Annotated in this window: 49 protein-coding genes (2 of these 49 cut by a window edge); 28 read left to right on the forward strand and 21 right to left on the reverse strand. The window is 69.3% G+C overall.

Features of this window, described 5'->3' with window-relative positions; translation table 11 throughout:
- The 4 genes from B7K25_RS12075 to B7K25_RS12090 form a co-directional block, all read left to right on the forward strand.
- A protein-coding gene (locus tag B7K25_RS12075) for a glycoside hydrolase family 2 TIM barrel-domain containing protein (protein ID WP_200807960.1) crosses the window boundary here: on the forward strand, window positions 1–1,927 show its 3' portion. The gene continues 1,085 nt to the left of window position 1, outside the view; only the last 1,927 of its 3,012 coding nucleotides appear in the window; the start codon falls outside the window, past its left edge; its stop codon occupies window positions 1,925–1,927.
- A 29-nt stretch (window positions 1,928–1,956) separates the two neighbouring features.
- Window positions 1,957–3,759, forward strand: a complete 1,803-nt coding sequence (gene uidA, locus B7K25_RS12080) for a beta-glucuronidase (RefSeq protein WP_084106313.1) — start codon at window positions 1,957–1,959, stop codon at window positions 3,757–3,759.
- A gap of 86 nt (window positions 3,760–3,845) precedes the next feature.
- Window positions 3,846–4,502, forward strand: coding sequence for a TetR/AcrR family transcriptional regulator (locus tag B7K25_RS12085; protein WP_084106314.1), 657 nt, complete (start codon window positions 3,846–3,848; stop codon window positions 4,500–4,502).
- An 86-nt stretch (window positions 4,503–4,588) separates the two neighbouring features.
- Window positions 4,589–5,581 carry an alpha/beta hydrolase gene (locus B7K25_RS12090; RefSeq protein ID WP_084106315.1) on the forward strand — a complete coding sequence of 331 codons (993 nt, stop codon included), beginning with the start codon at window positions 4,589–4,591 and terminating at the stop codon, window positions 5,579–5,581.
- An 18-nt stretch (window positions 5,582–5,599) separates the two neighbouring features.
- On the opposite strand, the gene B7K25_RS12095 is transcribed toward B7K25_RS12090, so the two are convergent.
- From B7K25_RS12095 to B7K25_RS12105, 3 genes are all read right to left on the reverse strand, one after another.
- Window positions 5,600–7,006 carry a mannitol dehydrogenase family protein gene (locus B7K25_RS12095; RefSeq protein WP_234988248.1) on the reverse strand — a complete coding sequence of 469 codons (1,407 nt, stop codon included), beginning with the start codon at window positions 7,004–7,006 and terminating at the stop codon, window positions 5,600–5,602.
- Window positions 7,003–8,403: a glucuronate isomerase gene (uxaC, locus tag B7K25_RS12100; RefSeq protein WP_084106316.1), complete on the reverse strand. Its 1,401-nt coding sequence runs from the start codon at window positions 8,401–8,403 to the stop codon at window positions 7,003–7,005. Before uxaC ends, B7K25_RS12095 begins: the two co-directional genes overlap by 4 nt.
- A gap of 67 nt (window positions 8,404–8,470) precedes the next feature.
- The gene (locus B7K25_RS12105) at window positions 8,471–9,700 is read right to left on the reverse strand and encodes a LacI family DNA-binding transcriptional regulator (protein ID WP_084106317.1); all 1,230 of its coding nucleotides are present in this window, start codon (window positions 9,698–9,700) and stop codon (window positions 8,471–8,473) included.
- Between the two features lie 59 nt (window positions 9,701–9,759).
- On the opposite strand from B7K25_RS12105, the gene eda reads away from it, so the two are divergent.
- The 5 genes from eda (at window position 9,760) to B7K25_RS12130 (ending at window position 15,805) form a co-directional block, all read left to right on the forward strand.
- Complete coding sequence (eda, locus tag B7K25_RS12110) at window positions 9,760–10,416, forward strand: bifunctional 4-hydroxy-2-oxoglutarate aldolase/2-dehydro-3-deoxy-phosphogluconate aldolase (protein ID WP_084106318.1); 657 nt, start codon at window positions 9,760–9,762, stop codon at window positions 10,414–10,416.
- A gap of 1 nt (window position 10,417) precedes the next feature.
- The gene (locus B7K25_RS12115) at window positions 10,418–11,521 is read left to right on the forward strand and encodes a sugar kinase (RefSeq protein ID WP_084106319.1); all 1,104 of its coding nucleotides are present in this window, start codon (window positions 10,418–10,420) and stop codon (window positions 11,519–11,521) included.
- An 88-nt stretch (window positions 11,522–11,609) separates the two neighbouring features.
- Window positions 11,610–12,815 carry a mannonate dehydratase gene (uxuA, locus tag B7K25_RS12120; RefSeq protein ID WP_084106320.1) on the forward strand — a complete coding sequence of 402 codons (1,206 nt, stop codon included), beginning with the start codon at window positions 11,610–11,612 and terminating at the stop codon, window positions 12,813–12,815.
- Between the two features lie 206 nt (window positions 12,816–13,021).
- Complete coding sequence (locus B7K25_RS12125; protein ID WP_084106321.1) at window positions 13,022–13,993, forward strand: nucleoside hydrolase; 972 nt, start codon at window positions 13,022–13,024, stop codon at window positions 13,991–13,993.
- 78 nt (window positions 13,994–14,071) lie between these two features.
- Window positions 14,072–15,805 carry a glycoside hydrolase family 3 protein gene (locus B7K25_RS12130; RefSeq protein WP_234988250.1) on the forward strand — a complete coding sequence of 578 codons (1,734 nt, stop codon included), beginning with the start codon at window positions 14,072–14,074 and terminating at the stop codon, window positions 15,803–15,805.
- A 199-nt stretch (window positions 15,806–16,004) separates the two neighbouring features.
- Here the strand turns inward: B7K25_RS12130 and B7K25_RS12135 are convergent, their stop codons facing one another.
- A complete protein-coding gene (locus tag B7K25_RS12135) occupies window positions 16,005–16,973 on the reverse strand; it encodes an alpha/beta hydrolase (protein WP_084106323.1) in 969 nt (322 codons plus the stop codon).
- 245 nt (window positions 16,974–17,218) lie between these two features.
- On the opposite strand from B7K25_RS12135, the gene B7K25_RS12140 reads away from it, so the two are divergent.
- Window positions 17,219–18,871 (forward strand): alpha/beta hydrolase fold domain-containing protein, encoded by a 1,653-nt coding sequence (locus B7K25_RS12140; RefSeq protein ID WP_084106324.1) that lies wholly within the window; start codon window positions 17,219–17,221, stop codon window positions 18,869–18,871.
- A gap of 53 nt (window positions 18,872–18,924) precedes the next feature.
- Complete coding sequence (locus B7K25_RS12145) at window positions 18,925–19,917, forward strand: LacI family DNA-binding transcriptional regulator (protein WP_084106325.1); 993 nt, start codon at window positions 18,925–18,927, stop codon at window positions 19,915–19,917.
- Between the two features lie 28 nt (window positions 19,918–19,945).
- Here the strand turns inward: B7K25_RS12145 and B7K25_RS12150 are convergent, their stop codons facing one another.
- Window positions 19,946–21,418, reverse strand: a complete 1,473-nt coding sequence (locus B7K25_RS12150) for an MFS transporter (RefSeq protein ID WP_144018998.1) — start codon at window positions 21,416–21,418, stop codon at window positions 19,946–19,948.
- Window positions 21,419–21,524: 106 nt separating this feature from the next.
- On the opposite strand from B7K25_RS12150, the gene B7K25_RS12155 reads away from it, so the two are divergent.
- From B7K25_RS12155 to B7K25_RS12170, 5 genes are all read left to right on the forward strand, one after another.
- The gene (locus B7K25_RS12155; protein ID WP_084106327.1) at window positions 21,525–22,535 is read left to right on the forward strand and encodes a Gfo/Idh/MocA family protein; all 1,011 of its coding nucleotides are present in this window, start codon (window positions 21,525–21,527) and stop codon (window positions 22,533–22,535) included.
- A gap of 49 nt (window positions 22,536–22,584) precedes the next feature.
- Window positions 22,585–24,837 (forward strand): glycoside hydrolase family 3 C-terminal domain-containing protein, encoded by a 2,253-nt coding sequence (locus tag B7K25_RS12160; protein ID WP_084106328.1) that lies wholly within the window; start codon window positions 22,585–22,587, stop codon window positions 24,835–24,837.
- Between the two features lie 126 nt (window positions 24,838–24,963).
- Window positions 24,964–25,110: a hypothetical protein gene (locus tag B7K25_RS13770; protein WP_159450206.1), complete on the forward strand. Its 147-nt coding sequence runs from the start codon at window positions 24,964–24,966 to the stop codon at window positions 25,108–25,110.
- A gap of 16 nt (window positions 25,111–25,126) precedes the next feature.
- A complete protein-coding gene (locus B7K25_RS12165) occupies window positions 25,127–26,155 on the forward strand; it encodes a zinc-binding dehydrogenase (protein ID WP_200807961.1) in 1,029 nt (342 codons plus the stop codon).
- 260 nt (window positions 26,156–26,415) lie between these two features.
- Entirely contained in the window at window positions 26,416–27,798 is a 1,383-nt protein-coding gene (locus tag B7K25_RS12170; RefSeq protein WP_084106329.1) for an amidohydrolase family protein, read from the forward strand.
- 123 nt (window positions 27,799–27,921) lie between these two features.
- Here B7K25_RS12170 and B7K25_RS12175 read toward each other — a convergent pair whose 3' ends face one another.
- Genes B7K25_RS12175 through B7K25_RS12185 form a run of 3 tightly spaced genes read right to left on the reverse strand, consistent with a single transcriptional unit; the run spans window position 27,922 to window position 32,155 of the window.
- Window positions 27,922–28,938 (reverse strand): AEC family transporter, encoded by a 1,017-nt coding sequence (locus B7K25_RS12175; protein ID WP_084106330.1) that lies wholly within the window; start codon window positions 28,936–28,938, stop codon window positions 27,922–27,924.
- A complete protein-coding gene (locus B7K25_RS12180; RefSeq protein ID WP_084106331.1) occupies window positions 28,935–30,146 on the reverse strand; it encodes a Gfo/Idh/MocA family protein in 1,212 nt (403 codons plus the stop codon). The genes B7K25_RS12175 and B7K25_RS12180 overlap by 4 nt, the downstream gene beginning before the upstream one ends.
- Window positions 30,143–32,155, reverse strand: a complete 2,013-nt coding sequence (locus B7K25_RS12185) for a DUF6807 family protein (protein WP_200807962.1) — start codon at window positions 32,153–32,155, stop codon at window positions 30,143–30,145. The genes B7K25_RS12180 and B7K25_RS12185 overlap by 4 nt, the downstream gene beginning before the upstream one ends.
- A 256-nt stretch (window positions 32,156–32,411) precedes the next feature.
- Between B7K25_RS12185 and B7K25_RS12190 the strand changes: the two genes are divergently transcribed.
- The 3 genes from B7K25_RS12190 to B7K25_RS12200 all read left to right on the forward strand — a co-directional run bounded on the left by B7K25_RS12190 (window position 32,412) and on the right by B7K25_RS12200 (window position 35,683).
- Window positions 32,412–33,353, forward strand: coding sequence for a carbohydrate ABC transporter permease (locus B7K25_RS12190; RefSeq protein WP_371328308.1), 942 nt, complete (start codon window positions 32,412–32,414; stop codon window positions 33,351–33,353).
- A complete protein-coding gene (locus tag B7K25_RS12195; RefSeq protein WP_084106332.1) occupies window positions 33,346–34,275 on the forward strand; it encodes a carbohydrate ABC transporter permease in 930 nt (309 codons plus the stop codon). Before B7K25_RS12190 ends, B7K25_RS12195 begins: the two co-directional genes overlap by 8 nt.
- Before the next feature lie 79 nt (window positions 34,276–34,354).
- A complete protein-coding gene (locus B7K25_RS12200) occupies window positions 34,355–35,683 on the forward strand; it encodes an ABC transporter substrate-binding protein (RefSeq protein WP_234988252.1) in 1,329 nt (442 codons plus the stop codon).
- 211 nt (window positions 35,684–35,894) lie between these two features.
- Here B7K25_RS12200 and B7K25_RS12205 read toward each other — a convergent pair whose 3' ends face one another.
- From B7K25_RS12205 to B7K25_RS12230, 6 genes are all read right to left on the reverse strand, one after another.
- Entirely contained in the window at window positions 35,895–36,428 is a 534-nt protein-coding gene (locus tag B7K25_RS12205; RefSeq protein ID WP_084106334.1) for a type 1 glutamine amidotransferase domain-containing protein, read from the reverse strand.
- A 138-nt stretch (window positions 36,429–36,566) separates the two neighbouring features.
- Entirely contained in the window at window positions 36,567–36,803 is a 237-nt protein-coding gene (locus tag B7K25_RS12210) for a hypothetical protein (protein ID WP_084106335.1), read from the reverse strand.
- Window positions 36,804–36,808: 5 nt separating this feature from the next.
- Window positions 36,809–38,149, reverse strand: a complete 1,341-nt coding sequence (locus B7K25_RS12215; RefSeq protein ID WP_234988254.1) for an inorganic phosphate transporter — start codon at window positions 38,147–38,149, stop codon at window positions 36,809–36,811.
- A gap of 58 nt (window positions 38,150–38,207) precedes the next feature.
- A complete protein-coding gene (locus B7K25_RS12220; protein ID WP_084106337.1) occupies window positions 38,208–38,588 on the reverse strand; it encodes a YchJ family protein in 381 nt (126 codons plus the stop codon).
- Window positions 38,589–38,661: 73 nt separating this feature from the next.
- Complete coding sequence (locus B7K25_RS12225; RefSeq protein ID WP_084106338.1) at window positions 38,662–39,738, reverse strand: low specificity L-threonine aldolase; 1,077 nt, start codon at window positions 39,736–39,738, stop codon at window positions 38,662–38,664.
- Window positions 39,739–39,757: 19 nt separating this feature from the next.
- A complete protein-coding gene (locus B7K25_RS12230; RefSeq protein WP_084106339.1) occupies window positions 39,758–40,408 on the reverse strand; it encodes a hypothetical protein in 651 nt (216 codons plus the stop codon).
- A 250-nt stretch (window positions 40,409–40,658) separates the two neighbouring features.
- Between B7K25_RS12230 and B7K25_RS12235 the strand changes: the two genes are divergently transcribed.
- Entirely contained in the window at window positions 40,659–41,054 is a 396-nt protein-coding gene (locus B7K25_RS12235; RefSeq protein ID WP_084106340.1) for an RNA-binding S4 domain-containing protein, read from the forward strand.
- Window positions 41,055–41,334: 280 nt separating this feature from the next.
- Here the strand turns inward: B7K25_RS12235 and B7K25_RS12240 are convergent, their stop codons facing one another.
- The 4 genes from B7K25_RS12240 to B7K25_RS12255 form a co-directional block, all read right to left on the reverse strand.
- Window positions 41,335–43,806, reverse strand: a complete 2,472-nt coding sequence (locus B7K25_RS12240; protein WP_084106341.1) for a glycogen/starch/alpha-glucan phosphorylase — start codon at window positions 43,804–43,806, stop codon at window positions 41,335–41,337.
- A gap of 128 nt (window positions 43,807–43,934) precedes the next feature.
- The gene (locus B7K25_RS12245; RefSeq protein ID WP_084106342.1) at window positions 43,935–45,005 is read right to left on the reverse strand and encodes a glycosyltransferase family 2 protein; all 1,071 of its coding nucleotides are present in this window, start codon (window positions 45,003–45,005) and stop codon (window positions 43,935–43,937) included.
- Between the two features lie 120 nt (window positions 45,006–45,125).
- On the reverse strand, window positions 45,126–45,398 hold the full coding sequence (locus tag B7K25_RS12250; protein ID WP_084106343.1) for a hypothetical protein: 273 nt from the start codon (window positions 45,396–45,398) through the stop codon (window positions 45,126–45,128).
- A gap of 80 nt (window positions 45,399–45,478) precedes the next feature.
- Window positions 45,479–45,907, reverse strand: a complete 429-nt coding sequence (locus B7K25_RS12255; protein ID WP_084106344.1) for a hypothetical protein — start codon at window positions 45,905–45,907, stop codon at window positions 45,479–45,481.
- 151 nt (window positions 45,908–46,058) lie between these two features.
- Between B7K25_RS12255 and gcvP the strand changes: the two genes are divergently transcribed.
- From gcvP to B7K25_RS12285, 6 genes are all read left to right on the forward strand, one after another.
- Window positions 46,059–48,854: an aminomethyl-transferring glycine dehydrogenase gene (gene gcvP, locus B7K25_RS12260; protein ID WP_371328309.1), complete on the forward strand. Its 2,796-nt coding sequence runs from the start codon at window positions 46,059–46,061 to the stop codon at window positions 48,852–48,854.
- Window positions 48,855–48,983: 129 nt separating this feature from the next.
- Entirely contained in the window at window positions 48,984–51,008 is a 2,025-nt protein-coding gene (locus tag B7K25_RS12265; RefSeq protein ID WP_084106346.1) for an FHA domain-containing protein, read from the forward strand.
- Entirely contained in the window at window positions 51,005–51,817 is an 813-nt protein-coding gene (locus B7K25_RS12270; RefSeq protein WP_084106347.1) for a PP2C family serine/threonine-protein phosphatase, read from the forward strand. Before B7K25_RS12265 ends, B7K25_RS12270 begins: the two co-directional genes overlap by 4 nt.
- Window positions 51,818–51,892: 75 nt before the next feature.
- Complete coding sequence (gcvT, locus tag B7K25_RS12275; protein ID WP_084106348.1) at window positions 51,893–53,026, forward strand: glycine cleavage system aminomethyltransferase GcvT; 1,134 nt, start codon at window positions 51,893–51,895, stop codon at window positions 53,024–53,026.
- A 50-nt stretch (window positions 53,027–53,076) separates the two neighbouring features.
- Complete coding sequence (gene gcvH / locus B7K25_RS12280) at window positions 53,077–53,460, forward strand: glycine cleavage system protein GcvH (protein ID WP_084106349.1); 384 nt, start codon at window positions 53,077–53,079, stop codon at window positions 53,458–53,460.
- 5 nt (window positions 53,461–53,465) lie between these two features.
- Entirely contained in the window at window positions 53,466–53,984 is a 519-nt protein-coding gene (locus B7K25_RS12285; RefSeq protein WP_084106350.1) for a (deoxy)nucleoside triphosphate pyrophosphohydrolase, read from the forward strand.
- Window positions 53,985–53,992: 8 nt separating this feature from the next.
- On the opposite strand, the gene B7K25_RS12290 is transcribed toward B7K25_RS12285, so the two are convergent.
- Window positions 53,993–54,559, reverse strand: a complete 567-nt coding sequence (locus B7K25_RS12290; protein ID WP_084106351.1) for a DNA-3-methyladenine glycosylase I — start codon at window positions 54,557–54,559, stop codon at window positions 53,993–53,995.
- A 134-nt stretch (window positions 54,560–54,693) separates the two neighbouring features.
- Between B7K25_RS12290 and B7K25_RS12295 the strand changes: the two genes are divergently transcribed.
- The gene (locus B7K25_RS12295; RefSeq protein WP_084106352.1) at window positions 54,694–55,578 is read left to right on the forward strand and encodes a methylenetetrahydrofolate reductase; all 885 of its coding nucleotides are present in this window, start codon (window positions 54,694–54,696) and stop codon (window positions 55,576–55,578) included.
- Between the two features lie 12 nt (window positions 55,579–55,590).
- On the opposite strand, the gene B7K25_RS12300 is transcribed toward B7K25_RS12295, so the two are convergent.
- Window positions 55,591–56,016, reverse strand: coding sequence for an OsmC family protein (locus B7K25_RS12300; protein WP_084106353.1), 426 nt, complete (start codon window positions 56,014–56,016; stop codon window positions 55,591–55,593).
- An 86-nt stretch (window positions 56,017–56,102) separates the two neighbouring features.
- Entirely contained in the window at window positions 56,103–56,834 is a 732-nt protein-coding gene (locus tag B7K25_RS12305; RefSeq protein WP_084106354.1) for an SDR family NAD(P)-dependent oxidoreductase, read from the reverse strand.
- Window positions 56,835–57,044: 210 nt separating this feature from the next.
- On the opposite strand from B7K25_RS12305, the gene metE reads away from it, so the two are divergent.
- On the forward strand, window positions 57,045–57,671 hold the 5' portion of the coding sequence (gene metE / locus B7K25_RS12310; protein WP_084106355.1) for a 5-methyltetrahydropteroyltriglutamate--homocysteine S-methyltransferase. The gene runs 1,701 nt beyond the window's last position; the window shows 627 of its 2,328 coding nt (coding positions 1–627); its start codon is at window positions 57,045–57,047; its stop codon lies beyond the right edge, outside the window.

A 57,671-nucleotide genomic window follows, 5' to 3' on the forward strand; every position in this document is an offset into this window, starting at 1 on the left:
CCGACGTCCGTGGATCCAGGGCGTCAACCGGCACGACTTCGATCCGCGTACCGGGCGCGTCTGCACCCGCGAGAGCATGCTTGCCGAGCTCACCTTGATGAAGCGCCATCACATCAACGCGGTCAGGACATCGCACTACCCGAACGACCCTGTGTTCCTTGACCTGTGTGACGAGATCGGCATGTACGTCGTTGACGAGGCCGATATCGAGGGCCACGCATTCGCCGGTCAGATCGCAGACGACCCGCGCTACCTCACGCGCATGATTGACCGGTTCTCACGGATGCTCATTCGCGATCGGAACCACCCGTCAGTCATCACGTGGTCCCTCGGCAACGAGACCGGCCATGGCGTTGCGCACGACACGATGGCCGCGTGGTCGCGCGCTGTCGATGCAACGCGACCCGTGCAGTACGAGGGTGGAATCTCCATGGACTGGCATGCGAACCATGGCTCGACCGACATCGTGTGTCCGATGTATCCGTCGTTCCCATCCCTTGAGCTTTGGGCGGCCGATCCTCGTGCGGATCGGCCGATGATCCTGTGCGAGTACGCCTACTCTCAGGGGAATTCGACCGGCGGCCTCAGCCGCTATTGGGACCTCTTCGAGTCGCAGCCGGGCCTCCAGGGAGGATTCATCTGGGAGTGGCGCGATCACTCGCTCGACCCCGACGGCGACGGCCGCTACCGCTATGGAGGCGACTTCGGCGACGTGCCGAATGACGGAGCAGTGTTGAACAACGGCATCGTCCTTCCCGACCTCACGCCCAAGCCCGCGCTGCTCGAGGCAGCTGGAATCTTCAGCCCGCTTCGGCTCGAGTCGTCGGCGCGTGAAATCCTCACTGGCACAGTGACGGTGCGCAATCGTGGGACTTTCCTGCCGTTGTCGTCGTACTGTGCCGAGGTCACCGTCGAGACGAGGTCAGGTTCAGTCGCGACCGTCCCTCTCGAACTACCCCCGGTCGACCCCGGTGAGACAGGCCTCGTGGAGCTGCCCGAGTCGGTGCGGGACGCCTTGGGTGGGGCCGATGCGCTTGCACTGTCCGTGCGACTCGTCACCAAGGAGGACTCGCTCTGGGCGCCGGCGGGGACGGCGCTCGCCGCCAACCAGGTGCTACTCGACCTGTCGCCACAGGTGTTGCCCACGGACGCAGCTGGGGTGCCGGACCTCGTCGACGGCGCGCTCGTCCATCCCTTGCTCCGCAGCTCGCCCGAGCTCTGCCTGTGGAGGGCTCTCACGGAGAACGAGCGCTCCTTCTCGATGGATCGGCGCTTCGTGCGCACCGGATTCCACGAGTTGACGTTGTCCGAGACGGATGTTCGCACCGATGCCGATGCGGTGATTGTCACCAAGACCTACCTCACTGCTTGGAATGAGCCCGTGACGCATGAGCGGCGCGTGCTGCAGGTCGGGGACGGGGACTACGTCCTCACGGAGCGCGTGGCCCTTCCCGAGGGTCAGACAGACGGTGTCCGCGTCGGCATCGAGTTCGAGCTCATCGAGGGCTTCGAGGAGGTGGAGTTCGTCGGGCTCGGTCCATGGGAGAACTACCCGGACCGCGAAGCGTCCGCTCTCCTCGGATCCTGGCAGGTTGCTATCGACGAGTTCGCACCGCCGTACATCGTCCCGCAGGAGTCCGGCAGCCGTGGCGGCGTGCTGGAAGCGCGCATCTCCGGGTCCGCGGGCACGGTGGGGACGCAGCATGCGCAGGCCCTGCACCTCAACGTCGCGCGACGAACCATCGCTGACCTTGAGGCGCACGACCACTGGTGGGAAGTGCCGACTCGCGACACAGCGATCGTTCACCTCGACATCGCGCAGCGCGGCGTAGGAACCTCTCGCCTCGGTCCCGACGCCGATCCGGCCACCCGCCTCGACAAGGACAGCTACGCCTGGACCTGGCGTCTCCAGCTCGGTACACGCTGAACGGCGTACTCTCAACGATAAGGAGCAGCATGCTCAAGCCAGTAGCCACCGCCACCCGTGAGGCCATCAAACTCGATGGGCTCTGGGATTTCGACATCGCACGCGCAGACGTCGAACGACCCTGGACCGGCCCGCTCAGTTCAGGGCTCGAGGCAGCAGTGCCCGCGAGCTACAACGACCAGTTCATCGACCCCACCATTCGGGACCACGTGGGATGGGTGTGGTACCAGCGGGACGTTCGGGTCCCGCGGGGCTGGGATGGAGAGCGCATCCTCATACGTGTCGACGCCGCTACCCACGAAGGTGCCGTCTACGTGGACGACGACTTCGTCGGCGGCCACGTGGGCGGATACCTGCCATTCGCTGTCGACGTCACGGACAAGGTGGAGGCGGGCGGCACGTTTCGACTCACGATCGGCGTCAACAACGAGCTCACCAACGAGACCATTCCGCCCGGCACCGTGTCGGTCGACATGCTTGGCAGGCGCAAGCAGACGTACCTCCACGACTTCTACAACTACGCGGGACTTGCGCGTTCCGTCTGGCTTGTGAGCCTTCCGCAGGTCAGCATCACGGACGTCACCGTCACGACTGACGTCGTCGACGGCGAGGGCCGAGTGGAGTACCGCGTGGACACGAGCGGTGACGCTGCAGTCCGCGTTCGCATCGTCGATGCGGATGGCGCCGACGTGGGCGCCGCGACTGGCGCCGAGGGCGTGGTCGTCATCGACGACGTCAACCTGTGGCAGCCCGGAGCGGCGTATCTCTACACCCTGCAGGTGGAGGCAGTGGTGGGCGACTCTGTCGTTGACGCCTATCCCCAGACCTTCGGTGTGCGCACCGTAGAGGTGCGAGGGAGCGAGTTCCTCATCAATGGCGAGCCGTTCTACTTCACCGGCTTCGGCAAGCACGAGGACACCGCAATCCGCGGCAAGGGCCACGACGACGCGTACCTCGTTCATGACTTCCAGCTGCTCGACTGGATCGGCGCGAACTCCTTCCGCACCTCGCACTACCCGTACGCGGAGGAAGTCATCGACTTCGCCGATAGGCATGGCATCGTCGTGATTGACGAGACGGCGGCGGTGGGACTGAATCTTGGGGTCGCCTCTGGTCTCACCGGAGAGCCCAATCGACCGACGTTCTCCGCCGAGACCTGCAACGACGTCACGCAGGCCGCGCACGCGCAGCACATCCGCGAGCTGGTTGGTCGCGACAAGAACCATCCGTCGGTCGTGATGTGGTGCATCGCGAACGAGCCGGCCTCGAACGAGGACGGCGCGCTCGAGTACTTCGAGCCTCTCGTCGAGCTCACGCGTAGCCTCGACCCGACGCGACCGGTCTGCTACGCCGCAGTGATGTTCGCGCAGCCGGACAACGATCGCATCGCACAGCTCTTCGATGTTCTCTGCCTCAACCGCTACTACGGCTGGTATGTCGCGGTGGGTGATCTACAGCTCGCCGAGGTCTACCTGGCCGGGGAGATGGGCAAGTGGGCGGAGAAGTATGACAAGCCGATGATGATGACCGAGTACGGTGCTGACACGTTGGCTGGTGTCAATTCTGTGTGGGAGGCTCCATGGTCCGAGGAGTATCAGCGCGCGTATCTTGAGATGAACCATCGGGTCTTCGACAGCATCCCGCAGTTCGTCGGCGAGCAGATCTGGAACTTCGCGGACTTCCAGACCTCGAATGGCATCCACCGCGTGGATGGCAACAAGAAGGGCGTCTTCACCCGCGACCGCCGACCCAAGGCTGTTGCGCACGACCTCCGGCGACGGTGGTCTGGCCTGGGAGGGGCGAAGCCTTCGCGAGCAGAGCCAACATCGTAGGGCTGGCGGAGCCCTGGCTGCGGCGAACGCCGTGGCGAGGCCACCGTCGCTCGGGTCTGACGTGCGCTCGGTGAGATGATCACCACATGATTGCTGGCACTGGCCTTGCGCAATTGCGCACAAGCGGGGGGCATCACGGCTCGGATCCGCGGCGCCGAAGCGTGATGGACCGCCTCCTTGAGCTGTTCGTGGAGGAGGGCTTCTCCACATTGACGACGGAGGAGATGTGCCGGAGACTGCGCTGCTCCAAGTCGACCCTCTACCTGGTCGCAGGGAGTCGCGAGCAGATCGTGATCGCTATCGTGCGTCACTTCTACGCGCGGATGAGCGCACGCATCCGTGAGGCAGTCGAGGCGGAACCCGATCGGGCGCGGAGGCTGGCTCGATACTTGGTCGCGGTAGGTGAGGCGGTTGACGGCACCTCGATCGCGTTCTTCGTTGACCTGGTGAGCTATGCGCCAGTCGCAAGCGCTCACGCTGAAGGACAGCGGGACGCCGCTGCCTACGTCGAGGAGCTCGTGCACGACGCAGTTGGGTCCGGCGCGATACGCATCGTGGACGCCACCCTCGTCGCGCAAGTCCTCGCGAACCTCATCGCGGGGGTGCAGGTGGGCGACATCGGCAAGGGCGCGCGGCGCACTCCAGTCGAGGTGCTTGCCGATCTCGGCGACTTACTGCTGGCCGGACTCGCCCCAGACACCCCAGAACGGTCGGCTGGCCAGAGTGCTGACGCGGCCCGGTAGTACGATTTATAGTACGATCATATCGTTCAGCGTACTCTCGGCGAAGCGACCAGGGAGGGCGCCCATCTGATGGAGGCGAGCACACCGTGGCCGAAGCGCGCGAGATCCCGATACCGAGCACCATCAGCCCGGAGGCTCAAGCGGTCCTCGCCGCGGCCGCTGCTCGACCTCTGAAGCCAGAGCCGGCGTACGACGACGACGCTGGGTGGCGCGAGCACGCAGCGCTCGCGCAGGTCACCGATGAAGGCACGGTCATGGGTCTCGCTCTCGCGACGACCGGTGCAGTGATCGACGGCACGCCGACCACTCGAGCCCAGAGTGCGTCCGTCGACGGCGCTCGCTACTTCACGGCAGAACCAGATGCGCGTCGCGAGGGCGATCAGCGCGTGTTCTTCGCCATCCACGGTGGCGGATTCACCTTCGGCGGAGGCGAGTCCGCGAGGGCATCGACGTCACTGCTCGCCGGCAACTTTGGCGTTCGGACCTGGGGCATGGATTACCGAGAGCTCCCCGACCATCCGTTTCCTGCCGGTCTCGACGATTGCATGACGGTCTATCGCGAGTTGCTCAAGTCGACCGATCCCTCGGCGATCGCGATTGGCGGGCAATCGGGTGGTGCCAATCTCTCTGCAGCCATGTTGCTTCGCATCCGCGACGAGGGCCTGCCGATGCCAGCGGCAGCGGCACTCCTGTCACCGCCCCTGGACCTGACGTCTTCCGGCGATACGTACGCGACCAACGGATTCACCATCCCGGCGGGCGGCATCACGAACATGGCGCGACGCTACGCCGGCGGGCACGACCTGACGCATCCGTATGTGTCACCGCTGTTTGGAGATTACACGGCAGACTTCCCGCCGACGATCCTCACGGCAGGAACACGTGACTTTCTGCTCTCTGACACCGTGCGGCTCCATCGCAAGATGCTCGCCGCCGGCGTCCGCGCCGAACTCCACGTCTGGGAGGGCGCCCCGCACGGCTTGTTCATGGGCCGGGCTCCCGAGGACCGTGACCAGGTGCGTCAGGTCAGGACCTTCCTCGAACGGGCGTGGTCCGAGGCGGGGCACCCTGTGCCGTAGCACACGAGAGTCGAGGGTCTAGGCGCCGTTCACTGCAGGCAGCGCCCAATGCTCGCCGTCGTGCATGTGCGCGCGCACCCGTTCAACAAAGCCTTCGGACCGCGCAAGCGAATCGCTCACCAGTGCGACGAGCGCGGCTACCGGGTCCTCTCCCCCAAGTGCGATGTCGATGTCGGCGGCTCGAGCGTCCCGGTGCCTGTCATGGCGCAGCACGAGGTTGATCCAGCTCGCGAGCACCGCGGCGCTGCCGTCTGCCGTTCGGTGGGCGGCGCGCTCAGCGAGCGCCACGGGTGCTATCCGAATTGCCAGCTTCGTGGATGAATCCTCGGCGATCTGCGCCAAGCGATGCGCCATGCGCGGGTTGTCGAATCGATCCCACAGGTCGCGGCAGTACGTGTCGCTCTCGACGGCCTCCGGCAGGTGCCGAACAGCCTCGGACCAATACCCCTCGACCAAGCTCCGGCAGTGCACGTCGCGCGTGGCGGAGGCCACGGTTTCTGCACCTCGAGCGAGGCCGAGGGTCGCGAGCGCGGTGTGGGCGCCATTGAGCAGCCACAGCTTTCTCGTGTCGAATGGGGTGATGTCCTCAGTGAACTGTGCCCCAGCGCTCTCCCAGTGGGGGCGGCCAGCTGGGAAGTCGCCACACAAGATCCAACTGGCGAAGGGCTCGGTCACGACGGGCAGCGCATCGTCGATGCCGACCCGACGGGGGCCGTCGACGTCGCGTTCGGCGGATCGTGGCGTGATGCGATCGACGGACGTCGAGACGAACGCTACCTGAGTCTCGACCCACTCGACGAGCTGCTCGGAGACTCGGGATGCGAGCGCGAGCACTGCGCGACGCACCGTGCCTCCGTTGTTGGGCATGTTGTCGCACGGCACGATGGCGATGGGCCCTGCACCGGCACGGCGCCGCGCCTCGAGTCCCACGGTGATGAGTGCGAGGGGAGTGCTCACGGCGCCGCCGGTGGTCAGAGCCGCGATGTCCGCCGCGACCGCAGCGTCGTGCCAGTCCGGCTCGCCGTTGGCTCCAAGTCGGTAGCCCGCCTCAGTCACCGTCGTGGTCACGACGGCGGTCGACGTGCGCTCGAGGTAGCTGATGAACGTGTCCACCTCCGCGATGGAGTGGGCGGCGACGATCGAGTCGATCACCTCGACCATGTCCTCTGACGGACCGCGGGTCGTCACGGTGTAGAGGCAGTCCTGCTCGCGGAAGACGTCGAGCACGGCATCGCCGCTCCCGCCGGCACGACCGGTGAAAGCCGCGATACCCCACTCGCTGGCGTCGGAGGCGTGAGCCGTGTACCAGGCCTGGTGCGAGCGATGGAACGCGCCCAAACCGATGTGGACGATGCGCACCGGCGCCGCGGCCCGTCGCGTCGCGTCCCTCCTCAGCGCTCGTGGCACCACGTCCGAAGCGCTCACAGTTTGAACACCTCCCGCGGAATCGCGTCGACGGTGTCGGCCATGATGCGCTCTGCGGTGCTCATGCTCACGCGGCCCTCGGCGACGAGTCGCGCGAGGTAGCTCGCGTCGGCGCGCCTCGCGACGTCGTGCCGGGCGGGGATGGAGAGGTAGGCACGGGTGTCGTCAATGAAGCCGGAGGTGCGATAGAAGCCGGCCGACTCCGTCACCGCCGAGCGGAAACGGGAGATGGCGTCAGGAGCGTCGATGAACCACCACGGCGCTCCTGCGAACACAGACGGGTAGAAGCCGGCGAGAGGCGCAAGTTCGCGTGAGTACGTCGACTCGTCGATCGTGAAGAGGACGAGGTGGAACTCCTTCTCGGTGCCGAAGGACTGCAGAAGCGGTCGCAGGTTCTCTGTGAACTCGACGCGTACGGGGATGTCGTGGCCCGTGTCCGGGCCGAAGGCGTTGGAGGTGGCGGTGTGGTGGTTGCGCCGAACACCGGGATGGATGGTCATCACGAGGCCGTCATCCACGCTCATCGAGGCCATCTGCCACAGCATGTGCCCTCGGAACTCGCGGGCGCCGTTGGCATCGAGTGTGCCGGCAAGAGCCCGTTGGAAGAGGTCGTCCGCCGTCTGTCGGTCCAGTTCGCAGGTGTATGGCTCGTAGACGCCGTGGTCGGCGGAGACTGCGCCGTGCTCCACGAAGTGCTCGCGACGCGCGCGCAACGCATCGAGGTAGGCACCGAACGTCGCGGACGGTTCACGTGTGGCGGCCAGAAGCTTCTCCACGCGGCCGGCGAAGCCTGCGCTCTCCGGGTCGAGGTAGACGTCGGGCCTGAAGGTGGGGATGACTCGGCCCGTGAACGTCGCATCGGTCGCGAGCGCCGCGTGCGCATTGAGAGGGTCCAACGGGTCGTCCGTCGTGGCGAGAACCTCGATCCCGAACCTCTCAAAGAGCGCTCGCGGCCGCATCTCCGGGGTCGTCAGCGCGGAAGCAACCGTGTCGTAGATGCTGTCGGCCGTCGCGGGACTCATCTCCGAGCCGACCCCGAAGACCCCTGAGAGCGACTCGGTGATCCAGTACGCCGAGGCCGTACCCGCAAACTTGTGCCAGTGCCTCGCGAGCGTGCGCCAGACCTCACGAGGGTCCACGCGCTGCCTTCCCAAGCCAAGCGCGTCAAGCGGGACGCCGTTCGCGTGCAAGAGCCGCGTCACGTAGTGGTCATGAGTGATGAACAGGTTCGCAGGATCCGAGAACGGCGCATCCGTGTGCAGCCACTGGGCAGGCACATGGCCGTGCGGAGAGATGATCGGCGCTGTGGCCACGGAGAAGTAGAGCGCCTGCGCGATCGCGCGCGTGTGCGGTTCAACGGGGAGCAGGCGATCTGGATCGCGCGTCGGCGTCGGCATGCCTCAAGTGAAACCGATGAGAGTGCCGCTTGTCAATCGGTTGCCAAGCGCCGCGATTCGCGCTTCGTTAGCGCGCGCGTGGAGCCACCGCGGTCGACTCTCGCACGACCAGCGCGGTCGACAGCGGCGCGTCGGGCCGCTCGATCACATCGACTCCGATCTCACGCATGAGCGACTCGACCGCGCGCGTTCCGGCCTCCAAGAGGTCAGCGCGAACGGTCGTCAGGGACGGGTTGGCAAAGTCGGCGCCGAAGATGTCGTCGAAGCCGGCCACAGAGAAGTCGCCGGGCACGCTCGCGCCCTGTTCGCGTGCCGCGCGGATGAGGCCGAGTGCCAGGAGGTCGTTGTATGCCACGATGGCACTCGCCCCGGAGGCCTGCGCGCGCTCGAATGCCAACGTCCCAGCGGCGATGGTGGGCGAGTTGGGGCCGATCTCGAACACGGCCAGTCCGCGCGCCCGCGCCGCGTCGAAGAGCGCCTGCCAACGTCGGGTGTTGATCCACGACCGAGCGGGGCCCCCAAGGTACGCGATCGAACGATGTCCAAGCGATGCGAGGTGCTCGACCAGCTCTTCGATACCTGGGGTCACATCTGGCGCGATGTTGACAAGTTCGCCTGCCGCTCGATTGATCATCACCAAAGGCTTCCTCTCGGCCAGCCGGAGGATGTGCTCCTCGGGGAGCCGTGTCGTGGCGAGGATGATGCCGTCGACGAACGGTGCCACGCGGTCCGCCGTCGCCGCCTCGATGCTCCCCGATTCCTGCGACTCGGCGACGATGAGCGTGAAGCCGTAGCGAGCGGCTGCGTTCTCCGCGCCGCGAACTGTGTTGAACACGACAGGGTTCGTCATGTCGGCTACGACGGCGGCAATGGTGTTTGTCCGTCCCGTCGGCAGTGCACGCGCCAGAGGGTTCTCCTGGAAGTTCAACTCCGCTGCCGCTGCACGGATGCGCGCCTCCGTCGTCGCGCTCACGCGACCGGGCTTGTTGAGTGCGCGAGAGACGGTGGAAGGGTTCACCCCGGCGACGCGAGCAATGTCGTAGATCGTGGCGGCGCCGGACTTGCGCCCATTGCGCGTGGGCCTCTGTGGCTCGGATACATCGGACATGTGGGCCTCCCTGCCGCCACAATACCGGTTGCCAAGGCGTTCTTGCGCAGCGTACTCGGGTGTCATGTAGCACCCGCGGTCCGACGCCCGTGGCCCCAACTGTGCGGGAGATGCGACGCCGCGCCTCCCCGGGGCAACGAGGCTTCTCCGCGAGAACGCTGGGTGCTTCCTCGGTCGGATGAGGTACATTGGGCATTCGGTTGCCAACCCGCGGGCGCGACAGGCGCCGTGTCGGAGGAGAGAGTCGCATGGAGTACGAGCCACACGTTCTGGCCCAGTTGGGCAGGCATCGGTTGGTGCCAGTGGTGGTGCTGGACGATGCGGCGGCCGCTGACGGCCTCGCTGGGGCGTTGGTGGCTGGTGGTTTGCCGCTGGCTGAGGTGACGTTCCGTACGGCTGCGGCGGCGGAGTCGATCCGGATCATGGCGGCCCGTGGCGACGTGCTGGTGGGTGCGGGCACGGTGCTGACTGCTGAGCAGGTGGATCAGGCGGCCGATGCGGGTGCGGCCTATGTGGTCTCGCCGGGGCTGAGCCGCGCAGTCGTCGAGCGGTGCGGCGAGCGTGGTGTTCTCGCGCTGCCGGGTGCGGTGACGGCGTCGGAGGTGTTGGCTGCCCTGGAGCTGGGGGTGTCGACGGTGAAGTTCTTCCCCGCGGGCACGTCTGGTGGTGCCGCGGCGGTGAAGGCCCTCGCGGCTCCGTTCGGTGGGGTGCGGTTCGTGCCCACGGGTGGGATCGGACCGGCGAACCTGCACGAGTACCTGAGCATCCCTGCGGTGCATGCGGTGGGGGGATCGTGGATGGTGCCCAGGGACCTGGTCGCTGCAGGCAAGTTCGATGAGGTGACGGCGCTGGTGGCTGAGGCTGTGGCGCTGACAGGCAGTGACAGTGGAGGCGAGGAGGTCTGACATGGCTGTGATCGACGTCAAGGGTGCAGGCGAGTGCCGTTTCGATGCGGTGTCGCTGGGTGAGGTGATGCTGCGCCTGGATCCTGGTGAGGGTCGCATCCGCACCGCGAGGTCCTTCACCGCGTGGGAGGGCGGCGGGGAGTACAACGTGTCCCGCGGCCTGGCTCGCGCGTTCGGCTACCGCACTGGTGTGGTGACGGCGTTGGCGGACAACGAGGTCGGTCACCTGGTGGAGAGCCTGATCCTCGCCGGCGGTGTCGACACCTCTCATCTGGTGTGGAAGGACTATGACGGCATCGGCCGGCAGGTGCGCAATGGTCTGAACTTCACTGAGCGTGGCTTCGGGGTCCGCGGAGCGGTCGGGGTGTCCGACCGTGGTCACACCGCCGCCAGCCAGCTCACGGCAGATGATGTCGACTTCGATCACCTGTTCGGTGAGCTCGGGGTGCGCTGGCTGCACACCGGCGGCATCTACGCCGCCTTGTCGGACACGGCCGCCGAGACCGTGATCGCTGCGGTGGAGGCAGCCCACCGTCACGGCACAGTCGTGTCGTATGACCTGAACTATCGGCCGAGCCTGTGGAAGGCCATCGGTGGCAAGGAGCGGGCCCAGGAGGTCAACCGGGCCATCGCCCCGCATGTGGACGTGATGATCGGCAACGAGGAGGACTTCACCGCCTCGCTGGGCTTCGAGGTCCCCGGCGTGGACGAGGATCTCGAGGACCTGGATGTGGCCGGCTTCGCGCAGATGATCCAGTCCGCCGCGGCAGCGTTCCCCAACTTCCAGGTCATCGCGACCACCATGCGCGGGGTGAAGACCGCCACCGTCAACGACTGGGGCGCCCTCGCGTGGTCCAAGGCCGACGGCGTGGTCCGGTCCACCCAGCGCGACGGGTTGGAGATCCTGGACCGCGTCGGCGGCGGAGACTCCTTCGCCTCAGGACTGATCCACGGCCTGCTCGAAGGCGAGAGCCTCGAGCGTGCCGTCAACCTCGGCGCGGCACACGGTGCCCTGGCGATGACGACCCCGGGCGACACCACCATGGCCACCAAGGCCGAGGTCCACAAGCTCGCCGCCGGCGGCGGCGCCCGCGTCGACCGCTGACCCCACGAGCGCATCGGCTACCCATCCAGCCACCGCATCGGCCACGCACTGCAGTGCCGGCGGGGCGAGACAACGAGGGAGATCCCTAATGGAGAAGACGTGGCGCTGGTACGGGCCCTCGGACGCCGTCACGCTTCGTGATGTGCGCCAGACCGACGCGACCGGCGTCGTGACGGCGCTGCACCACGTCGCAAACGGTGAGGTCTGGTCGGTCGAGGACATCCGCACCCGTCAGCGCGAGTGCGATGACGCCGGCCTGTATTGGTCGATCGTCGAGTCGGTCCCTGTGCATGAGGACATCCGTCGCGGCCTCGCGTCGCGCGATCGTTGGATAGCCAACTACTGCACGACGCTGCGCAACCTGGCTGAGTGCGGCATCGACATGGTCTGCTACAACTTCATGCCCGCACTCGACTGGACGCGGACGGACCTTGATTGGCCGCTACCGAACGGTGGCACGGCGCTGAGGTTCGACGCCAACGCGGTCGCGGCGTTCGACCTGTGGGTTCTCGAGCGGCCGGGCGCCGAAGAGTCGTATGCACCCGAGCGCGTCGCTACGGCGCGAGCCTGGTTCGATGCGGCCGGCTCGGATGAGGTGGAGGCGGTGACGCGCACGCTGCTCGCGGGGCTGCCAGGATCCGAGGAGTCGTACAGCGTCGGCGAGTTCCGTGACGCCATCGCCGCGTACGACGGCCAGACGCACGATTCGATGAGAGGCAACCTCCAGTACTTTCTCGAACGGGTCATCCCCGTCGCGGAGGAGGTCGGCGTCCGCATGGCAATCCACCCTGACGATCCGCCGTTCGACCTCTTCGGCATCCCGCGAGTGGTTTCTTCCATGGCCGATGCGCAGTGGATCCTGGACGCGGTGCCGTCGCCGGCGAATGGCCTCACGTTGTGCGTCGGCTCCTATGGCGTGCGCGCCGACAACGATGTGGTCGAGATGGCCCGCCGCTTCGCGGACCGCATCTATTTCTCCCACCTCAGGTCCACCCGCCGCGAAGCCGACCAAGAGAGCTTTCACGAGGCGGTGCACATCGACGGCGACATCGACATCGTGGGCGTGGTGCGCGAACTCGTGTGTGAGGAGCGCCGGCGTGGCGAAGCCGGTCCCAGGATCTCCCTTCGCTCCGACCACGGTCATCGGATCCTCGACGACCTCCGCCGCGACAGCGCACCCGGCTATCCACTGATCGGGCGCATGAAGGGGCTCGCCGAGGTGCGCGGCGTGGAAGTCGCCGTGAATCACGCCCTGGACAGCGCTGCATCTGAGCAGCCACCTGCCGAGCAGTGATGGCGATTGACGACGATGCGATCTCAACGTAGCCTTTTGGCAATCGATTGTCATCGCCGTTTGCCATGGCGTGGGCCGGAGCCGATCCTCAGGAGGAACGCGGCTGCGGGGCCAGTCGCGACGAGTCTGACAAGTGAACCCGACGGCGTGTCCAGCGCGCCGTCGACTGATGACGCGGCGCCATCGCACCGCGGAAGGAGCAGGGCATGACAACGACTGAGCCATGGAGCTCGGACCGCATCGAGGCGCGCTCGCGCGTGGTCATCGACAACGACTTCTGCGGAGATCCCGACTGCGTCGTCGAGATTGCGCACCACTTGCTGTGCCGAAGCATCGAGATTCCGTTCGTCGTGTCCTCTGCTGTTGGCGTGCACCACCCTGAGTGGACCGATGACTGTGTGACGCGCGGCGTGGGTGTGGTGCGAGAGGTCGCGGAGCTGGCCGATAGGGACGACGTCGTGGTCCTGGAGGGTAGCAACCTGCCTATGGCCGACGCATCGACGCCGGCTGTGAGCGCGGCCGCAGAAGCCCTCGTGCGCGAGGCTATGCGTGACGACACGGATCTGCCGTTGTACGTCGCCTGCGGCGGAGGCCTCACGACGGTCGCAAGCGCGCTTCTGCTCGAGCCGCGCATCGCGGATCGCATGACCGTGATCTGGCTCGGAGGCGAGAAGTACGACATGACGGCGGACGAGCTTCCCCCGGACGTGCGGTGGCGCGAGACGAACGTCAACACTGACATGACCGCCTCGCGAGTCGTCTTCAACGACTTCCAGGTGCCGTTGTGGCAGATGCCGCAGGGGGTCTTCAGCCAGGCGCTCATGTCGCGCAGCGAGGCATGGTCGCGGGTGCGCTCTCGAGGCGCACTCGGGCGCCACGTCTTCGACCAGATCGGCCACCGCGTCGACGCTTGGTCACGAGGGCTCAAGATGGGTGAGGCCTACGGCCTCGGCGACCACACCCTTGTCTCTCTCACAGCGCTTGGCGGCCCCTACAGCCCTGAGCCGTACACGAGCGACTACACCGACGTGCCGCGACCGTCACTGCTCGAGAACGGGCTGTACGGCGAGCAGTCAGATGCTGGCACGATACGCGTGTACTCAAGCATCGATGTGCGCCTCCTCTTTGAAGACTTCTACGGCAAGCTCGACGAGTTCGCTGCTACCCGCGAGACCTGAGCCGCCATGGCGGGGCGACACCCCTACGAGGACCCCACGGTCGACGTCGAGCGTCGCATCGATGACCTGCTTGCTCGCATGGAGCTCGAGGACAAGGTCGGCATCCTGTACCACCAGTACATGGGCGTCACTGATCCCGAGCGGCCTGATCAGTACGGGCGACCGGGAGCGGCCGAGCACATCCGCGAGCGACGCATGTCCGCCTTCTTCGTTCAGGGCTCGCCGCCGGCCGCTCGTGACCTCGCCGAGATCCACAACGCGCTTCAGCGTGTGGCGCTCGAGCATCCTCTAGGGGTGCCGGTGACGCTTGCGACGGATCCACGACACTCGGTGACCGACAACCCGCTCACGGCGAACGCCGCGGGCGCAGCATTCTCGGCATGGCCTGAGGCACTGGGCCTGGCGGCGACTCGGTCGACGGAGATGGTCGAGGCGTTCGCTGAGACGGCCCGTCAGGAGTACCTGGCGGTGGGTATTCGTGTCGGCGCACACCCGCAGATTGATCTCACGACGGAACCACGGTGGGCGCGGATGGTCGGAACCTTCGGGGAGGATGCTGAGCTCACCGGTCGCCTTGGTGCGGCCTACGTGCGTGGATTCCGAGGACCGGATGGCGGGGACATCCTCACGCGTTCCTCGGTTGCGACGATGCCGAAGCACTTCCCGGGTGGCGGACCGCAGAAGGACGGACTTGATCCTCACTTCTCCGACGGCAAGGCGCAGGTGTATCCGGGAGGGTTCTTCGAGTACCACCTGCAGCCGTTCATCGATGTGATCGAGGCCGGTGCGACGCAGATGATGCCCTACTACGGCATGCCCGTGGGCACGGAGCACGAGGAGGTGGGCTTCGCGTTCAACAAGTCGGTGATCACTGGGATCCTTCGAGAGCGCCTGAAGTTCGACGGGATCGTCTGCACCGACTTCGGTGTGATCACCGGTTACGGCGAACACTTCCCCGCCAAGGCGTGGGGAGTCGAGCACCTGAGCGAGGAGGACCGTGTGGTCCGCCTCCTCGAGGCCGGTGTGGATCAGTTCGGCGGCGAGAGCCATACGGAGCACCTCATGTCCGCGGTGAAGGGCGGACGCGTCACGGAAGCACGACTCGATGAGTCTGTGCGGAGGTTGCTGCGCGAGAAGTTCTTGCTCGGCCTCTTCGACGGCGCGCGCTTCGTCGACGCAGATCGGGCGAACGATGTCGTCGGGCGACGCGACTTCCGTGAAGCCGGAGTGGCGGCGCAGAAGGCGTCTCTCACTCTTCTCACGAATGGGTCCGACGATGCGCCCACGCTGCCAGCGCGGGCCGGCGTCAAGGTCTATGTAGAAGGAGTCGATCCGGATGCCTTCGCGGGCTATGCGGACGTCGTTGCCAGTGCATCGGAAGCTGACCTTGCCGTCGTGCGCGTCAGTGCGCCCAACCACGCGGACCCGGCCAAGAGCTTCCTCGGTTCCATGCACAAGGGGAGCCTTGAGTACTCACCGGAGCAGCGCGACCACCTGCTTGACCTCATCGACACCGTGCCGACGGTGATCGATGTGTTCTTCGACCGACCGCCGATCCTCGAGCCGCTCATCGGAGCTGCGGCGCTGATCGCTTCCTTCGGCACCGCTGACCGTCCTTTCGTCGAGGTTCTCTTTGGCGATGGCGAGCCCTGCGGATCGCTGCCTCTCGACGTGCCCCGCTCCATGGACGCGGTACTGGAGAGTCGGGAGGACGCTCCGTTCGACACGCGCGACCCGCTCTTCCGCTTCGGGCACGGTCTTGCATACGGTGCATCGGCAGGCGACAGGACACGCGCCGAAGCGACGTCCTGAAGCCGAGGCGGTGGGGCTGCGCGCAGTTCCGTCGGGTCCGAGAGCCGGAGCGCGGTGCGTACCTGCGACAGCCGGCCCCTGGTCATTCACCGTGGTGACGGCAATGTGCGGCGGACCGTCGCGAAGTGGTGGCACCGCAGACGGGGGAGTGCATTGGCGCCGCCGCATGCCCGACGTGGCGCTCGCGGAGACGCGGGTGCTACCGAGGGCCTGAGGGGCCGACGTGGCCGGACAGGAACTCGGCGATAGCTTGCAGCGTGCTCTCGACCTCTGGGAGAGACGGGGGCAGCTGCAGGAATCCGTGTGGCATGCCAGACACATCGAGGAGCTGAGCATCGTTTCCTGCGGCCGCGGTCCTGCGGACGAACTCATGCGCGTGACCCGCCAGATCGTCGTACTCGGCGGCGACCACCAAGCTCGGCGGCATGCCGTGGAAGTCGGCGTCGTCAAGGCTTGCCGGGACGCCCCCCTCCGCGACAGGCTCTGATCCAATGTAGGAGTCGAACATGAACTCGACCGACGGTTGAAGTATGCGGAAGATGGGGGGCACGCGGTCGATGTCCCCCGGAAGATCCACGCCCGGGCTCGTTCGGAACAGGAGCGGGTAGACCAGCGCAAGTCCTGCTGGCAAGGACGCGTTCCGCTCCCGTAGTTCGAGCGCCACGGTGGCGCACAGCGATGCGCCGGCGGAAGCACCCGCGAGCACCACGGAGCGGGGCGTGAGGTCTAGCCCTTCTGGCGAGCACGTCCAATCCAGGGCTGCGAGAACCTCGCGGTGCAAGGCGGGAAAGTGGTGGTCCGCCGACGCAAGGCGGTAGTCAACCGACACGACCGCAGACCCGGTGCGCGCAACGATCTCACGTGCAAGTCCGTCGGACTCCCTGTCCTGGACGCTCCCGCCGAGGAACCCTCCGCCGTGGACACACACGACTGCGGACGCGATCGCACCATGTGCTGGCCTGTACAGCCGGGCTTCGACCGGATACGGGGACCAGTCACTGTTGATGCGCACCCGTTCGGGTTCGACCGTAGGTGACTCCAGGTCTCCTGGGGCGATATACGTGGTCGCGAGGCGCTCGCGAAGCTCGGGGTCGGTCATGAGGCGCGCGGGATCAACAGTGCGGGCCCACCCGAGGCGGGCGTCGATCTCGGGGTTCAGCTTGCTCATCCTTGAGGCTCTTCCTGTCTGGGCGAAGCGTCCGCGTCGGGGGAGCGGCGATACAAGGCGCTGTCACCTTGACCGGTGACCACTTGTGCGGTTAGTGTCACGATACACCTAGCCGACTCACGCTGTGTCGGTTCGTCGCGTGCAGCCCATGACGGCCACCTGAGCGAGGCCGCTCGACCGTTGCGATCACTTCAACACGCTGCTGGCGGCGTTCACGGCGCACGCACCAGCAAGGAGACGCCGCAGTGGCCGACAATGACGTGACGCCCGAACCCCTTGTCATCCCGGAGCGCAAGATCCCGTGGCCGACCACCATCAGCGCTGAGGCCCTGCAGATGTCGCAGTTTCTCTACGGGCTGCCGCGCACTCCCGAGCCCCCGGGCACTGACGCCGCAGCGTGGGCCCGGATGCTCAAGGACTCCGCGCCGACAACCCCCGAGCAGATTCTCGGCACGGCGATGGGAACCGTGGGCGGTGTGCGAACGCAACGGATGCTGCCGGTGAGCGAGGTCACGGTCGGGGAGGTCACCGTCTTCACCGCGCCGTCCCCACACGACGACGCCGCCGACGACCGCGTCCTGTTCGCATTGCACGGAGGCGGCTGGACTGATGGCGGCGGCGAGGTAAGCCGAGCGGCCGCGAGTCTCGTGGCCACCACGTACGGCCTGCCTGCCTGGGTCGTCGACTACCGGATGCCGCCCGAGCATCCGTATCCTGCTGCCCTCGACGACTGTGTCGCCGCCTACCGTGAACTGCTGACCTCTCGCGACGCCAGCCGCATCGCTGTCTTCGGGATGAGTGCTGGCGGCAATCTCGCGGCGGCGCTGATGCTACGCCTCGCTGCTGAGGGCGTGCCGCTCCCTGCCGCTCTGCTCTTGAACTCTCCTGCGGTCGATCTGACAGGCCAAGGGGACACTGTGGAGACCCATCGGTTGGGTGACACGATTCCGTCGGGCCGCCTCACCGAGCGCGCACGACTCTACGCGGGTGGGCACGACGTCACCGATCCTGGCCTGTCACCGTTGTTCGGTGACGTCTCCGTCTTCCCGCCCACCACGTTGATCACGGGCACTAGGGACGTCCTACAGTCGGACACCGTGCGCCTGCATCGCGCGCTGCGCGAAGCGGGCGTGCGGGCCGAACTGCATGTCTTCGAAGGGGCACCGCACGGCCTGTTCGCCGGACAGGCCCCGGAGGACCGAGAGGCAGCCAGGGAACTGACCGCCTTTGTGGACGAGCACATCCCGCTGCATGGATTCGAACAGCGCGATATGGCGTTCTACCTCAACCTCTTCGCGCCGATGCTCGAGCGGCAGAAGGCCATGCGCAACAGCCAACTTCAGGAGGTCGACGTCCCTCCGGGCGCGCTCCTCTTCCTCGGCGACAGCATCACCGAGCAGGGGCTCTGGAGCGAATGGTTCGCCGGCAGTCCGGTTGCGAACCGCGGCGTCGGAGGTGAGCGCTCGGACGAGGTGCTCAAGCGCACCGGCAGGGAGCTCAACTCGCCAGCCGCCGTATCACTGCTCATTGGTACCAATGACCTGACTGCCGAGGTCGCGGAGGACGAGATCGTCGCCAACGTCGACGCGATCCTTTCGCTCGTGCGCGACCGGGCCGGGGATGTGCCAATCGTGGTGAGCTCGGTGATGCCGCGGACGGCGGAGCTCAGGCAGCGGATCGAGTCGCTGAACGCGCGGTACCACGAGCTGGCGGCCAAGCACGGCGCGGCATTCCTGGACCTCTGGCGCGTGCTTGCGACTGACGAGGGCGCAATCAAACAGGAGTTCTCGCTCGACGAGCTTCATCTCACGGGCCCCGGATACGCGGCGTGGGTAGAGCTGCTGCGTCCCGAGCTTGTGGGGTCGCTCACGGACGCTTCGGTGAGTGACGCGCTGTAGGCGCCGGACTGGCACGGCCGCAACGGGCTCAGGCGCTGTGCCAAACTCTTCCAATGACTCGACCCGTCGGACCGAAGCGCGCCACGAGCTGGGACGTGGCGCGCGCGTCGGGCTTCTCGCGGAGCACTGTCAACGAGATCCTCAACGGTCGAGGCGACCGGTTCCCTGAGGCTACCCGCGCCCGAGTGCTCAAGGCGGTCGACGACTTGTCGTACGCGCCGTCGCCAGCCGCACGAGGACTCAGGACAGGACAGGGATCGACGGTCGTTGTGCTCGTTCCGGCGGGCACGCTTCCCCCGGCGTTCCAAGATTCCATCGTCGAACTGCAGGCCGTCGTCTCCGCACGGGGATTCCACGTGCTGGTGCAGTTTGGAGTCGCAGACATGGACACGATTGTCAGCGACCTCCGCAAGCTTGCGCCGGTGGCGATCGTGAACTACAACGTGCTCGCTCCGGACGCGGCGGCTCAGCTGAGGCAGACGGGTGCCGTGGTCGTTCCTGACAGCGGCGCGTCCGAGGTGGATGAATTCGACGCCTACGTCGGCGCGACGCTCGTCCGGGCGCTCGTGGAGCGTGCTGGGCGGCGACGCTTGCTCTTCGCTCGTCCGGACGGCGCTCCCGACTACTCGAGCGGAATGGGGCGGTTTCGAGGCGCCTCGCGGGCGGCCCAGGAGCTGGGTCTCTCGCACCCGGAACTCGTGGAGATTCCCCTGGAGCCTGGCGCTGCAGCTGAGGTCCTCGAGCCAGTTCTCGAGAAGCGCCCGCCTGTCGCGATTGCGTGCCAGGTCGATGTCGTGGCACTGGCGGTGCTAGCAGCGTGCAGACAGCTCAAGGTGTCGGTGCCCGAGCAGGCGGCGATCATCGGGGTCGACGCCACGCCAGAGGGCCAACTGTGGTTCCCGCGTCTCACGACGCTTCGCATTGATCAAGCTGACGTGGGTCGTGGGCTCGGAGCAAACCTCCTAGGTGCGATAGACCGAGTGGAGCCGGGTCCGTCTGCCGCCGGGTTCCCTCAACTCCGGCTCGTCGAAGGCGACACGGCGTGATGAGGAGGCCCCGGGGAGACTGGGCTCTCTAGGCGTGCGCCGCGGGGCTCGCAGCCGACGTGGCCTCGAGGTGGGCCTCCACCTGTGGGCGGTGACGGTCGACGTTGAGGAACAGGAACACCACGATCGCGAGAACTCCCGCGACAAGCGGCAGGTAGACGTATGCCGCTGTGATGGCGAGCCTCGCAGATTCACCCTGGGTCGATGCTGCCGCGTCGTACCCTCCCCAAGCGAGCAGCCAGCCGACGACCGCCGCCGACAGGCCGGTGCCAATCTTGAAGCCGAGCGAAGACACGCTGAACGTGAGGCCCTCAAGGCGCAACCCGTACTTCCACTCTCCGTAGTCGGCGATCTCGGCGAGCAGTGGCATGCTTCCGACTGCAAACGGCACAAGCCCCAGTCCGCGGATTGCGAGGCCTACCAGGAGGACCGGGAGGCTGTCGGGCGCGATGGCGACGACCGCAGTCCCGAACACCGTGAGGCCAAAGCCGACGAACATCACCGGCCTGCGGCCGAACTTGCCCATGAGCGTGGGCATGAGTGGGATCCCGGCCACTGTCGGCAGGAGGCTTGCGATGGCGAGGAGCCCATACAGAGTGGCGTCACCGAGCACGTCGTTCGCGAAGTACACGGCCCCGGCGGCGATGAACCCGTTCAGGCCGTTGACCATGATGAACAGCACGGTCGCCCAGAGGAAGTAGCGGTTGCGGAACAGGGTGCGCAGCATCGTGCGTGCGGGCACCTTGGGGCCTACGCGTGAGCTGTCGTTCGTCACCACACGCTCCCGGGTCCCGGTGAACACCACGAGGGCGGTGGTCACGGCGATCACCGCATAGATCCCCGCCGTGGACGTCCACGCCGCCTGGTCGTTGCCGAGGGCCTCCACCAGCGGAAGGGTCGCTGTCGACGCGACCAGACTCGTGAGAATCGAGGCGAAGAACCTGAATGTGCTCAGGGACACGCGCGTCTTGGTGTCCGCCGAGATCACCGAGACCAGAGCTCCGTAGGCGACGTTCGCGGCGGTGTAGAAGACCGCCATGAGCAGCGAGTACATGATGATCGACCAGACGACCTTGCCGGTGTCGTTCAGTCCGGTAGGGACCGTGAAGATCCCGACATAGACGGCGCCCATGGGTATGGCGGTGAAGAGGATCCAAGGGCGCAGCTTGCCCCAGCGCGTACTTGTCTTGTCGATGAGGACGCCGATCACGAAATCGGTGACGCCGTTGAGTAGCTGTCCGATCAGCAGGATGGTGCCGGCGATCGCAGCACCGATCCCGGCGACGTTGGTGAAGTAGAACAGGGCAAACGCTGCAACCGTTGAGGTGACCAGCGATTGGCCCATGTCGCCGACGCCGTAGGCAAGCTTCTCCTTCAATCGGACTGGTGCGATCGCTGATCCAGTGGTGTGGGAAGCGTCAGTCGTCGGCTCCGTCTGTGTACTCATCTTCGAGGCGCTTTCGTGCTTGAGGAATGGGGGCAGGAGGTGGAGGTGGTCCATCTGCCGCGTGACGGTCACCAGTGACGCGACACGGGTGGTAACGTACCATGTCACGTGACACTAGCGAGACGGCGCGCACTGTGGCGCTGTGCCGAGGGAGGCAAGGATGCGCATCGGGATCGTCGGTACCGGCTCGATCAGCCGTGCCCTTGGCGCAGACGTTGCCCTCGTCGATGGTGTGACGGTGTCTGCGGTGGCATCTCGGAGCTCATCGCGCGCCCGCGCTCTCGCGGCGACCCTGAAGGCCCCCAGCTTCTACGACCGGGTGGACGACCTCCTCGCTGACACCGCGGTCGATCTGGTGTACGTCGCGACACCGACGAGCACGCACAGCGACATCGCCGTGCGGACACTGCGAGCGGGCAAGCACGTGCTGGTCGAGAAGCCGCTGGCGGCCCACCCGGTCGAAGCTGCGCGGATCGCTCACGCGCAGTCGGAGTCCGGACTCTTCGCCATGGAGGCCATGTGGATGAAGTTCGCCGACGGCTACCGGGCGGCGATGGCCTTCGTGCAAGGCGAACGTCTTGGTACGCCCCGGAGCCTCCGCGCGGCGTTCGGGATACCCGCCGGCGCGGCACGGCCGTTGCCCGGCACCACCCTTGACCAAGGCATCTACGCCATTGCGATGGCGCACGATCTCTTCGGAGAGCCGGCCGGCGTTCACGCCGTGGGAACGGTCCTGGACGGTGTGGATGCCACGGTCTTCGCGCAACTTGAGTTTCAGGACGGGGTGGTCGCACAGATCGCGTCGTCACACCGCGAGTACATCGCGCCGTCAGCGGCCATCAGCGGCACGAAAGGGTGGCTCGAGATCCCCGCACCGTTCTGGACGCCGCTCGCACTGCGGATCCACAGCGGCACCGACCCGCTCAGTGCGCTGTTCGGCCCCGAGACGCTCTCGTACCCGGTCCAGGGCAACGGATACGTTCCGATGATCTCTGCAGTCGCTGAAGCCATCGGCAAGGGCGCAACCGAGCACCCGCTGCATACCTTGCGCGATGCGACCGCTTCCCTCCTCACCGCCACGCGCATCCGCGAAGCGCTCCTGCCCGTTCGCGTCGCGCCTCGCGACGTGCCTGTCCGCCCACCAGCTGCGACGCACGGTCGCACCGCGTAACGCACGCGCAAACACCGCCACCCCACCTCAACAAGGACTGAACACCACCATGAGCCAGCAAGACTCGCCGGACCCCACATCTCTGCCCCTCGACACGCGCATCGGGCTCACGAGCGGAGCCGACTTTTGGACGACGCGGGCAGCCCCAGGCGTGCGCGCAGTGTCGCTGGCTGACGGCCCCAACGGAGTCCGTAAGCAGGAAGGAGCCGCTGACCACCTCGGGTTGAACGCGAGCTTGCCCGCGACCTGCTTTCCTCCGGGGCCCGGGATGAGCCAGACGTGGGACGCCCCGCTGATCGGCCGGGTGGGCGAGGCCCTCGCTGCCGAGTGCCACGAGCTCGGCGTGGACGTACTTCTCGGTCCCGGGATCAACATCAAGCGCGACCCTAGGGCCGGTCGCAACTTCGAGTACTTCTCCGAGGATCCGATCGTGTCGGGGTACCTTGCCGCCGCGTGGGTCAAGGGCCTGCAGTCGCGGGGCATCGGAGCGTCCGTGAAGCATTTCGCCGCGAACAATGCGGAGTTCGGCCGCATGTTCATGAGTTCCGACCTCGAGGAGCGGACGCTGAGGGAGATCTACCTTCGTGCATTCGAGCGGGTGGTCCGGGACGCCGAGCCATGGACCGTGATGGCGGCGTACAACCGTGTGAACGGCGTCTTTGCAACAGAGAGCCGATGGCTGCTCACCGAGGTTCTCCGAGACGAGTGGGGATTCGATGGCGTGGTTGTCAGTGATTGGGGTGCCGTGTGGGATCGCGTTGCGTCGCTCTCCGCGGGCCTTGACCTTGACATGCCCGCGAACCCCCGCCACGTGGCGGAGGTCGCCGACGCGGTCCGCGACGGCTCGCTCGGCGAGGACGTTGTCGACGTCGCGGCGCGAAGAATCATCGCTCTCTCGCGCAAGGCCTCCGCTCGCGCCGTGCCGCGGGAGGCGGTGGACTTCGACGCCCACCACGCGCTGGCGCGAGAGGTCGCTGGAAAGGCGATCGTCCTTGCCAAGAACGACGGCGGGCTACTACCTCTCCCGCCGTCGGGCACCGTTGCCGTGGTCGGGACGTTCGCTTCGTCGCCCCGGTTCCAGGGCGGCGGCAGCTCCAACATCAACCCTACTCGTGTCGACCTCCCGATCGACGCCATCCGCGCGGCGGCCCCGGACGCGACCGTCACCTTCGAGGAGGGCTCTGGAGATTCCTCCAGCGTCGCAGCCGCCGCTCAAGCTGCGGCGTCGGCGGACGTGGCCGTGCTGTTCGTCGGACTGGCTGATCGCGATGAGTCAGAGGGCTTCGATCGTGACCACATCGACCTCCCGGCAGAGCAGCTCGAACTCATTGATGCAGTGCTCGCTGCTCAGCCGCGCACGGTCATCGTGCTCTCCCACGGTGGGGTGGTGCGCGTCAGACCGTTCATCGACCGGGTGCCTGCACTACTCGACTGTGCTCTCCTTGGCCAGGCGGGCGGTGGAGCCATCGCCGACGTTCTCTTCGGAGCGGTCAACCCCTCCGGCCGGCTTGCGGAGACCGTTCCCAGGCGTCTCGAGGATGCCGGGTCGTACCTCACCTTTCCCGGCGAGGGAGGTCACGTCCATTACAGCGAGGGAATCTTCGTCGGTTATCGCTGGTACGACGCTCGAGCCATGGATGTCGAGTTCCCCTTCGGCCATGGTCTGTCCTACACCTCGTTCGAGTACGCATCCGCGGGAGTCTCGGTCGACCCAAAGGTGTTGACGGTGGCAGTGGAGGTCACGAACACAGGACCTGTGCGGGGACGTGAGGTGGTCCAGGTGTACACCGGCCACACCGCCTCGGCCTTGGTCCGGCCGCCTCGCGAGCTCAAGGGATTCGCGGTCGTTGAGTTGAGTCCGGGCGAGTCGTCTGAGGTCACCGTCACCATTCCGCTTGAGGACATGAAGATCTGGCACGAGAGGACATCGACCTGGAAGCTCGAGCCGGGCACGTATCAGATCGAGGTCGGGGCCTCATCGCGAGACATCCGCACTGCTCAGACGATCGACCTCCCTGGAGACAGCTTCCACGTCCCGATCTCCTTGGAGTCGACGCTCGCCGAGGTCGCGATGCACCCGGGTGGCATGGAGGTCATGGGGGCGCTGTTCGGTGCGGGGCCGTCCCCGCTCGAGGACCCGGCGGACGATGCCGGCTCATTCGGAATGGACCTACAGAAGACAGCCGTGTCCATACCCCTGCGCGTCGCACTCGACTTCGCAGGTGGGGCGATTGACCATGCAGAACTCCAGCGGGTCATCGCGCGTGCGAACGACAGTGCTCGCGAGCCAGGACGCGGGTAGCGGCGCTTGCGCCCCGCGGCCGGGTTCCTAGTCCGCCGGCGCGCTCCGCGCTCGGGCAGGCTCGATGCACGACGGGGCTTCCGGACAAGCCCAAAGCAATCCGAGCGGACCAACTGAGGAGCCACTGTGGCGAAGCTGCCGTTCAACCGAGACTGGCGCCTTCGCAAGACGACCAACCTGTTCGATGAGGTGGGCGGGACGGCTGAGCCCGCCGAGTTCGCCACCTCGCCGCACGACGTCACTCGTGGAGTGGCCGCTCACTACTACTACTGAAATGAGGCATGTTCACATGAGCCCCGACATGCGGTCCGTCATCATCACTGGCCCAGGCAACCTCCAGAGTTCTACTGTTCCTGTCCCCACGATCGGAGCCGACGACGTCCTCGTGCGGATCCGCGCGTGCGGAATCTGCGGTGCCGACCCGCACGCGCTTGCCGAAGGTGGCATCCCCGCCGGCACGCCGGAAACCCCTCTCGGGCACGAGCCGGCAGGCGAGGTCGTCGAGGTGGGGGTGGCCGTCACTGGGCTCGCGGTCGGTGACCGCGTGGTGATCGATCCTACGGGCGTCGCCGATGCGATCATCGGCGGTGGAGGACCTCAGGGCGCCCTGAGTGAGTTCATCGCAGTCCGGAAGGCCGATGTAGGGCGCAACATCATTCCCTTCCCGGCTCATGTGCCCTGGCACGTCGCGGCGCTCGCCGAGCCGCTTGCGGTCGCACGCCGCGCTGTTGACCGCACCCTTCCTCGGCCTGAGCACACAGCCATCGTGTTTGGCGCCGGACCGGTGGGGCTTGGTGCGCTCCTTGCGTTGAAGGCCCACGGGGTGAAGCACGTGGCGGTCGCTGACGTTCAAGAGAACCGGCTGAAGAAGGCGCTCGCGCTCGGCGCCGATGCCGTCATCGACTCAAGCCAGGAAGACGTGCGCGGCCGCCTGATTGGGTTGCACGGTGAAGCGACCGATGCGTTCGGGCGGCAAGGGCTGCCCGGAACCGACATCTACCTGGACGCTGCCGGTGTCCCTGCCGTGCCAGCGACAGTGTTCGCTGGACCAAAGCTAGGCGCGGTCTACGGCATCGTTGGCATTCACCGCGAGCCGATCACGTTCGACTCGCAGATGATGATTCCCTCGGAGCTCACCATCGTTCACTCCATGGGTCACCCGACCGAAATGGCCGATGTGATCGTGGACATCGCGGCCAACGTCGACAAGTACGCCCTGATCGTCAGTGATGTTGTTCCTCTGAGCGAGGCAGCGAGAGCAATCGAACTCGCCGGCACGCCCGGGGCGACAGACAAGGTAGTTGTCACTCTGGATTGACGGCCCTTGGGTAGCCCGGCTGAGCGGCGCCAAGCACGCCGCTCGGCCGCAACTCGGTTCGCCTAGTCCCTACTCCCCGAACCTCCCGCCCTTCCCGTAGGAACGTTCTCTGCGCGGAACATGCTCGGCGGGCGCGCTGGAGGAACGAAATCCGCCCGGAGCGCCGATGCCCGGGTTGGGTGGGTCACCGAACGTCGTCTCCGCGAAACGGCTGCGAAACCCCGGCCTGGTGTGATGGCCTCTCCGAGCGAGGAGAGCCCATGCCTGTCGAGATCCTGACCGCGGACGTGGTCGTGCCCATGACGCCCGACCGGGCGATCCTCACGGATGCCGGGGTGGCGATCGACGGCGACCGCATCGTCGAGGTGGGCGCGCGGGACGCGCTCGCGGCCGCGCACCCAGGGGCAACAGCGAGACACCTCGACGACCACGTCATCATGCCGGGCCTCGTCAACGCTCACCACCACTCCGGGATGCTCCGCGGCACCGCCGAGCAGCTGCCCGTGTACGAGTGGCTGCGCCTGCACATCGACCCGATGCACCGGGTCCTGACGGCCGAGGACGCCGAGGCCGCGGCGTGGCTCTGCTACGCCGAAGGCCTCCTGTCGGGCACCACCACCGTTGTCGACATGTGGCGGTACATGGACGGTGCGGCCCGTGCCGCATCGGCGCTGGGAAATCGCCTGGTGACGGTCAACTACGTGGGCGAGCACCCCGACTTCGACTACTTCGACACCCTCGACGACAACGAGCGGATGCTCGAGGAGTGGACCGGCGGCGCGGACGGCCGCGTCATGCCGTGGGTCGGGCTGGAGCACCCGTTCTACGCGGACGAGGCCGGGCAGCGGCGCGCCATCGCACTGGCCCAGCGCTACGGGACCGGCCTCTACACCCACTGCTCCGAGTCGAGCCTCGACGTGGAGCTGTTCCTCGAGCGCACGGGAAAGCGCCCCATCCCGGCGCTCGACGCGCTGGGCTTCTTCGACGTTCCGCGCGCGATGCTCGCGCACGCGGTGTGGCTCGACGACGCCGAGATCGCGCTCATGGCCGAGCGCGGGGTGTCCGCGTCCCACAACCCGGTGTCGAACATGAAGCTCGCGAGCGGCATAGCGCGCGTGGCGGAGATGCTCGACGCAGGAATCGACGTGGGGCTCGGCACCGACGGCGAGAAGGAGAACAACAACCTCGACATGTTCGAGGAGCTCAAGGCCGCCTCGCTGCTGGGCAAGCTGCGCGCGATGGACGCCGCAGCGATGGACTCGTGGCAGGTGCTCGAGATGGGCACGCTGGGCGGCGCGCGGGCGATCGGCCAGGGCCACAGGCTCGGCTCCCTCGAAGCCGGCAAGCAGGCTGACCTCATCGCGGTGCGCACCGACACCCCGCGCATGACGCCGCTGCTGACCGAGGGTCCCTACGCGAACATCCACCACAACCTCGTGCACGCGGTGCGGGGCTCGGACGTCTCGCTCACGATGGTCGCCGGCAAGGTCCTGGTCGACGGCGGCGAGCTGCAGACCGCGTCGATGCCCGATCTCATCGCGCGCGTGCGCGGGCTAGTGCCGGACCTGTTCGCTCGTCGCACCGCCTACCTCGACTCTGCGGGCGAGCAGACGGGGCTCATGAGCGGGCTCGACGAGGGATAACGGTCCTCCAGGGTGCTCGCCGCGCGCATACCGCGCAGAGAGACTTCCTACAGAGAGCGGGGCGCAGAGACGGAGCGCCGATGCGCGGGCTGGGGTAGGTGCCGGCCCGTCAGTAGGATGGGGCTACAGCAGCAGCGCGGCCACCACGAGCAGCACCGGCGCGCACAGCGCCGTCGTGATGAGGCACGCCCGCGACGCCAGATCAATGGCGCAGCCGTACCGGTTGGCGAACACCACGACGTTCTGCGCGGTCGGCAGCGCGGCCATCGCGACGACGACGGCGAGCGCGCCCGAGTCGAGCCCTACGGCGGAGCCCACGAGGAACGTCAGCAGCGGGTGCACGACGGCGCGGGACACGGTCGCCACGACGAGCGGGATCGTCAGCCCGGCGTGGTCCGCGTCCGCGCCGACCTTGCGCGCCCCCACGAGCGACATGCCGAGGGTGAGCAGCGCGAGCGGAGGCGCCGCGGCACCCACTAGCTCGAACGGCGCGAGCGCCACGTCCGGGATCTGCCAGGGCAGGAGCGCGAGCGCCAGCCCCACGAGTGCGCCGATGGTCAGCGGGTTGCTGAACGCCGTGCGCAGCGGACCCCGGCGCCGCGCCCCCGAGGCGGCGTTGCCGCCTTCGCCGGCGAGCGCATCGGCGCTCTCGGAGCGTGCCCCAGCGCCGCCCCCGCCCACCCGCACGGGCGACGCGTCGGACGCGCGGTCGAGGATCGTGAACGCGATGGGCCCCATGACGAGCAGCTGGACGAGCATGGTCGGCACCACGGCGAGCGCGTCCCCGAAGAGGTACACCGCGAGCGGGATGCCCAGGTTGCCGGCGTTGACGTAGGAGCCGGACAGCACGGTCATGGTGGCGCGGCCCGACGGCAGCCTCAGCAGCCACCGCGCGACGACGGCGAGCACCACGGCGAGCGCGAGGGTCACCCCCCACGTGACCGCGGCGCCCGAGGAGGCGAGACGCGACAGGTCGGCGCGAGCGACGGTGCCGAGCAGCAGCGCCGGACCCGCGACGGCGAAGCACACCGTCGCGAGCACCTGGCGCGATTGCGGCGGCAGCCATCGGTACCGCTCGATGAGCCACCCCGCCGCCACGATGACACCCATCGTGACGATCGCGGCGAGGACGTCGGTCAAGCGTGCGTCCAGGGAGCGCCCAGCTCCGCGAAGGTGCGGCTCGTGTAGGCGACGCGCTCGCACCACTCGGAGATGTCGCGCACGACGGGGCGGCGGTCGTCGCCCTCGCCGAGCCAGTCGACGTGCTCGGCGCCGATGGGTCGCGGGTCGCTCGCGGTCCGCACCGCCTCCATGACGCGCATGAAGGCGCCCGTGTCCCGCACGTCGCACACGAGCGAGCCTGGGCCGCCGCCGCTGCGGCGCGCCTCGATGAGGTTCTCGAGCAGCGAGTCGCGGGCGTACGTCTTCTCGAGGTCGATCGCGTCGGTCACGATACGCACGGTATCCGTCTCGTAGGCGAGTTCGATGCGGCCGCGCGTGCCGTGGACGATGATCGTGGCGGGCGTCCGCTCGGGCGCGCACAGCGTCAGCCCGAAGCCGCACCGAAGCCCGTCGCTCGTCACCACTCGGACCGAGGACGTGTCGTCGGACTCGATGGGGTTCGCGTTGTAGAGGTCGACCACGATGTCCGCGACGTCCGCGCTGCGGGTCGCGCCCGCGATCCTCAGTGCCGTCGCGACCGCGTGGGCGAGAGGGTTCGTCACGACGCCGTCGACCACGTCGCGGCCGTCGAGCGTGCGCCGGCCGGCCCAGGGAGCGCGGGCCCAGTAGCCCGCGGTGCGCACCCACGTGCCCACCGCGCCCACGCCGGTCACCTCGCCGATCTCGCCGTCGGCGATGAGGCGCTCGATCGCGGGGATCGCATGCGAGCCGAAGGTCTGGAAGCCCACCTGGCACAGCCGGCCCGTCTCCTCCGCGACCGCGACGAGCGCGGTGTGCTCGGCGAGCGAGGCCGCGGTGGGCTTCTCGAGCAGGACGTCGACGCCGGCGCGCATGGCGGCAGATGCGAGGGGCAGGTGGGTGGGGATGGGTGTCGACAGGATCACGACGTCGGGGCGGACCTCGGGCTCGGGCGCCGACAGCAGGTCGCCGAGGGTGGGGAACCACGGGGCGCCCGTGCCGGCCGCGTCCGAGCCGTGGCGTGGCCCGCTCGGGCCGCCGGTCGCCGGGGCGTCTCCGTCGGCGAGCGGACGCGGGTCGACGAGCGCGGACAGCCGCGCCGCGCCGGAGTCGCACAGTTCTTGAATGCGCCGCAGGTGGGAAGCGCCGTGGCCGTGGATGCCCACCAAGGCGACGGCGACGGGCGGGGCCTGCGGTGGCGCGGTCACCGGATGCTCGCCGCCTCCGCCGCGAGCGCCGCGGCCTCGTCGTGGCTGAGCGCGCGATCGAGCAGCACCGTGGTGAGGCCGATCTCGACGGTGCCGCCGGCGGGCACGCTGAGGGGCTCGTCCCACGCGAGCGCGGGGCCGGCACCGGGGTATTCGTCCGCGCGCACGAACCACGGCTGCGGCTTGCCGTGTTGGACGGCGAGCCACGTGGTGGTGCCCGAGGGCCGGCGCTGCACGAACGCGAGCCACGGCGAGCGCGAGCCGTGCGCCAGCTGCTCACTGTCACCCGCGGCGCTCAGCACGTGCGCGCGGCCCTCGAGCGGCAGACGCCAGAACCAGCCGCCGTAGCCGGCGCCGGGCCGGCCGTTGGTCGCCGGCGAGCCGATGGTGAGCGCGCCGTGGTCCGCGCGCAGGATCGTGCGCCACGACAGCGCCCACGCCTCGTGCGACGGCAGCAGGTGCCCGGACAGCGTGCGCGACTCCTCGACCTGCGGCACGTCCTCCTCGTCATACCAGCGCACGGCGTCGTAGAGGACGTGATGGTCGGTCGAGTCGACGCGAGCGCCCGCGCTCTCCTGACGGCCGTGGTTGGGCAGCAGGGTGGGGCCGACGTCGCGCACGAAGGTGCGACCGCCCCAGTAGCTGGTGCCGTTCACGTCCGGCACGGCGATGGACGCGCCGTAGTGGTGGCGGTGGTCCACCGGCCCGGACTCGGTGACGACGGCGCCGCCGAGCGTGTGCACGGGGTGCAGGTAGGGGCGGCGGGCGTGCACCACGGGCAGTCGCTCGCCCGACTCGTACCGGGCCAGACGCTCCCCAGCCCACTCCAGCACCAGGGCCTCCCCGTCCTGACGCCACTGCGGAGCGGAAGGCGCGGGCGCATCGGCGCTGTGAACGCTGTCGAGGGCCGACGGTGACGTCGCCGTCGATTCGGGCGCGGCCGCCGAGACCGAACCGGTGCCGACGGGGGCGAGGCCGCCCTCGGCGACCGACCGCGGCACGGGCCCGGTGGAGGCGCGCACCTCGAGCCGGGGCTCGAAGCGCGTCGATGAGGAGGCGTGTCCTTCGTGCTGGTCGATCACTGCGTGAAGCTCCTGCCATGCGTGCCGCCCGAGCTCGTGCTGCGGCACGGCGGCGGTCGTGAGGGTCGGGGTCGAGTATTGGGCCAGCTCGATGTCGTCGAAGCCGGTCACGGAGAGGTCCTTGGGCACGGCCACGCCCGCCTGGTTGAGGGCGGCGAGCAGGCCGAAGGCGACGAGGTCGTTGAACGCCACGACCGCGGTCGCGCGCGCGGCCAGCACCGGCTCGAGGGCGCGGTAGCCGGCGTTCACGGTCGCGCCTCCCGGCACGACGACGAGCTCGAGCCCGTCCGTGACGGCGGCCACGTCCTCGAGGCCCGCGCGGCGGCGATCGTCCGAGGTGCTGGGCGTGGGCCCGGACAGGTAGACGATGCGCCGGTGGCCGAGTCCCACGAGGTGCTCGAGCACGGCCGATGCGCCCGCCCGGTAGTTCACGGTCACGGCCGGGGCGGCGGGGTTGGGGCTGTCGCGGTTGACGAGGACGGTGGGGCTCGCCTGGGTCAGCAGCTCCGCGAGCTGCTTCTCCGGCATGCGCGGGGATACCAGGGCAAGCGCGTCGCAGCGCAGGCGCGCCTCGAGGGCGATCGCGGCCTCGTCGTCGGGGTTCTGACCCGTGTCCGCGACGAGCACGCGGTAGCCGCTCGCGGCGGCCGCCTCGGTGAGCCCCGCGAGCACGTGCTGGAACATCGGGTTCTCGAGCTCGGGCACCACGAAGGCGACGGTCTCGGTCCGCCCGAGCGACAGGCTGCGGGCGATGTTGGACGGCCGGTAGTTGAGGCGGGCGGCCGCGGCGCGGACGCGCTCGGAGATGTCGGCGTCGACGGTCGCGCGGCCGTTCATCACCCGCGAGACGGTGGACCTGGACACGCCGGCGGCCGTCGCGACGTCAGAGATCGTCACGCTCGCTCGGCGCTGGCTCACCTTGGGCATCGGCCCCTCCATACGTGCTCCCGCCGCCTGCGTCGCGCGTCGTTGCGCTCGTCCTGAAGTCGGGAGACTTCGTGTCCTTACCGTGACCGTACACCATTGAGGAACCGGTTCCTAGTGTGCTACGTTCGCAACTGGAAAGCGGTTTCTCGATGGCGAGAGCGTCGAGACACCGACCAGATCAACGATGATCCGGAGGGCTCCATGGTGATGGAGAGGTACCGACGCCACAGCGGCGTTCCGATGCGGGAGGTGTCGCGTGTCGGTCGTCTCTGAGCTGCGAGGCATGGGCGGGAAGAAGCGCGGCAAGCGCCAGCCCTCCGCCATGCGCAAGGGCGACGGCAAGGCCGCCGCGATCTTCCTCGCGCCGTGGTTCATCGGGCTGTTCCTCATCACGGCCGGCCCCATGATCGCCTCCGCGTACCTGTCCTTCACGGACTACAGCCTGCTGGCGCCGCCCGAGTGGATCGGGTTCGACAACTACACGCGCATGTTCGAGGACCCGCGCCTCATCAACTCGCTGAAGGTCACGTTCCTGTACGTGTTCATCTCGGTGCCGCTGCAGCTGGCGATGGCGCTCGCGCTCGCGCTGGTGCTCGACCGGGGACTGCGCGGTCTGCCCATCTACCGCTCGATCTACTACCTGCCCTCGCTGCTGGGCGGCTCGGTGGCCATCGCGCTGCTGTGGCGTCAGGTGTTCGGCGCGGACGGCCTGGTCAACTCGGTGCTCTCCGTGTTCGGGATCGAGGGCGAGGGATGGGTGTCGCACCCGGACTACGCGCTGGGCACGCTCATGGTGCTCAACGTGTGGACGTTCGGCGCGCCCATGATCATCTTCCTCGCGGGCCTGCGCCAGATCCCGCAGATGTACTACGAGGCGGCGTCGATCGACGGCGCCGGCAAGTGGCGCCAGTTCCGCTCGGTGACCATCCCGCTGCTGACGCCGATCATCTTCTTCAACCTGATCCTGCAGCTGATCGGTGCGTTCCAGACCTTCACCCAGGCCTACGTGGTCTCGGGAGGAACGGGCGGCCCGGCCGACTCGACCATGTTCTACACGCTGTACCTGTACCAGAAGGGATTCGCGTCGCTCGACATGGGCTACGCCTCGGCGATGGCGTGGCTGCTGCTCGCGATCATCGCCGGCATGACCGCCGTGAACTTCCTCGCCTCCAAGTATTGGGTCTTCTACAATGACTGACTCCGCCGTGCGCAACGACGCACCCCCGTCCAAGCCCACGCTGACCGAGGTGGCCGAGCGCTACCCCGAGCCCAGCGGCAAGCCGTCGCAGTGGCGCGGCCGCACCCGCTCGATCCTCAAGCACGCGGCGCTCATCGGCTTCGGCCTGGTGATGCTCTACCCGCTGCTGTGGATGATCTCGAGCTCGTTCAAGCCCGACGCGATCATCTTCCGTGAGCCGGGCCTGATCCCCACCGAGTTCACGTGGGACAACTACACGGACGGCTGGAACGCCCTGCTGCACCCGTTCGACCACTACCTGCTGAACTCCGCGATCATCGTGTTCGGGTCGCTCATCGGCAACCTGGTGTCGTGCTCGATGGCGGCGTACGCCTTCGCGCGGCTCGAGTTCCGCGGCCGCAACCTGTGGTTCGCGATCATGCTGATGTCGATCATGCTGCCGATCCACGTGATCATCGTCCCGCAGTACATCCTGTTCTCGTCGCTGGACTGGATCAACACGTTCCTGCCGTTGATCGTGCCCAAGCTGCTCGCCACGGACGCCTTCTTCATCTTCCTGATGGTGCAGTTCTTCCGCGGCATCCCCCGCGAGCTCGACGAGGCCGCCCGCCTCGACGGCTGCGGCCACGGACGCATCTACTTCAAGATCATGCTGCCGCTGTCGCTGCCGGCGCTCGCGACCACCGCGATCTTCACCTTCATCTGGACGTGGAACGACTTCTTCAGCCAGCTGATCTTCCTGACCCGACCGGACATGTACACCGTGCCGGTCGCCCTGCGCACGTTCATCGACGCCACGTCAGAGAGCTCCTGGGGCTCGCTGTTCGCGATGTCGATCGTGTCGCTCATCCCGATCTTTCTGGTCTTCCTGTTCGGCCAGAAGTACCTCGTCAAGGGCATCGCCACGACGGGACTCAAGTAGCAGGGCTGCAATCGGCCGGCCGATCCGACCGAAGAACGACGAAGTTCGACACGAAGGAGACAGACCGATGATCACATCGATGAGGAAGCGCACCATGTGGCGCGCGGGAGCTGTGCTCGCCGCCGGTGCCCTCGCCCTCGCTGCGTGCAGCAGCGATTCCGGAAGCGACGACCCCAGCGACGAGCCCACCGACGGCGGCACCGACAGCGGTAGCGGCGAGCAGGTCGAGATTCGCTTCTCCTGGTGGGGCTCGGACGAGCGCCACACCCTCACCCAGGAGGTCATCGACCTCTTCATGGAGGAGAACCCCGACATCTCGGTCGTGGCTGACTTCACCGACTGGGGTGGCTACTGGGACAAGCTCGCCACCACGGTGGCCGGTGGCGACACCCCCGACGTCATGACGCAGGAGGAGCGCTACCTCACCGACTACGCGAACCGCGGCGTCGTGGCGGACATGTCCACCCTCGACATCGACACCAGCATGATCGACCCGAGCGTGCTGCAGTCCGGCACCATCGGCGGCCAGCTCGCCGGCATCGCGACGGGCATCAACGCCTACGCGATCGTCGCGGACCCGCAGATGTTCGAGGACGCGGGCGTCGAGATGCCCGACGACACCACCTGGACCTGGGACGACTTCAAGGAGATCGCCGCGCAGATCTCCGACGCCCTCGGTGACGGCGTCTACGGCGTGCAGGACTACGGCGGCAACGAGGCCGGCTTCAACATCTACGCGCGCCAGCAGGGCGAGTCGCTCTACACCGAGGACGGCACCCTGGGCTACTCGGACGAGACCCTCGCCCAGTGGTGGCAGGACCTCGTCGACCTGCGCGAGTCGGGCGCCATGCCTGACGGCGCTCGCAGCGTCGAGATCGCCGAGGGTGGTCCGGAGCAGTCGCTGCTCGGCACCAACACCGGCGCGATGGGCATGTGGTGGACCAACCAGCTGGGCGCCATCTCGAGCGCTGCCGGCCGTGACCTGGTCCTGCTCCGCCTGCCCGGAGAGTCCGAGCACGAGCGCACCGGCATGTACTTCAAGCCGGCCATGTTCTACTCGATCTCCGCGGAGACCGAGCACCCCGAGGCCGCGGCGAAGTTCGTCGACTTCCTCGTGAACAGCCCTGAGGCCGGAGCGCTCATCCTCTCCGACCGTGGTCTGAACATCAACACCGCCGTCCGCGAGGCCGTCTCCGGCCAGCTCGACCCGCTCGAGGTCCAGGCGGCGGAGTTCCTGGCCGAGCTCGAGTCCGAGATCGTCGACGGCCCGCCCGCACCGCCCACCGGCGCTGCGGACGTCCCGGAGATCACGGGCCGCATCAACCAGGAGGTGCTGTTCGACACGATGTCGCCGGCCGACGCGGCGGCGCAGTTCACGTCCGAGGCTGGGGCGGCCATCGGACAGTGATCCAGCCGGGTGCGCCGGGGCTCTCTCCCCGGCGCACCCGCTGGAATGGCACGCGGCAGGACCCGGGGGTCACTCCCGAACTTCGGGCCCTGCCGCGTTGCTGTGTCTCGGGGCGGTTGATGCTGTCTGCCCCCACCCCCTCCCACGACGAAAGTGGGCCCACTTTCGTGGACAAGAAGGGGCGGAGCGGGAAGGATCGACCGCCAGCGCTCTACCGCGCGGCCTCGACCACCGCCGGGACGAAGGCGTCCAGGTCGTCCGGGTTGCGCGAGGTCAGCAGCGTGAAGCCGTTCGCCTCGCAGCGCTGGAGCTCCCCGTCGACCCAGGTCGCACCCGCGTTGCGCAGGTCCGTCGCGAGCGACGGGTACGAGGTGGTGGTCTTGCCGCCGGCGACGTCCGCCTCCGCGAGCAGCCACGGGCCGTGGCAGATGGCCGCGACCGTCCTGCCGTCCGCGGCGAACCGCCGCACGAGCGACACCGCCGCCTCGTGCGTGCGGAGGGTGTCCGCATTGATGGTGCCGCCCGGGATCACCAGGACCGCGTGGTCGGCGGCCTCGATGTCCTCGAGCGCGACGTCGGGGGTGAAGGTCTCGCCCGGGTCCTTGTCGCCCACGAGGGTCTGGATGGTCTCCCCGCCGGGCGCCGCGAGGGTCACGGGCACGCCCGCCTCGCGCAGGCCCTCGAGCGGCCGCTTCAGCTCGTCCTGCTCGACGCCGTAGGTCGTCGTGATGATCAGTGCGCTCATGGCGCTCTCCTCTCGTCGACGGTGCAGGGCCGGGTCTCGGCCCCGGTCCACGTCAACGAACCCCGCCGGTGGCGACATTCCAGGCCACCCGGCGACCGCACCGGGCCACGGGGTCTGGGGGCACGGGGCAGAGGAGCGTCAATGCCCGCCGGAGGCGAGGAAGTAGATCGCGCCGATGACGGCCGCGATGACGATCGCGAAGCACGCCCAGGCGCCCACGAGGCGCACCGTCGAGACCTCGCCGGCGTCGTCACGCGCGCCCGGCGCGGCGAGGATGCGCACCCCGAGGGCGAACAGCGCCGGCAGGCCCGCGCCCACGAGCGTGCCGACGATGAGCACGTTGGCGAGGGCGCCCCATTCGATGAACTCGTTCATGGCGGCTACCTTCCCTCGCCCTTGCGCGGCGCTGGCTGATCCTCGGTCTCGAGGGACTCGTGGCTCGCTCTCTCGGCCTCGAGCTGGGCCTCACGCTCGAGGCGTGCCAGCTCCTCGGCCTCGCGCTTGGCGGCGCGGCGCTTGGAGCGCTTGAGCTCCTTGCGCTTGACCCGCATCTTCTCGGGGCGGTGCACCGACACGGACTCGGCGATGTACGCCTCGGAGTCCTGGACGGGGTCCCACTCGTCGTTGACGTTGCTGTGGTTGACGGGCTTGCGGCGCGACGCGATGTAGATCGCTGCGGAGACCGCAAGCAGGATGCCGAACACGACGTACGAGCCGAGCGTGCCGCCGCCGAAGGCGCTGTCGATCCAGTAGCAGATGGCGCCCACGAGGGCCGCTGACGGCACCGTGATGAGCCACGCGGCGAACATGCGGCCCGCGACCCCCCAGCGCACCGACGCGCCCTTCATGCCCACGCCCGAGCCGAGGATCGAGCCGGTCGCCACGTGGGTGGTGGACAGCGAGTAGCCGAAGTGGCTCGACAGCAGGATGACCGCGGCGGACGAGGTCTCGGCGGCCATGCCCTGGCGGCTGGACAGCTCGACCAGGCCCTTGCCGAGCGTGCGGATCACGCGCCAGCCACCCATGTAGGTGCCGAGCGCCATCGCGAGCGCACAGCTGACGATCACCCAGAACGGGACGCTCGAGTCGGCCGGCACCGCGCCCGCGGCGATGAGCGCCAGCAGGATGATGCCCATCGACTTCTGGGCGTCGTTGGTGCCGTGCGCCAGCGAGACGAGCGAGGCGGAGCCGATCTGGCCCCAGCGGAACATCCGGTCGTTGTCCTTCTCCGGCACGTCCTTGGTCAGGCGGGTCACGAGCGACGTGCCGACCGAGGCGACGATGATCGCGACGACGGGCGCCACGAGCGCGGGGATCAGCACCTTCGCCGTGAGGCCGCTCCACAGCACGCCGGAGGTGCCGGCGGCGGCGAGCACGGCGCCCACGACGCCACCGACGAGGGCGTGCGACGAGCTGGAGGGGATGCCGAACAGCCACGTGATGAGGTTCCACACGATGCCGCCGGCGAGTCCCGCGAGCACCACCTCGAGGGTGACGATCTCGGCGTCGACGATGCCGGTGGCGATGGTGGCGGCGACCGTCAGCGACAGGAACGCGCCCACCATGTTGAGCACGGCCGACAAGATGACGGCCTGCTTGGGCTTGAGCGCCCGCGTCGCGATGGACGTGGCCATGGCGTTTCCGGTGTCGTGGAAGCCGTTGGTGAAGTCGAAGGCGAGGGCTGTTGCGATGACGATGCCGAGGAGGACTGGTTCGGTCACGCCGACCATTGTGACGGAAAGATGAACACAATGTGACGGGACCAACGGCCGGGGCCGCTCAGGACACGTCGCCGTCCACGTACAGCCACCGTCCGCGCTCGCGGACGAACCGGCTGCGTTCCCTCATGCTTCCTGGTATTCCCGCGTTCGTGTGCCACATCGCGAGGAACCTCACCGTGGCCCGATCGGGATCCTGGGGGTCCACTGTGAATTCCTCCACGTGAAGCCCGAACCACGTCTGGCCGCCCAGGCTCAGCGAGTCCGGCCGCGTCGAGGGGTGCCAGGTGCGCAGCAGGTACGGCTCGTCCTCGCGGACGTACGCGGTGTAGCGCGACCGCATGAGGGCCGATGCGTCGGGCGCCTCGCGCTCACCCGTCAGGTACGGGCGGCAACAGGTGCGGTAGGTCTCCTCGGACCCGCACGGGCACGCGAGCGCCATCACCGACCGCCCGAGTGGGTCCTCTGGGCGACCTGGTGTCGTGCGTGCGGCGTTCGCCAGTCAGGCTGGCCGGTCACGCCGCGCTCGAACGGGCGAGCGCTCCGAAGCTCGCGACGTCCTCGGCCTGCGTGTCCCACGACGCCATGAGGCGCACCTCGACGGTGTCGGGGGTCGAGCCCGCCTGCCAGTCGTAGAAGCGAGTCGACTCGCGCAGGGTGGCGGCGAGGGTGCGCGGAATCTCCACGAACACGGCGTTGGCCTCGGTCGCCTGGGTGAACCGCAGCGCGCCGTCGCTCTCGAGGGGGGCGAGCTCCTCGCGGAGCGCTGCCGCCATCGCGTTCGCGTGGCTGGCGTTGCGCAGCCACAGCGGGGCGCCGGCCTCGTCGGTCGAGGTGAGCAGCGCGGTCAGCTGCGCGGACGCGTAGCGCATCTTCGAGCCCAGCTGCATGGTGGCCTTGCGCAGGTGCGGCAGGGAGGCGGCGAGCTCGTCGCGCAGCTCGGGGTTGAGAACGATCACGGCCTCGGCACCCATCGCGCCGTTCTTGGTGCCGCCGAACGACAGCACGTCGGCGCCGGCGCAGGCCTCGGCGAGCGAGACGCCCAGGGCCGCGGCCGCGTTCGCGATGCGCGCGCCGTCGAGGTGCACGCGCATGCCCGCGGCGTGCGCCGCGTCGGTCAGCGCGCGCATCGCCTCGAGCGAGTACACGGTCCCCAGCTCGGTGGCCTGTGTCACGGACAGCACGAGCGGCTGCGCGCGGTGCTCGTCGCCCAGGTCGGGCGTCCAGCGCTCGAGGGAGTCGGGCGACATCCGGCCGTCGGGCGCGGACAGCGGCAGCACCTTGAGTCCGCCCACCCGCTCGGGCGCCCCGTTCTCGTCCACGTTGATGTGGGCGTGCTCCGAGGCGACGACGCCGCCCCAGCGCGGCGACAGCGCCATCAGGGACACCACGTTCGCCCCGGTGCCGTTGAAGACGGGGAAGCCGAGCGCATCGGCCCCGAAGACGTCGGCGACGGCCGCGTCGAAGGCCGCCGTGGACGCATCGGCGCCGTAGGCCGTCTCGTGGCCGCCGTCGGCCGCGACGATGGCGGCGAGCACCTCGGGGTGCACGGAGGCGTAGTTGTCGGACGCGAAGTGACGGGTCTGGCTCACCTCACGAGTCTGCCACGCGTCAGGCGGATACCTCGCGCACCCACAGCGCGCCCTCGGTGCGGAAGCCCACGCGGCGCATGTAGTCGCGGTCGAGCTCCTCCCGCACCGGGACCTCGAGGCGGCTGAAGCCCGCGCGGGACAGCTCGCGCGACTCGCGGTAGACGAACTCGCCCGGCGTGAAGTCGCGGAAGCGCTCCTTCACCCAGTCCAGCTCGACCAGGCCGCGGCCGTCGCCGAGGTCCTTCACGGCGACCACGCCCACGGCCTCGTCGCCGCGGACCACGAGGAACGTGTGACGGGTGCCGCCGGCGCCGGTGCCCGCATCGGCGTCGATGGCGAAGCTCGGCGCGTGGGTGGCGATGTCAGCGGAGTGCTCCTCGAGGACGTGGCGCAGGAAGGCGTTGTCGGCGTCCACCGCGAGCACCTTGTAGACCTGCTCGTCATGCGCCTCGTGGTAGAGCCGCCACAGCCAGTAGATGTCGATGATGGTGATCGCGAGGTTCATGAACGCGAACGGCCACACGCCGATGATGCCGTTGTACACGGTCGCCGTCGCCGCTCCCGCGAGGTTCATCCAGCGGAACCGCAGCACCCGCGCCTGCATGAGCGACCACACGATGAGGATCGAGCCGATCCACCCGATCGCCTCGAGCACCACCTGAGTCTCCATGGGCCTCAGGGTATGCCCCTCAGCAGGGCCGATGCGCGGGCTGGGGTCCCGGGCGCCGCACGTGGGCGCGTGCGCGGCCGTCCGATGCGTGCGTCGGGCGGCAGTGGCGATCACGGAGCAGCGAACGGGCGGGGTCAGTGCGCCACTGTGTGCCGCAGCGGGAACTGAGCGTCACCCGGATGCCCGTTCGTGACCCTCATGTCCCGCTGGGAGCGCAGTGCCCGGGTGTGCCGCCTCGTAGGCTGGCGGGATGGACCGATCGAGCGCGCGAGCCGACGTCTGGGTCTGGGCGGTGCGCCTGTCGAAGACCCGGTCGCAGGCGACGGCGGCGTGCAAGGCGGGGCACGTGCGCGTGAACGGGGACCGCGCCAAGCCGTCGACCCCGGTGCGGGTGGGCGACCGGGTCGAGGTGACGCTCGTGCACCCCAACGGCCCGGCGCAGGTGCGCATCGCCGAGGTCCGTCAGCTGCTGCTCAAGCGCGTGGGCGCCGCGGTGGCCGCCGAGGCGTACGTGGATCACTCGCCGCCGCCACCGCCCAAGGCCGAGCGCCCCGCGGCCATCGGCGTGCGCGACCGTGGCACGGGCCGGCCGACGAAGCGGGAGCGGCGCCAGCTCGACCGCCTGCGGGGTCGCGCCTCGCGCTGAGCCGAGCCCTGTTCTGCTCAACCCAGCCCGCGCATCGGCCCTGCGCGCTGGGAGGCACTGAGTGCCGAATCCGGGCGAAAATCGGCACTGAGCGCCTTCCAGGGCGGCGCGGACGGGAAGCCAGCCCGCGCATCGGCCCTGTGAGGCATCGCCGGCTCCTAGCGGGACATGAGTGCCAGAAACGAGCCGCCAATGACCTTCATGTCCTGCCAGCGCGCCAGGACGTGCTCAGCTCACGTTCACGCGAGAAACCTGACGCGAGTACCTCGCGTGAGGCTCGTCAGGCGTTCTGCTTGACCGGCCGCGCGCCCCAGATGCGCTCGAGGTAGTCCGAGATCGAACGGTCCGAGCTGAAGAAGCCCGAGCGCGCGACATTGAGCACCGCGGAGCGCGACCACGCCTCGTAGTCGAGGTAGTACTGCTCGACTCGCTCCTGGGCGTCGACGTAGGCGCGGAAGTCGGCGAGTGCCATGAACCGGTCGCGCTCGGTGAGCGACGCGAAGATCGACGCCACCGCCCCGCCGCGGTCACCGCCCGTGAAGGCACCCGACGCGATGAGGTCGAGAGCCGCCTTGAGCTGCGGGTCGGACTCGTAGACGGCGCCGGGGTCGTAGCCGCGGTCCTGGAGCGCGGCCGCCTCGGGCTCGGTCATGCCGAACAGGAAGAAGTTGTCGTCGCCCACGAGCTGCCGGATCTCGACGTTGGCGCCGTCGTCCGTGCCGATGGTGAGCGCGCCGTTGAGCGCGAACTTCATGTTGCCGGTGCCGGAGGCCTCCTTGCCGGCGAGCGAGATCTGCTCGGACAGGTCGGCCGCCGGGATCAGCGTCTCGGCGAGCGTGACGTTGTAGTTCGCGGGGAACGCGACCTTGAGGCGGCCCTCGAGCGAGGCGTCGGCGTTGATGGTCGCGCCCACGGCGTTGATGAGCTCGATGGTCTCCTTGGCGCGCACGTAGCCGGGCGCTGCCTTGGCGCCGAACACGAACGTCCGCGGCGTCACTGACTCCAGCGGCACGCGGCCCGACTGGATGCCCTCGTACAGCGAGACGATGTGCAGCAACTTGAGCGACTGGCGCTTGTACTCGTGGAGGCGCTTGACCATCGCGTCGACCATGGCGTCGCCGGCGATCTCGATGCCGTCGCGCTCGGACAGCACGCGGGCGAGCTCGACCTTGTTGGCGCCCTTGATCTCGCGGAAGCGGCGGCGGAACTCGGCGTCCTCGGCCAGCGGCTCGAGCTCGCGCAGCCGCTCGAGGTCGGTGATCCAGCCGTCGCCGATGGCCTCGGTGATGAGGCCGGACAGGCCGGGGTTGGACAGCCGCACGAACCGTCGAGGGGTGACGCCGTTCGTCACGTTGGTGAACTTCTCGGGCCACAGCTCGGCGAAGTCGCTCAGCACCTTGTCGGCGAGCAGCTGCGAGTGCAGCTCCGCGACGCCGTTGACCTTGAAGCCGGCGACGGTCGCGAGGTGTGCCATGCGCACGGCGCGCTCGGGGTTCTCCGCGATGATCGACATGCGGCGCACGCGCAGCTCGTCGCCGGGGTAGGCGGCGAGCAGCTGCTCGATGAACTCCTCGTTGATCCGGTAGATGATCTCGAGGTGGCGCGGCAGCAGCCGGCCCAGCAGCTCGACGGACCACACCTCGAGCGCCTCGGGCAGCAGCGTGTGGCAGGTGTAGGCGAACACCTTCTGGGTCACGGCCCAGGCGTCCTCCCAGCTCCAGCCGCGCTCGTCCATGAGGAGGCGCATGAGCTCGGGCACCGCGATCACGGGGTGGGTGTCGTTGAGCTGCCACGTGATGCGCTCGGGAAGCTGGTGCAGGTCGAAGTCGGCCGGCAGGACGTTCTCGATGAAGTCGCGCAGCGAGGCGGCGACGAAGAAGTACTGCTGCTGGAGGCGCAGCTCCTTGCCCTGCGGGGTCGAGTCCTCGGGGTAGAGCACCTTCGAGATGTTCTCCGCGAAGGTGCGGGCGCGGACCGCCTCGACGTAGTCGCCCTGGTTGAACTCCTGCAGGTTGAAGCCCTCGGTGGCCTTGGCGCTCCACAGGCGGAGCGTGTTGACGCGCCCGTTGCGGTAGCCCGGCACCATGTAGTTGTAGGGCACGGCGGTGACGCGCCAGTCCGGCTCCCAGGTTCGGGCGTCGCCCGCGACCAGGTCGTCACCGGGCTCGGAGGTGCTGCCGCCGAACCACACCTCGACCGCGTTCTCGGGGTGCGGCAGCTCCCACGGCGAGCCCATCCGCAGCCAGTGGTCGGGCTTCTCGACCTGCTTGCCGTCGACGAAGCTCTGGCGGAAGATGCCGTACTCGTAGCGGATGCCGTAGCCGATCGACGGCACGTTGAGCGTCGCGAGCGAGTCGATGAAGCACGCCGCGAGGCGCCCCAGGCCTCCGTTGCCGAGGCCCGGCTCGATCTCGAGCCCGCGCAGCGCGTCGAGGTCGACGCCCAGGCCGTCGAGCGACTCCCGGGCCACGTCCTCGAGGTCGGCGGCGAGCATCGCGTTCTCGAGCTGCGGGCCCAGCAGGAACTCGGCCGACAGGTACGCGACGGTCTTCGCCTGGTCGCGGTACTGGTTGCGCAGCGTCTCGAGCCAGCGCGTCATCAGGTAGTGACGCACGGTGCGCGCGAGCGCGAGGTGCTTGTCGTTGTCGGAGGCGCGGTCCAGGTCCACGCCCTGGCCGAAGTTCAGCTCGCGCAGGAAGGCTCGGGTGAAGCTCTCGACGGTGCGCTCGGGGGCCGCGACGGGCGGAGTCATCTCGTTCACAGTGCCCAATGTAGGCGCTTGCATCGCCGCGCGGCAGGCCGTTCGTCACGGATTCACCTGCCGGAAACATGGCCTCGCGCTCGGGGGCCGACAGAGGGCCGATGCGCGCGCCGGGTTCGCTACGCCGCGCCGCCCCGCGACGGGGAACTGGTCTCGCGTGCCGAGGTCTCGCGCGCCGGGGTCTCGAGCACCGGCGCCTCCCGGGCAGGGCTGGCCGCGCTGGGCGCGGACACGTGCGTCGCGGGCGACGGCGCCGGTCCGTACTGCTGCTCCTTGACCCGCTCGAGCATCTGCTCGGTGAGGATCCGGTTGGTCTTCATGAGGTCCGACAGCACGCCGAGCGCGATCGACAGCCCCGCGCCCACGAGCATGATCGTGCCGAAGATGAGGGACTGGATGTGGTTGCCGTCGTTGCCGAGCGCGCGCAGGATCGCGAAGCGCACGAACGGCACCATCCCGATGACCCCGAACACGAGGGTCAGCGCGGAGAACACCATCCACGGCCGGTACATGATCGACGCCCGGAGGATCGCCTGCGCAGACTTCAGCATGTGCTCGAACACGTTCGAGAACAGGCGAGACTCGCGGGTCTTGGCGTTGGTGTCGACGGGGATCGAGACGATCGCGAGGCGCTTGTCGCCCGCCTGGATGATGGTCTCCATCGTGTAGCTGAAGCGGGTGACGACGTTGAGCCGGTACAGCGCGTAGCGGGAGTAGGCGCGGAAGCCGGAGGCCGCATCGGGCAGCCGGGTGCCGGCCGCCTTGTTGACCACCCAGGAGCCGAACCGCTGCATCGTCTTCTTGAACGGGCTGAAGTGCGCGATGGTGTGGGTCTGGCGGTCGCCGATGGCGATGTCCGCCTCGCCGCGCAGCAGCGGCGCGATGAGGTCGGGGATGCGATCCTGCGGGTACTGGTTGTCGCCGTCGGTGTTGACGACGATGTCCGCGCCGTGCGCCAGCGCGTAGTCGACGCCGTCGCGGAAGGATTGGGCGAGGCCCATGGTGCGCGAGTGGTGGATGACGTGCGCGCCGCGCTCGCGGGCGATCGCCGCGGTGGCGTCGGAGGAGCCGTCGTCGATGACCACGATCGCGATCTCGTCGACGCCGTCGATGGCGGTGGGGATCGAGTCCAGCACCGTGGCGAGCGTCGCCTCCTCGTCGAGGCACGGGATCTGGACGAACACCTTCACGCGCTCAGCGTATCCACTCTCCTCCGTGATGAATTCGGGCCCACTTTCGTCGGGATAGGCCCGAGATCGGGAAAGTGGGCCCATCTTCGTGGAGAGGGGGTGGCCGATGCGCGGGTTGGCTCAGGCCCGGCGTGCCAGGTAGGCACGGAGCTGGACGACGCCGATGCCGGCCAGCAGGGCCAGCCCCATCGCGCCGACCGCGGCGCCGGCGACGAGCGCGGGGCTCTGCGACAGCACGGTGTCGAACAGCCCGTGGAACCAGCGCATCCCCAGCCACGCGCCGAGCGCGCCGGCGAGGACGCCAGTGATGACGCCGCCGTTCACGGAGGGGTGCGTCTTGACCACGCCGTAGCCCAGGATCGCGCCGAGCGCGACGCAGACCAGCTCCACCATGGACGCACCTCCTTGCGCGACAGGATGGCATAGACGCGCTGGGCGTCAGGTCAGGGGCACACCGCGAGGGCGCGCACGGCTCAGATGCGCGCCTGCGAGTTGATGAGCCAGCGGGCCACCCCGGCGCCCACGCCGGCGGCGGGCGCGATGACGGGACCCGCGCCCACGAGGTTGCCGAGCATGAAGCCCACCGCGAGCCCGAGCCCCGCGAACGCGAGGATGTGGACGTTGGTGTTCGCGTTGCCGCGCAGCAGGAAGCCCAGGCCCCACGCGAGCGCGGGGCCGACGATGATGAAGACACCGACGATCAGTCCCAGCAGCGCGATGCCGCTGGAGACGAGGGTGCCCTCGGTCGGGTTGGGGTCGTCGGATCCGAGCAGCACGGTGAAGAACACCAGCACCGCGCAGATGATGCCGGCGAGCGCGCTGCCCGCGAACACCCACCACGGGCTGAAGCTGACCTCCCAGCGCGGGCGCACCTTGCCGGTCTCCGGATCCCACTGAGCCATGGGCACAGCCTAGAACCCGCATCGGCGCTCCACCGTCCGGCCCGACGCGCGCAGGGGCCACCTATCGAGACCAGGGCCCATGCGCAACAATGAGCGGGTGACCTCCTTCGCAGACCGCCACATCGGACCCGACGAGCCCGCCATCGAGACGATGCTCGAGGCGATCGGGATCCCGTCCCTGGCGGTCCTGACGGAGAAGGCGGTGCCCGAGTCGATCCGCCAGGACGACGTGCTGGTGCTGCCGGAGCCGCTCACCGAGAACGGCACGCTCGCCGCGCTGCAGAAGTTCGCGCAGCGCAACCACGTGCACATCCAGATGATCGGCCAGGGCTACTTCGACACGATCACGCCCATGGTGATCCGCCGCAACGTGCTCGAGAACCCCGCCTGGTACACGGCGTACACGCCCTACCAAGCGGAGATCTCGCAGGGCCGCCTCGAGGCGATGCTCAACTTCCAGACCATGGTGTCCGACCTCACGGCGCTGCCCGTGGCGGGAGCGAGCCTGCTGGACGAGGCCACCGCCGTCGCGGAGGCGGTGCTGCTCATGCGCCGCGCGGTCAAGGGCAAGGAGGGCGGCGTCGTCGTGCTCGACGCCGAGTGCCTGCCCCAGACCATCGCGGTGGTGGAGGCGCACGCCGAGGCGATCGGCCTGCGGCTCGAGGTCCACGAGCTTGGCGAGGGCTGGGAGGCCCCCGAGGACCTCGTCGGCCTCGTCATCCAGCAGCCGGGAGTCACCGGCGTGCTGCGCGAGCCCGAGCCCTTCATCGAGTCCGCTCACGCCGTCGGCGCTCAGGTCACCATCGCGTGCGACCTGCTCGCGCTCACGATGATCAAGGCCCCCGGCGAGGTGGGCGCTGACATCGCGGTCGGCTCGGCGCAGCGCTTTGGCGTCCCGCTGTTCTTCGGCGGCCCGCATGCCGCGTTCATGTCCGTCCGCGAGGGCCTCGAGCGCCAGCTCCCGGGTCGCCTCGTGGGCGTGAGCGTCGACGCCGACGGCCGCCGCGCGTACCGCCTCGCGCTGCAGACCCGCGAGCAGCACATCCGTCGCGACCGCGCGACATCGAACATCTGCACCGCGCAGGCGCTGCTCGCGATCATCTCCGGCTTCTACGCGATCCACCACGGCCCGGACGGCCTGCGCGCCATCGCGCAGCAGGTGCACAACACCGCTGTGACACTCGCCGACGCGCTCACCGCCGCAGGCGTGGCCATCAAGCACGAGCACTTCTTCGACACCGTCGTGGCCGAGGTGCCCGGCGGCGCGGACTCGGTCATCGCGCGCGCCGCGGCGAACGGCATCAACCTGCGCCGCGTCGACGACGACCACGTCGCGATGGCGTGCGACGAGGTCACCAGCCTCGACATCCTCGACGTGCTCGTCGAGTCCGTCACGGCCGTGAAGCGCCACTCCGTCTACACCGCGCCGCGCGTCGCGATCCCGCGGTCGCAGCGCCGCACCAGCGACTACCTCACGCACCCGATCTTCTCGATGTACCGCTCCGAGACCTCGCTCATGCGCTACATGCGCAGACTCGCGGACCGCGACCTCGCTCTGGACCGGACGATGATCCCGCTGGGCTCGTGCACCATGAAGCTCAACGCCGCCGTCGAGATGGCTCCCATCAGCTGGCCGGGCTTCGCGCGCATCCACCCGTTCGCGCCGTCGGACCAGACCGCGGGCTACCGCGACATGGTCGCCCAGCTCGAGGGCTGGCTCGCGGACATCACCGGCTACGCGGCCGTGTCCGTCCAGCCCAACTCGGGCGCCCAAGGCGAGTACGCGGGACTGCTCGCGATCCGCGCCTACCACCGCGACAACGGTCACGCCGAGCGCGACGTCTGCCTCATCCCCGCATCGGCGCACGGCACCAACGCCGCCTCCGCCGCCCTCGCAGGGCTGCGCGTGGTCGTGGTCGCGACCGCCGAGAACGGCGAGGTCGACCTCGCCGACCTCAACGCCAAGCTCGAGGCCCACGACGGTCGCGTCGCCTGCATGATGATCACCTACCCCTCGACCCACGGTGTGTACGAGGAGCACGTGGGCGAGGTCTGCGCGGCAGTGCACGACGCCGGTGGCCAGGTCTACATCGACGGTGCCAACCTCAACGCCCTCGTCGGGCTCGCGAAGCCCGGCCACTTCGGCGGCGACGTCTCGCACCTCAACCTCCACAAGACGTTCTGCATCCCGCACGGCGGCGGCGGCCCGGGCGTGGGCCCGGTCGCGGTGGCCGAGCACCTCGTGCCCTACCTGCCCGCCCTACGCCAGACCATCCAGCGCCCCGCGGAGTTGCGCCGCCGCGGCGCCCCGGTGAGCGCCGCTCCCTACGGCTCGGCGGGCATCCTGCCCATCAGCTGGGCGTACGTCGCGCTCATGGGTCACGAGGGCCTGACCCGGGCGACGCAGACCGCGGTGCTCGCCGCGAACTACGTCGCCGCGCGCCTCGCGGACGCCTACCCGGTGCTGTACCGCGGCCCCAACGGCCTGGTCGCCCACGAGTGCATCCTCGACATCCGCCCGCTCGCGAAGGCCACCGGCATCACCGCCGAGGACATCGCCAAGCGTCTCATCGACTTCGGCATCCACGCGCCGACCATGTCCTTCCCCGTCGCGGGCACGCTCATGGTCGAGCCCACGGAGTCCGAGGACCTGGGCGAGATCGACCGGCTGATCGAGGCGATGCTGACCATCCGCGAGGAGATCGCCGCCGTCGAGCGCGGCGAGATCGCGGCTGAGGACTCGGCCCTGCGGCACGCGCCGCACACGGCCGATGCGGTGGTCGCCGACGGCTGGGACCGCGCCTACTCGCGCGAGCAGGCCGCGTTCCCTGTGGAGGGCCTGCGTCAGGACAAGTACTGGCCGCCGGTGTCGCGCATCGACAACGTCGCCGGCGACCGCAACCTCGTGTGCGCGTGCCCGCCGCTCGAGGCGTACGAGCAGGACTGATCCGGTCCGCCAGGTCGCGAGGGTGACGCGTTCCACACCTCAGGTGCGGGACTCTTGCGCGCCCGTGTGGCACCCTGTGGCGAGTCTGCACCCGTGCGGGGGAGCCGGCATGCACGGAGGTGAGGAATCGTGTTCGGAGCGGCACCGCTGCTGATCGCCGCCTCCGCGGTCGCCGTCGTGGCGCTCGCGGTCTGGATCTGGATGGCCCTCGCGCTCGGCGCCCTGCTGCGCAGGCTCGGCGGACGTCCCGGACTCGCGTGGGTCCCCGTCGCCCGCTGGGTCGAGGCGGCCCGCGGAGCCCGCATGCCGGTCGCGCCGGTGGCCATCGCCCGCACCATCGGGTTGCTGGGGCTCATCGCGCTCGTCGCCGGCATCGCGCTGGCGGTGGGCTCCACGGTCGACGCGGCCGTCGACCCCACCACCCGCGCGCTGCTCGTGGGCGGCGGCATCGCGTTCGGACTGGGCTCCCTCGTGGGCTGGGCGCTGTGGATCTACGGCGCCGGCACCATCGAGATGCGGCTCAAGGCGCCCGCAGCGCTCACCTGGCTCGCGGCGATCAGCCCGGTCATCTGGGCCTCCGTGATGGGCTGGGGCCGGTACGGACGGCCCGTCGACGCCGGCAGGTTCGCCGCCAGCAGCGCCGGTGCGCCCGCGGCGGAGGTTCCCGCCTCGCCTTCGCCGGAGGTCGCCTCGGCGCCGGGCCCGGCAGACGGCGACGGTGCACCGAGTGGTGGCTGGGAGGCGCTCGCGGCTGGCGCCGCGGCGGCGCCCACGTGGGATGGCGTGGCCGCGCGCGAGCGCGGGGCCCAGGCCTCGGCGCCGGGAGCGCCCGCGACAGAATCCCCGGCTGCACCGGCGGCCACCTCGGTCAGCGAGCCCGATCCGGTGACGGCCCCCATGCGCGGCCTGTGGCAGCAGGTGAGCTGGCCCGACGAGCCCGTCACCCTCGACGAGTCCTCGGCGCCCGGAGCCGCGTCGGCAGACGAGGGCCCGGCGGCCGCCGCGACCTCGTCCGGCGCCGACGACGCGCACAGCGGCGAGTCGGTGGCGTGGCGAGAGGCACAGGCGGCGCTGGACGCGGAGCGTCACGCCGAGCCCGAGCCGTACACGGGACCCGTGTCGCCGTACCTCGGCTCGAGCCAGGAGCCGCAGACGGCCGAGCTCGCGCCCGACCTGGGTGGCGCGCCCGACCCGTTCGACAACCCGATCCCGGCCACCGCTGAGCTGCAGGAGATCCCGTGGATGGCGCCGGCACCGACGCCTCCCACGCCATCCGCTCCGACACCCTCTGCTCCGACGCCCGCCGAGGTGGAGCAGTCGAGCCCGGTGGCCGAGCCGCACGTCGCCCCGGAGGCTCAGCCCGTGGCACAGGCCGAGCCCGCCCCGCGGCCGGCGTCGCCGCCCAACCCGTGGGACTTCATCCACGAGGCACCGGCAGCCCGGCCGGAGGCCCAGGCCCCGCCGGCTGCCACCGTGCCCGAGCCCCCGCCTGCGCCCGAGCACGAGCCCGCGGCAGAGTCCGCACCGACCGCCGAGGCAGAGGGCCTGGCTGCGCCGGTGTTCGAGGCCGAGACGCAGGCCGCACCCGAGACGGCCGTGCCGCTCGACGCTCAGGCGGCGGCGCCCTCGGACGACGATCTCGACCTGCCGGCGGACTTCGCCGCGCCGGCGGTGCCGCTGTCGCCCTGGGCGCCGCGCCCCGCCGCGTCTCACAGCTCGCCAGCGCCGTACGCTCAGACCGCGCCGATGACACCTCCGACGCCACCCGCGTCTCGCGGCGGCGACGACGAGGACGACCACACGGTGATGGTCCAGCGCCATCGCGACGCGTGGGTGCTCGAGACCTCCGACGGCGTTCGCTACGTGCTGCCGGAGGAGCGGATCACGGTGGGCCGAGCGGCCGCTCGCATCACGCCCGGCGTGATGGGCGTGCAGGACGAGACGCGCACGATGTCCAAGGTGCACGCCGAGCTGACGCTCGTCAGCGGCCAGTGGCACGCGCGCGACCTCGGGTCGACGAACGGCACCTTCGTGCGCGTCGACGGCTCGGAGCGTCAGGTGCCGCAGGACGTGCCGAGCCCCGTCGACGGCGACCTGCTGCTGGGCGACCTTGTCGCGCGCATCGTCGAGGCCGAGGACGGCGCGCGCCGATGACGCACTGGAGCGCGGGCGCCGGGCACACCGACATCGGCCCGCGGCCGCAGAACCAGGACGCCTTCCTCAGTGAGGGCGGGGTCCACGTGGTCGCCGACGGCATGGGCGGTCACGCCGGCGGCGCGGAGGCCGCGCAGGCGGTCGTCGAGGCCTTCCGACCGCTCGTCGGCCACGACCCGGTGACGCCCGCCGACGTCGCCGGCGCCGTGGCGCGCGCCCGAGACCTGGTCGACGAGGTCGCGCTCCAGCACGGCGGGTACTCCGGGTCCACGCTGACCGGCGCGCTCGCGGTCGAGCACGACGGGGACCCATGGTGGCTGATCGTCAACGTGGGCGACTCCCGCGTGTACGCGATCGACGGGGTCGCAGCGCACCAGATCACGGTGGACCACTCGCATGTGCAGGAGCTCGTCGACGCTGGCCGGCTCACACCAGAGCAGGCCCAATGGCATCCCGACCGGAACCTCGTCACCCGTGCCATCGGCGACGGCCGCGACGGGTTCGATGGGTGGCTCGTGCGAGCGCGGCCGGGGCTGCGGCTCGTGCTCGCGAGCGACGGCCTCATGAAGTCGGTGCCCGACGCGAGCATCGGCGAGATCGCCGGCCGCTCCGGACGTCCCCTCGAGGCGGCTCAGGTGCTCGTCGATCACGCGATCGCCGAGGGCACCAACGACAACGTGACCGTGGTCGTGGTCGACACGCTCGACGCGAGCACGGCGTCGGAGTCCTCGGGCGAGCCGTGGGTCGTGTGGGGGGAGTTCCTGGGCGACGGCGACGACTCGACGACGGTCGAGCGCACGGGCGCCTAGCGGCGCCGGCCGCGTCGTCGGGTAGGGCCGTGGCGACGACCTCTGCACCGCGCGCTGCTCGCGTACCCTGATCGCGTGAGCGCCCTTCGATCCCCGTTGCACGCCCAGCACGTCGCGCTGGACGCGTCCCTCGTCGACTTCGCAGGCTGGGAGATGCCGCTGCGGTACGGCGGCGACGTGGCCGAGCATCATGCGGTGCGCAACGCCGCCGGTCTGTTCGACCTGTCGCACATGGGCGAGCTCATGGTGCGCGGCGCAGACGCCGCCGCGGCGCTCGACCACGCGCTCGTCGGCCACATGAGCCGCATGGGCCTGGGCCGGGCGAAGTACACGATGATCTGCGCCGCGGACGGCGGCGTGCTGGACGACCTGGTCGTCTACCGGCGCGACTGGGACCACTTCATGGTCGTGGCCAACGCCGCCAACCGCGAGCGGGTGCTCGCCGAGCTCCAGGCGCGCTTCGCCGCCGCAGGGCTCGACGCGACGGTGGACGACGAGACGCACGCCATCGCGCTCATCGCGGTCCAGGGCCCGGCGTCCGCGGGGATCGTCGCCCGCATGTGCGAGGCCGGCGCCGACGACGTCGACGTCATGAAGTACTACACCGGCGTGAACATCCTGCTCGAGGGCGGCACCCACGCCTACGCCGCGCGCACGGGCTACACGGGCGAGGACGGCTTCGAGCTGTTCGTCGCGGCCGACACCGCCGCGGACGTGTGGGAGCTCGCCCTGCGCGAGGGAGCCGCGGACGGGCTCCAGCCGTGCGGCCTCGCGTCGCGTGACTCCCTCCGGCTCGAGGCCGGCATGCCGCTGTACGGGCACGAGCTGAGCCACGACTCGACGCCCTTCGAGGCTGGCCTCGGTCGCGTGGTCTCGTTCGGCGTCGCGGGTGGGCCCGACCGCGGCGACTTCGTCGGCCGCGAGGCGCTCGCGCGGGTGCGCGAGGAGGGCGTCGCGAAGACCCTCGTCGGGCTCGTGGGCGACGGCCGTCGCGCGGCGCGCACGGGATACGCCGTCACCGACGCCGAGGACAACCAGGTGGGCATCGTGACGTCCGGGCTGCCGTCTCCGACGCTCGGCCAGCCCATCGCGATGGCCTACGTGCCTCCCGCGCTCGCGGAGCCGGGCACGGTCGTGGGCGTCGACGTGCGCGGGCGTCGCGAGGAGATGCGCGTGATCGCGCTACCGTTCTACAAGCGGGACGCGTGATCGGACACCCCCCGGTCCACCGACGTCCCACCAGCGAGAGGCAGGCAGACATGGCGAGCATCCCCGAGGAGCTGAAGTACTCCAAGGAGCACGAGTGGGTCTCCGGTGACGTGACGTCCGGCTCCGTCGTGACGGTGGGCATCACGGAGCACGCCGCCGAGGCGCTCGGCGACGTCGTGTTCGTCGAGGCTCCCGCCGTCGGTGCGTCGGTCACCGCCGGCGAGGTGTGCGGCGAGCTCGAGTCCACCAAGGCCGTGTCCGAGCTGTACTCGCCCGTGTCGGGCACCGTGACCGAGGTCAACGACTCCCTCGAGAACGCCCCCGAGTCCATCAACGCCGAGCCCTACGGCTCCGGCTGGATCTTCAAGGTCGAGCTCAGCGATGATGCTGGCGACCTGCTCGACGCCGCCGGCTACGCGGACGTCTCGGAGTAGCACCGATGGGCGGCCACGCATCCACGCGCCTCGTGGTGGCGGCGGCCATCACGGATGATCTGCTGATCCCGCGCACGCTGCTGGCCGCGCGGCGCTCGGCTCCGTCGCAGCTCGCCGGCCTGTGGGAGTTCCCCGGGGGCAAGGTCGAGCGCGGCGAGAGCGCCGAGCACGCGCTGCGGCGCGAGCTGCGCGAGGAGCTGGGCGTCGAGGTCGAGATCGGCGACGAGGTCGTGGGTCCCGACGACGGTCGAGGCATCGAGGACCAGTGCGGCGACCACCCGGTGTGGATGCTGCGCCCGGGCGACGCCGACGTCGAGCGCCTCGTCATGCGCGTGTGGTGGGCGCGGCTGCTCCCCGGAGCCGACGGCGCGCGGGTGGAGCCGCGACCGCTCGAGGACCACGATGCTCTGCGCTGGCTCGAGCCGGGCGGCTGGCGCGACGTCGCGTGGCTGCCCGCGGACAAGCGCATCGTCGAGGCGCTGCTCGAGGACGCGAAGGACCGCCACCGCCGCGCCTACTGCTAGGCCGCCGCTCACCGCACCGCGACGCACCCCGCGATGTGGTCGTCGACGAGGCCGCACGCCTGCATGAGCGCGTACATGGTGGTCGGCCCCACGAACACGAATCCGAGCGACTTGAGCTCCTTCGCGAGCGCCTTCGACTCGTCGGTCGACGCGGGCACCTCGGTCCAGTCGGCGGGCCGCGACTCGCGCGGCGCAGGGCGATGCGACCACACCACGTCGTCGAGCGAGCCGCCGGCCTCCTGCAGCGCGACGACGGCCCGTGCGTTGGTGATCGCGGCCTCGATCTTGCGCCGGTTGCGCACGATCCCGGCGTCCTCCATGAGCCGCTCGACGTCCTTCTCGGTGAACGCCGCCACCGCCGGCGGCGAGAAGCGCGCGAAGGCCTCGCGGAACGCCTCGCGCTTGCGCAGGATCGTCACCCAGGCCAGCCCCGACTGGAAGCCCTCGAGCACCATGCGCTCGTAGAGCGCATCGTCCCCGTGCACGGGGTGGCCCCACTCGTCGTCGTGGTACGCCTCATACAGCGGGTCCCCCGCGCCGAAGCAGCGGAGGAGGTCGTTCGTCTCGGTGATCATGCCGCCCAGTCTGGTGGCAGAGGGGCCGGCGCGCGCATCGGCCCTCCGTCGCGGCGTGGAGAAGGCGTCGCCCGGCAGACCCTGGGGACGGGGCCTCGCGCACGCGGGCGCGTAGCCAGTAGGGTGGCCCCGCCATGACGATCCGTGACCTCCTGCGCCAGAGCGCGCCCACGCTGAGCTACGAGCTGTTCCCGCCGCGCACCCCCACGGCCGAGGAGACGGTCGAGGCGACGATGCGCACGCTCGCGGCCACGGATCCGGACTTCATCTCGATCACGTACGGCGCCTCCGGCACCACCCGCACGACCTCCCGGAGCGTCGTGCACCGCCTCGCGGAGTCGCACACCATCCCGCCACTCGCGCACCTCACGTGCGTGGACCAGTCGCGCGCGGACCTCACCGAGGTCATCGAGAGCTACCTCGCGGACGGCGTGCGCGACTTCCTGGCGCTGCGAGGCGACCCGCCGAAGGGCCAGGCCGACTGGCGCCCCCACCCTGACGGGCTGCTCTACGCGAGCGAGCTCGTGACGCTGCTGCGAGAGGTCGCCCACGCGCACGGCGTCGACGACCTGAGCATCGGCGTGACCGCGTTCCCGGCCCAGCACGTGCTGCCGCAGTGGCGACAGCAGGGCCTCGACGTCCTGCGCGCCAAGCAGGACGCGGGCGCGGACTTCGCCATCACCCAGGTGTTCTACGAGGTCGACCAGTACACGGCGCTCGTCACCGACGCCGCCGACCAGGGCATCGGCCTGCCGATCATCCCCGAGGTGATGCCGCTCGTGTCCGCGACCCGGGCCGCGCGCGCGGCGCAGCTGACGGGCGTCCCGACGCCCGAGGCGCTCGTCGCCGACCTCGAGGCGGCGGAGACCGACGACGCCGCGCGTGCCGCGGGCGTCGCGCATGCGGCCACCCTGTCGCGCGACCTGCTGGACGCGGGCGCGCCCGGCATCCACGTCATCACCTTCAACCGCCACGAGGCGGCGATGGAGCTGGTGTCGCACCTGCCCCTGCGCGGCTGAGCCGGCGGCGCGCTACTCGGTCCGCAGCTCGACCGGGACGCCGGCGGCCACGGTGCGCGACACGGTGCACGTGCGCTCCTCGGCGGCCTTGAGCGCGGCGCCCACGCGGGCACGGGCTTTGTCGCCGTCCTCGCCCTCGGGGAACGCGACGTCGAAGAGTACGTCGATGTCGCGCAGGATCGCGGGCGACGACCCGCCGACCTTGTCCGCGGACACGGTGACGTCGAACCTCGTGGGCTCCGCGCGCCGCGAGGTCATCACGTCCAGGTCCGTCGACGAGCAGCCCGCGATCGCGACCAGCAGCAGCTCGACGGAGCTCAGCGCTCCGTCCACGTTGTGCCCGAACCGGTACTCGGCGCCGTCGGCGTTGCGGGCGAGGTAGACGCCCTCCGCCTCGCGCGTGAGCGTGACCTGCTTCTTGGTGATCTCCTCAGCCATGGCGACATCCTTTCATCGGCCCGCGCGACTGGACGCACGTGGCCCTCATGGGCCAGGGCAACGCCGATGCGCTCGCGGGGATTCCGTCACAGGCCGCCGGAGACGCGGATGACGGTCCCCGTGGCGTAGGCGGCGTCGGGGGACAGCAGCCACGCGACGGCCCCGGCGATCTCGTGCGGCTCGCCCGGTCGGCCGAGGGGCACGGACGGAGCGACCTTGTCGGGCCGGCCCGGGTCGAGGTGGAAGTCGGTGCGGATGGTGCCCGGCGCGACCGCGTTGACCCGCACTCCCGCGGCGGCCAGCTCCTTGGACAGGCCCACGGTCAGCGCCTCGGTTCCCGCCTTCGCGGCGGCGTAGTGGACGTAGGTGCCCGGGCTGCCGAGAGCCGCGGCGACCGAGGAGATGAGCACCACCGCTCCGCCGTCGGAGAGCCGGCGCGCGGCCTCGCGGCACGTCAGCACGGCTCCGAGGAGGTTCACGTCGAGGTCCCGCTGCAGATCGGCGGGATCCAGGTCCGCGAGACGCCCCACCGCCCGCACCGCGCCCGCGTTGGCCACGACCCCGGTCAGGGCGCCGCGGGTCTCGACCGCGTCGAAGCATGCGGCGACCGACGCCGCGTCGGTGACGTCGACCTGGACGGCGAACGCGCTTCCGCCGGCCGCGACGATCGCGTCGACCGTCGCCGCGGCGGCAGCCTCATCGGACGCGTAGCCGACGGCGACCCCGTGGCCCTCGCACGCGAGGCGCTCGGCGATCGCGCGGCCGATGCCGCGCCCTCCGCCGGTGATCAGGGTGAGCGGGGACGTCGACGCGGTCATGACCCGAGTCTCGCACCAGCGCGCCTGCCACGTCGCACCGCTCCGGCTGTGTCAGGAGCGCCGTCTCACGATGCGGACGTGGCGTCTCAAACTGGCGTGGCGACGGCCACCGGAAGGCGCTAGAATCGCGAGCGCACGCATCGGCGCTGACAGCACGCGTCGACCAAGCGCAATGGCGAGCCCGCCGCGCACCAACCTCCATGAGGAACCATGTCTGACACCACGAACGCCTCTGCCCCTGCGCCCGCCTTCCCCGGCGGCACCATCCTCGGTTACCCGCGCATCGGCCGAATGCGTGAGCTCAAGCGGGCACTCGAGCAGTTCTGGAAGGGCAACGCCTCCGCGGCGGAGCTCGAGGCGACCGCGCAGGAGCTGCGCGCCGCGAACCGCGACCGCCTCGCCGCCCTCGGCCTGGGCCGCACGGACTCGTCCATCCCCAGCAACTTCTCGTTCTACGACCACGTGCTCGACGCTGCGGTGACGTTCGGCGCCGTGCCCACGCGCTTCTCCGACCTGCGCGCCGAGGATGGCTCCGTCGACCTCGCCGGCTACTCGACCATCGCCCGCGGCGTGGGCGACAAGGCCCCGCTCGAGATGACCAAGTGGTTCGACTCGAACTACCACTACCTCGTCCCCGAGATCGGCCCCGAGACGCGCTTCGCGCTGTCCTCGACGCGCTGGGTCGACGAGTTCGTCGAGGCCAAGGAGGCCGGCTTCGTCACCCGCCCGGTGATCACCGGCCCGCTCACGTTCCTGTACCTGTCGAAGCCGTCCGACGACGCGCCCACGGGCTTCGCGCCCATCGAGCGTCTCGAGGACCTGCTCGCCGTGTACGTC

It is taken from the genome of Demequina sp. NBRC 110056, assembly GCF_002090155.1.
Classification (GTDB): Bacteria; Actinomycetota; Actinomycetes; order Actinomycetales; family Demequinaceae; genus Demequina.

Excerpts from the sequence above, each read along its gene's own strand:
- B7K25_RS12105 (WP_084106317.1), bottom strand. The coding sequence starts at position 9,700 with ATGTACCTCATCCGACCGAGGAAGCACCCAGCGTTCTCGCGGAGAAGC.
- B7K25_RS12155 (WP_084106327.1), top strand. The coding sequence starts at position 21,525 with ATGCGCATCGGGATCGTCGGTACCGGCTCGATCAGCCGTGCCCTTGGC.
- B7K25_RS12170 (WP_084106329.1), top strand. The coding sequence starts at position 26,416 with ATGCCTGTCGAGATCCTGACCGCGGACGTGGTCGTGCCCATGACGCCC.
- B7K25_RS12200 (WP_234988252.1), top strand. The coding sequence starts at position 34,355 with ATGAGGAAGCGCACCATGTGGCGCGCGGGAGCTGTGCTCGCCGCCGGT.
- B7K25_RS12085 (WP_084106314.1), top strand. The coding sequence starts at position 3,846 with ATGATTGCTGGCACTGGCCTTGCGCAATTGCGCACAAGCGGGGGGCAT.
- gcvH (WP_084106349.1), top strand. The coding sequence starts at position 53,077 with ATGGCGAGCATCCCCGAGGAGCTGAAGTACTCCAAGGAGCACGAGTGG.
- B7K25_RS12115 (WP_084106319.1), top strand. The coding sequence starts at position 10,418 with ATGGCTGTGATCGACGTCAAGGGTGCAGGCGAGTGCCGTTTCGATGCG.
- B7K25_RS12165 (WP_200807961.1), top strand. The coding sequence starts at position 25,127 with ATGAGCCCCGACATGCGGTCCGTCATCATCACTGGCCCAGGCAACCTC.
- B7K25_RS12240 (WP_084106341.1), bottom strand. The coding sequence starts at position 43,806 with ATGACTCCGCCCGTCGCGGCCCCCGAGCGCACCGTCGAGAGCTTCACC.
- B7K25_RS12195 (WP_084106332.1), top strand. The coding sequence starts at position 33,346 with ATGACTGACTCCGCCGTGCGCAACGACGCACCCCCGTCCAAGCCCACG.
- B7K25_RS12255 (WP_084106344.1), bottom strand. The coding sequence starts at position 45,907 with ATGGCTCAGTGGGATCCGGAGACCGGCAAGGTGCGCCCGCGCTGGGAG.
- B7K25_RS12220 (WP_084106337.1), bottom strand. The coding sequence starts at position 38,588 with ATGGCGCTCGCGTGCCCGTGCGGGTCCGAGGAGACCTACCGCACCTGT.
- B7K25_RS12205 (WP_084106334.1), bottom strand. The coding sequence starts at position 36,428 with ATGAGCGCACTGATCATCACGACGACCTACGGCGTCGAGCAGGACGAG.
- B7K25_RS12290 (WP_084106351.1), bottom strand. The coding sequence starts at position 54,559 with ATGATCACCGAGACGAACGACCTCCTCCGCTGCTTCGGCGCGGGGGAC.
- uidA (WP_084106313.1), top strand. The coding sequence starts at position 1,957 with ATGCTCAAGCCAGTAGCCACCGCCACCCGTGAGGCCATCAAACTCGAT.
- B7K25_RS12210 (WP_084106335.1), bottom strand. The coding sequence starts at position 36,803 with ATGAACGAGTTCATCGAATGGGGCGCCCTCGCCAACGTGCTCATCGTC.
- B7K25_RS12270 (WP_084106347.1), top strand. The coding sequence starts at position 51,005 with ATGACGCACTGGAGCGCGGGCGCCGGGCACACCGACATCGGCCCGCGG.
- eda (WP_084106318.1), top strand. The coding sequence starts at position 9,760 with ATGGAGTACGAGCCACACGTTCTGGCCCAGTTGGGCAGGCATCGGTTG.
- B7K25_RS12230 (WP_084106339.1), bottom strand. The coding sequence starts at position 40,408 with ATGGAGACTCAGGTGGTGCTCGAGGCGATCGGGTGGATCGGCTCGATC.
- B7K25_RS12305 (WP_084106354.1), bottom strand. The coding sequence starts at position 56,834 with ATGACCGCGTCGACGTCCCCGCTCACCCTGATCACCGGCGGAGGGCGC.
- uxaC (WP_084106316.1), bottom strand. The coding sequence starts at position 8,403 with ATGCCGACGCCGACGCGCGATCCAGATCGCCTGCTCCCCGTTGAACCG.
- B7K25_RS12185 (WP_200807962.1), bottom strand. The coding sequence starts at position 32,155 with ATGCCCAAGGTGAGCCAGCGCCGAGCGAGCGTGACGATCTCTGACGTC.
- B7K25_RS12135 (WP_084106323.1), bottom strand. The coding sequence starts at position 16,973 with ATGAGCAAGCTGAACCCCGAGATCGACGCCCGCCTCGGGTGGGCCCGC.
- B7K25_RS12285 (WP_084106350.1), top strand. The coding sequence starts at position 53,466 with ATGGGCGGCCACGCATCCACGCGCCTCGTGGTGGCGGCGGCCATCACG.
- B7K25_RS12125 (WP_084106321.1), top strand. The coding sequence starts at position 13,022 with ATGACAACGACTGAGCCATGGAGCTCGGACCGCATCGAGGCGCGCTCG.
- B7K25_RS12250 (WP_084106343.1), bottom strand. The coding sequence starts at position 45,398 with ATGGTGGAGCTGGTCTGCGTCGCGCTCGGCGCGATCCTGGGCTACGGC.
- B7K25_RS12295 (WP_084106352.1), top strand. The coding sequence starts at position 54,694 with ATGACGATCCGTGACCTCCTGCGCCAGAGCGCGCCCACGCTGAGCTAC.
- B7K25_RS12235 (WP_084106340.1), top strand. The coding sequence starts at position 40,659 with ATGGACCGATCGAGCGCGCGAGCCGACGTCTGGGTCTGGGCGGTGCGC.
- B7K25_RS12145 (WP_084106325.1), top strand. The coding sequence starts at position 18,925 with ATGACTCGACCCGTCGGACCGAAGCGCGCCACGAGCTGGGACGTGGCG.
- B7K25_RS12150 (WP_144018998.1), bottom strand. The coding sequence starts at position 21,418 with ATGGACCACCTCCACCTCCTGCCCCCATTCCTCAAGCACGAAAGCGCC.
- B7K25_RS12130 (WP_234988250.1), top strand. The coding sequence starts at position 14,072 with ATGGAGCTCGAGGACAAGGTCGGCATCCTGTACCACCAGTACATGGGC.
- uxuA (WP_084106320.1), top strand. The coding sequence starts at position 11,610 with ATGGAGAAGACGTGGCGCTGGTACGGGCCCTCGGACGCCGTCACGCTT.
- B7K25_RS12160 (WP_084106328.1), top strand. The coding sequence starts at position 22,585 with ATGAGCCAGCAAGACTCGCCGGACCCCACATCTCTGCCCCTCGACACG.
- B7K25_RS12300 (WP_084106353.1), bottom strand. The coding sequence starts at position 56,016 with ATGGCTGAGGAGATCACCAAGAAGCAGGTCACGCTCACGCGCGAGGCG.
- gcvP (WP_371328309.1), top strand. The coding sequence starts at position 46,059 with ATGCTCGAGGCGATCGGGATCCCGTCCCTGGCGGTCCTGACGGAGAAG.